The following is a 55,255-nucleotide window of genomic DNA, read 5'->3' as shown; positions in this document are numbered from 1 at the left end:
CCAACGGTCATATCGACCTGGTGAGCCGGGCCGCGCCGCTGTTCGAAAAGGTCGTGGTGGGCGTGGCGCAGAGCCCGTCCAAGGGCCCGGCGCTGCCGCTGGAGCAGCGCGTGCAGCTGGCCCGGGGTGCCCTGGGCCACCACAGCAATGTCGAAGTCATCGGCTTCGATACCCTGCTGGCCCATTTCGTACGTTCGGTCCAGGGCGGGGTGCTGCTGCGCGGCCTGCGCGCGGTGTCCGACTTCGAATACGAATTCCAGATGGCGAGCATGAACCGCCACCTGATCCCGGAGGTCGAGACCCTGTTCCTGACCCCGGCCGAGCAGCACAGCTTCATTTCGTCCTCGCTGGTCCGCGAGATCGCCCGCCTCGGTGGCGACGTGTCCGGTTTCGTGCCGGCCGCCGTGCTTGAGGCGCTGCGCAAGGTCCGCGAAGCGAAGTCGGCGCAGTCGTAAATCCTGCCCGCCGCGGCAGGGCCAGTAGTACCACGCACCCCCATTACGTAAACCACACGCACCACTCGGGAGGAAACCCATGAACACCACCATGCGCGCGATGCTGATCGCTTCGTTTGCCCTGGCCTTCACCGCCTGCAAGAAGGAAGAGGCCGCTCCGGTCGAAGACGCCAAGCAGGCCCTGGTCGCTCCGGCCAAGGAAGACGATGCAGGCTGGAAGAAGTACCTGCAGGAAGTGGCGATCCAGAACATGGGCACCATCACCAACAGCCCGTTCCTGTATTACCTCTCGCCGGAATCGGATCCGGACTTCCAGGCCAAGTACGAGCGCCAGACCGAAAGCGCGACCCAGGCCGTGGCCCGTGGCGTGCAGCCGGGCAACATGCTGGCCTTCGGTTCGTCGGCCTCCGGCAAGATGGCTGACATGATCCAGGCCGTGTTCAAGGACGTCTCGCCGGATTCGATGAAGGGCGTGCGCGTCGTCTTCATCGGCCAGTCCGCAGACAACGCCCGCGTGCAGGCTGTCGTGCAGCCGACCGGCGCCGAGTACATTTTCGTCGAAGCCAAGTAAGACCGTGCCATGGCGGCCATGCTCCGGCATGGCCCGGGCGACGCTCCGCAAGGGCGCCGCTGATGACCTGACCGGCCCGCGCGCCCGCGCGGGCCGGTCCTTGTCCCAAGGCGCGGGCGAGGAGTATCGCCATGTCGCTGAAAATCAACGAGCTCTGCGTCAACTGTGACGTCTGCGAGCCGGCCTGCCCGAACCAGGCCATTTCGATGGGTGAAACCATCTACCTGATCGACCCTGCGCGCTGCACCGAATGCGTGGGTCACTTCGACGAGCCACAGTGCGTGGTCGTCTGCCCGGTCGAATGCATCGACCCGGACCCGGAGATCGTGGAAACGGAAGTCCAGCTGCTGGCCAAGTTGCGCCGACTGCAGCACGATCACCCCGAACTCTATGCGGAGCCCCCATCCGAATGAAGACGCTGATCGTCCGTCCCCTGCTGCTGCTCGGCCTGGTGCTGAGCCCGCTGGCGTGGGCTGAAACCACCGCCCGTGCCGAGCGCCCCGATGGCGCGGCCATCGCCAGCGGTCATGCGCTGGCCACCCAGGCCGGCATTGACATCCTGGCGCAGGGCGGCAACGCCTTCGATGCGGCCGTGGCGGTGTCCTCCACCCTGGCCGTGGTCGAGCCGATCAGTTCGGGCCTGGGCGGCGGTGGCTTCTTCCTGCTGCACGATGCGGCCACCGGCAAGGACATCATGCTGGATGCGCGCGAGACGGCCCCGGCGGCCGCGACCCCGCAGGCGTTCCTGGACAAGCAGGGCAACCTGGACCGCGACCGTTCGGTGAACGGACCGTGGTCGGCCGGTATCCCGGGCCTGCCCGCCGCGCTGGTGGAACTGTCGGCCAAGCACGGCAAGCTGCCGCTGTCGGCCTCGCTGCAGCCGGCCATCCGCATTGCCCGCGAAGGTTTCCCGGTCTATGACCGCATGGCCAAGGGCTACGCCTCGCGCCGTGAGGTGATGGAACGCTTCCCCGGTACGCGCGAGGTCTACCTGCGCAACGGCAAGCCGATCGCCACCGGCGATCTGTTCAAGCAGCCGGAGCTGGCGCAGACCCTGGAGCGCCTGGCCGCAGGTGGCCGTGATGGCTTCTACAAGGGCCAGACCGGCAAGCTGCTGCTGGAAGGCGTGAAGCAGGCCGGCGGCAAGTGGACGGCCGACGAGCTGGCCGGCTACCAGGTCAAGCTGCGCGAACCGATCGTGTTCGACTACAACGGCTGGAAGATCACCACCGCGCCGCCGCCGTCGTCCGGTGGCATCGCCCTGGCCAGCATGCTGCAGATTCTCGAAGGCTGGGACATCAAGCAGATGGATGCGGCCCACCGTACCCACCTGGTGGTGGAAGCCATGCGCCGCGCCTACCGCGACCGCACCTTCTTCCTGGGCGATCCGGACTTCGTGCAGATCCCGCAGAAAGTGCTGACCAGCAAGGACTACGCGCAGGGCCTGCGGGCCACGATCCACCCGGAAAAGGCCACCCCGAGCGACCTGCTGTCGGGCAACCCGACCCCGCTGGAAGATGACGAGACCACGCATTTCTCGATCATCGACCGCGATGGCAACCGCGTCGGCGCCACCCAGACCGTCAACCTGCTGTACGGCTCGGGCCTGATTCCCAAGGGCACCGGCGTGCTGCTGAACAACGAGATGGACGACTTCGCGCTGAAGCCGGGTACCCCCAACGCCTTCGGCGTGATGGGTTACGCGGCCAACGCGCCGAAGCCGGGCAAGCGCATGCTCAGCTCGATGACGCCCACCTTCATGGAGAACGCCGACAAGGTGGTGGTGCTGGGCACCCCCGGTGGCAGCCGCATCATCACCATGGTGCTGCTGGGCATCCTCGGCTATGACGCCGGCCTGGACGCACAGCAGGTGGCCGCCCTGCCACGCTACCACCACCAGTGGCTGCCGGACCTGATCGAGGCCGAGAGCGATGCCTTCGACGCAGGCACCGTGAAGCAGCTGCAGGCGATGGGACACAAGATCGACCTGCCGGGCGACGTCGCCGCCGGCGGCCGCGGCTCCAGCCACGTCTGGGGCAACCTGCAGACGGTGGAGTGGGACCGCAGGGCCAACAAGCTCTACGGTGGCAGCGATCCGCGCAACCCGGTGGGCAGCGCCCAGGTCGTGCCGGCGCACTGATGTGGCGGTAGCGCCGGGCCATGTCCGGCGAAGCAGGAATCACCAGACCCCGCCACCCGGCGGGGTTCTGCATTTTGCGGCTAGCGATTATTTAACGGGGTGCCCTCGATAATTGCCGCATGAAACTATGGTCGATTCGTGGGAACTCGCAGCGCCTGGATGGCGGCGCGATGTTCGGCAACGCGCCGCGTGCGGTGTGGGAAAAGTGGGCGGCTCCGGACGAGCTCAATCGCATCGAGCTGGCGTGCCGTGCGCTGCTGGCCAGCCCGCTGGATGGCAAGACCGTGCTCTTCGAGACCGGCATCGGTGCGTTCTTCGATCCCCGCATGCGTGACCGCTACGGCGTGCAGGAAAGCCAGCACGTGCTGATCGATTCGCTGCGCGAGGCGGGTTTCGAGCATGAGGACATCGACGTGGTGGTGCTCAGCCACCTGCATTTCGACCACGCGGGCGGCCTGCTGGCGGCGTGGAGCGAAGGGCGCGGGCCGGAACTGCTGTTCCCCAACGCGACCTTCGTGGTCGGTGCGCAGCACTGGCAGCGGGCGCTGCAGCCGCATCCGCGCGACCGCGCCAGCTTCATTCCGGAGCTCCCGGGCCTGCTGCAGGCCAGTGGGCGCCTGGAAGTGGTCGATGGCGAGTATTCGCAGGCGCTGGGCAACAGCGTGCGCTTCAGCTACAGCGATGGGCATACGCCGGGCCTGATGCTGGCCGAGATCGTGGGCCATGCGCATGCCGGCGAGGATGCGCATGGTGGCGTGGTGTTCTGCGCCGACCTGATCCCGGGGCGCTCGTGGGTGCACGTGCCGATCACCATGGGCTACGACCGCAATGCCGAGCTGCTGATCGACGAGAAGCGGCGCTTCCTGGAAGACAAGCTGGCGCGCAACGTGCATCTGTTCTTCACCCATGACCCGCAGGTGGCGCTGGCGCAGCTGGGGCGGGATGAGAAGGGGCGTTTCGTGACCCTGCATGAGCAGGGGGAGCTGAAGGCGCGCGCGCTGGGGTGAGGGGTGTTCGTTCGGCAGGGCTTGCAGCCCTGCACCTGCAGAAGCCGAAGCAAGATCAAGAGCGGCATTCCGTGGGTTGGCGGGGCGGCGGCTGTTGGTGGGTGCCGACCGTTGGTCGGCACATCTGTCAGATATCGATATTCAAATGGGGTCGGGTGAAGTCGATGGACGTTCTTACGAGGCTTTCAGGCAGCTGCTCATGAAGGTCTTGCGGGCGTCGCCGGCGAGTTTCTTCGTCGCGGCATCGGCGTTGCACTGCTTCATGCGCTCCTGCGGGGTGGCGGCCTTGGTTTCGGTGGCGTGGCCGCTCAGACAGGCGCTCTGCGCGGTTTTGTAGGCGTCGCCCTTCAGCCCTTTGTTCTTGGCCGAGCAGTCAGCCATGCGCTGCTGTTGCGGGGTGGCGGCGGTGGCCGCCAGGGGCAGGCCGATCAGCAGGGCGGCGGCCAGCAGGAACGAGGCGTTCATGGCATCTCCAGGGCGAGCGGTGCGGGTGCGCGGAGCATTCGCCTGCTGGCTGGAAAACGACGTGAAGATCCGCGATCGTCCCAGTAACGCTTGCCTGGGCACGGCGATCGGCGTATCGGTGGGCATCCGACCGTTCGCACAGGAGTACGCCCATGACTGCCGATGCCGACCAGCATCCGGACACCGACCTGGTCATCAGCCGCGTGCTGGCCGCGCCGCGGGCGGCCTTGTGGCGGGCGTGGACCGAGCCTGACCTGCTGCGGCAGTGGTGGTGCCCGCGGCCGTGGACCACTGAAGTGCGCGCGTTCGAACTGCGCCCGGGTGGGGCATTCCACACCTTCATGCAGGGCCCCGAGGGCGGCAGCAGCGATAACCCCGGGTGTTTCGTCGAGGTGGTGCCGCAGCAGCGCCTGGTGTTCACCTCGATGCTGGGCGGTGGCTGGCGCCCGCAGACGCCGTGGCTGGGCTTCACCGCCATCATCACCCTGGAAGACGAAGGGCAGGGCTGCCGCTACACCGCGCAGGTGATGCACCCGGACAAGACAGTCCGTGACCAGCACGAACAGATGGGGTTCTTTGAGGGCTGGAACATGGCCATTGACCAGCTGGAAGCGCTGGCGGCCGGGCTGTAAAGACTCGGGGTCGGAGCCCTTTCTGCGAAAGGGTTCCGACCCCGGGGTCAGATCCCTTTGCACGGGCAAAGGGCTCTGACCCCTTGAACCGGATCACACCACGCGGGTACCGAAGATGCGGTCGCCCGCATCGCCCAGGCCCGGCAGGATGTAGCCCTTGTCGTTGAGCTGGGCATCGATGGCCGCGGTGTAGATCTCCACGTCCGGATGCGCGGCCTTGACCGCTTCGATGCCTTCCGGCGCCGCGACCAGGAAGATGCCCTTGATGCGGCGCGCGCCGGCGCGCTTGAGCATGTCGATGGTGGCGATCAGGGTACCGCCGGTGGCCAGCATCGGGTCCAGGATCAGCGCGTCGCGCTCTTCCAGGCGGCCGGTCAGGCGCTCGAAATAGGGCACCGGCTGCAGGGTTTCCTCATCGCGCTGCAGGCCGACCACGCTCACGCGCGCGGCCGGGATCAGCGACAGCACGCCGCTGAGCATGCCCAGGCCGGCACGCAGGATCGGCACCACGGTGATCTTGGCACCGGCGATGCGCTGCACGGTGACCGGGCCGGCCCAGCCGGGCAGGGTGTGCGGCTCGGTCTCCAGGTCGGCGGTGGCCTCGTAGGCCAGCAGCGTGCCCAGTTCGTTGGCCAGCTCGCGGAAATCCTTGGTGCTGAGCGCGGCGTTGCGCATCAGGCCGATCTTGTGCTGCACCAGCGGGTGGCGCACTTCGACGATCTTCATGGTCGGGAAGGGGAATGGAGAGAGGCCCCCATTTTGCCGGATCAGCGCTGCGAAGCCCACGCCGCATGCAATGAATGTGCTGAACAGTGTCACCGCCATGCAATCTTGCGGACATACCGTGCAGACCCATTCTTCACAGGTATGGGACTCCACCGTGCACATCAAGACTCCGCTGGCCATGGCCATCACCGTGACCCTGGCGCTGGGGGCCGCAGCACCGCTGCAGGCCGCCGGGCAGCAGGCCTTGGCCGCCACCGGCGCGGTTGCCGCCGATGCCGTCGACCTGGACCGCATCGAAGTGCGCGCCCAGCTCGAATCGCAGATCCGCGCGGTCGACCTCAAGCGCAGCAGCGACGCCATCGAAGACGCCGTGTCCTCCGATGCCCTGGGCCAGTACCCGGACAAGAACGTCGCCGAATCGCTGCAGCGGCTGCCGGGCATCAGCGTGACCCGCGACCAGGGAGAAGGCCGTTTCGTGGTCATCCGCGGCCTGGATGCCAACCTCAACAGCGTCAGCATCGATGGCATCGCCGTGGGTACCCCGGAAGATTCCAGCCGCGCCGCGCCGCTGGACGTCATTCCCTCCGATTCGACCGAACGCCTGCGCGTGGTCAAGTCGCCCACCCCGGACATGCCCGGTGATGCCATCGGCGGCGCGGTGCTGGTTGAATCGGCGTCGGCCTTCGACCGCGACGGCCGCAGCCTGCGTGGCAAGATCGAAGCCAGCCACCAGCAGCTGTCCGGCGAGACCAGCCCGAAGGCCTCGTTCAACTACAGCGAAGTGTTCGCCGACACCTTCGGCGTGGCGCTGGGCGTGAATTACCAGAACCGCAAGTTCGAGTCGGACAACACCGAAGTCGAGTACGACGGTGAGAAGGATGCCGCTCCGGGCGATGTCACCGCGATCAACCTGCAGAACCGCAAGTACGAGATCGAGCGCAAGCGCATCGGTGCCAACCTCAACATGGACTGGCGCCCGGACGAGGACAGCAAGTACTACCTGCGCACCCTGTACAGCCAGTTCGACGATGCCGAAACGCGCCAGCGCGTGATCTACAACTTCGACGACGCCGACATGGTCGCCACCGGCACCGACCAGTTCCGCCTGGACGACCTGCCGTCGGATGCGATCCAGAAGCGCATGCGCTACCGCACCAAGAAGGAAAACACCTTTGCTGCCAGCCTGGGTGGCGAGAACAAGCTGACCAACGCGGTGGTCGATTACAAGATCGGCTACACCCGTACCGAAGAGCGCGTCAACGACGAGATGGAAGCGCGCTTCGAACTGGATGCCGACGACATGTCCGGCACCCTGGACCAGCGCAGCCGCCTGCCGACCTACACGCTCAGCAGCAACGACTGGATGGACAACGCGAACTACGCGTTCGACCGCTTCGTGATCTCGCCCAAGCAGGTCAACGACGAAGAACGCAGCGCGCAGGTCAACGTGCGTTTCGACGGCGACAGCAGCAGCATCAAGTTCGGCCTGCTGGGCCGCTGGCGCGACCGTGATGTCAACGTGGACGAAAGCGAGCTGCGACGCGGCCCGGACATCGACCTGACCACCTGGACCGCCGCCGACCCGGAACACCGCCACGGCGTGATGGGGCAGGGCATGAGCTCGGCGGCCATGCGCCGCTACTGGGCGCAGAATGGCAGCCGTTACACCGCCCGCCCGCAGGACGTTGCCGGCAACGCCGCCACCTCGCTGGAAGAGGACTACACCGCCAGCGAAGACATCTTCGCCAGCTACGCGATGGGCACCTGGGACATCGGCGCGCTGCGCATCATCGGTGGCGTGCGCGTGGAAAACACCCGCTTCAAGGCCACGGGCAACAGCGTCGAGCTGGACGACGATGACGGCTACACCGTCAACCCGGTGCAGGCCAACCGCAGCTACACCAACGTGCTGCCGGGCCTGCACCTGCGCTACGACGCGGCTGACGACTGGGTGCTGCGCGCCTCGGCCAACAAGACGGTCTCGCGCCCGTCCTTCGGTGACATCTCGCCGCGCCGCGCGCTGAACGCCGGTGACGAAGAGCTGCGCCTGGGCAACCCGCAGCTGGATCCCTACGAATCGAAGAACATCGACCTGTCGGTCGAGAAGTACATCGGCAGCACCGGCATCGTCTCGCTGGGCCTGTTCCACAAGTCCATCGACGGCTACATCGTGGAGACCGTCAGCCAGAACGATCCGGCCTATGACGGCCTCGACGTGACCCGCCCGATCAATGGCCGCAAGGCCACCGTGCGTGGTGCCGAGTTCAACTGGCAGCAGCAGCTGGCATTCCTGCCTGGCGCGCTGGACGGCCTGCTGGTCGGTGCCAGCGGCACCTGGCTCGACACCAAGTTCGATGCAGGCATCGACGGCCGCGAGGGCGAGGACTTCATGCTGCCGCGCGCTTCCAAGCACGTCTACAGCGCGCACATCGGCTACGAGAAGTACGGCCTGAGCACGCGCCTGGCCGCGGTCTACCGCAGCGAGTACCTGGACACCGTCGGTGCGGGCCGCGCGTTCGACATCTACGTCGCGCCCAACACCCAGCTCGACTTCTCGCTGGATTACAAGTTCACCCCGCGCATCAGCATGTACTTCGAAGCGCAGAACCTGCTCGACAAGCCGCTGGAGCTCTACCAGGGCACCCGTTCGCGCACCCTGCAGATGGAAGAGTACGGCCGCACCTACGCCATCGGCCTGAAGGTGGCCCTGTGATGGCGCGTGGCATGACCCTGCTGGCCGCCGCGATGGCTGCCTGCCTTGCCGCCGGCTGCACGCCGGCGGAGGCACCGGCCGATGCCGGGACCGGCGCCGCCGCGAAGGCACCGGCTGAGGCCGCGCGCTCGGTGTCGACCATCGCCGAGGCGTTCCTCAGCCCGATGACCCCGGACGACAACATCGACTCGCCCGCTGCGTGGAAGGCGCCGGACGGCAAGACCTGGCTGATCGCCACGGCCAAGGCCACCGACAAGCTGGTGGTGTATGACGGCAGCACCGGCCAGCACCTGCGCGACGTCGGCACCGCCGGCACCGCGCTGGGCCAGTTCGACCGCCCCAACGGCATCTCGGTGACCGACGACCTGCTGTGGATCGTCGAGCGCGACAACCACCGCGTGCAGGTGTTCTCGCTGCCCGATTTCACCCCGCTGGCGGTGTTTGGTGCCGACGACCTGCGCAAGCCGTATGGCCTGTGGGTCGACCGCCGTGCCGATGGCTACAGCGTGTACGTCACCGATTCGTGGGACAACGGCGAGGATGCACAGGGCAAGGACATCCTGCCGCCGCTGGCCGAGCTGGACAAGCGCGTGCGCCAGTACCACGTCACCCGCGATGGCGCCAAGGTTCAGGCGACCTTGGCGGCCAGCATCGGCGATACCAGCGAGGCCGGCGCACTGCGCGTGGTCGAATCAATCTGGGGCGACCCGGCCAACGATCGCCTGCTGATCGCCGAGGAAGACGAAAGCTACGCCAGCGAGTTCAAGGTCTACACACTGGCCGGCCGTTTCACCGGCACCACCTTTGGCCGCGATGTGTTCAAGGCGCAGGCCGAAGGCGTGATGCTGCGCACCTGCGGCAAGGATGGCTGGTGGATCACCACCGAGCAGGGCAAGCAGCGCAGCGTGTTCCACCTGTTTGACCGCCATACGCTGAAGCCGGTGGGTGCCTTCCAGGGCAACACCGTGGCCAACACCGATGGCATCTGGATGATGCAGCAGCCGAGTCCGCGCTTCCCGCATGGCGCGCTCTACGCCGTGCATGACGACCAGGGCGTGGTCGCCTTCGACTGGGAGGCCATCGCCAAACAGCTGTCGCTGCCGCTGGAGTGTGGCGCATGAGCCGTCGTTGCATGAATGCCCTCGCGCTGGGCCTGCTGCTGGCGGTTCCTGCGCTGGGCTTTGCCGCCGCCGAACCGAACACCCAGGTGCCGGTGGGCAGCCACCACTATGCAGCCACGACCGTGCCGGACCGCATCGTCGCCTCGCCGTCGGTCGATCCCAGCCAGGGCTTCGCCGTGGCCTGGCGTACCGATGGCAGCGTGCAGGCGCCGCTGCTGGAAATCGCCCTGGCCGGTGATTCGCCGGCCATCGAGGGCATCCGCCAGGTGCGTGCGAAGACCCAGGAACTGAAGACCGAGAACGGCGTATCGCACCACCATCGCGCCGAAGTCGAGGGGCTGACGCCGGACACCCTGTACGTGTACCGCGTGCAGGGCAATGGCAGCTGGAGTGCCTGGAACCAGCTGCGCACGCTGGGCAAGGCCGGCGAGCCGCTGACCCTGCTGTACTTCGGCGATACCCAGAACAAGAACCTCAGCCATGTCAGCCGCGTCGTTCGTGCCGCGCAGAAGACCGCACCGGAGGCACGCATGAGCCTGTTTGCCGGTGACCTGGTCAGCGGTGGTGACGGCGCCGATGACAGCGAGTGGGGCGAGTGGTTCGCCGCCACCAGCTGGCTGGCGCAGGAAACCCTGGTGGCCCCGGCCATCGGCAACCACGAGTACTTCGAAGAGTTCGAGGACACCCCGCAGGAACGCCGCGTGCTGGGCAAGCACTGGCCGGTGACGTTCGCGCTGCCGGGCAATGGTGCCGCAGCTGCGGCCAGCAGCACCTACTGGTTCGACGTGCAGGACGTGCGCGTGGCTGTGCTCGATGGCACATCCGCACTCGACCTGGGTACGGCCAAGGCGCAGGCGCAGTGGCTGGACAAGGTGCTGGCCAACAACCCGCACCCGTGGACCATCGTGCTGCTGCACCAGCCGTTCTATTCGCCGCGCGAAGGCCGCGAGAACGCGGCGCTGCGCGACGTGCTGCTGCCGGTGGTCCGCCGCCACAACGTCGACCTGGTGCTGCAGGGCCATGACCACACCTACGGCCGCCGCGGCGAAGGGCAGGCCGCCACGCCGCAGTACGTGGTGACGGTGGCCGGCCCGAAGCAGTACCGCCTGTCCGACGAGGCACGCCGGACGATGGACCCGGTGGCCGAGGACACCCAGCTGTTCCAGGTGCTGAAGATCGACCCGCAGCACCTGCGCTACGAAGCCCACACCGTCACCGGCCGGTTGTACGATGCCTTCGAGCTGCGCCGCGACGCCGCTGGCGGCAAGCAGCGGGTGGAGTTGCGCGAAGACCGCATCGCCCCGCGCGACTGCCCGCGTGCGCAGACCGCCAAGGGCCGTGCCGACCGTTGCTGGGAATGAGGAGTGACCGCATGAACTCAACTCGACGCATCGCCCCGCTGGCCGCCCTGGGCGCAGCCCTGCTGCTGGTGGCCGGTGCCGTGACCGCCGCCGACAGCGTGCTGCACCCGTTCCTGGCAGCGCAGCCGAAGCAGGCCCCGGCCGAAGTGAACCTGGCGGTGGAGATCCCGGCCGGCAGCTTCACCAAGTACGAGATCAAGGAAGACGGCCTGGTACATGTGGATCGCTTCCAGTCGATGCCGGTGGCCTATCCGGCCAACTATGGCTCGATGCCGCGCACGCTGGCCGGTGACAACGATCCGCTGGATGCGCTGGTGCTGACCCGCGAACCGCTGCACCCCGGCGTGATCGTGCGCTTCCGTCCGATCGGCTACCTGAAGATGATCGATGGCGGCGAGCACGACGAGAAGGTGATCGGCGTGCCCACCGACAAGGTCGACCCGACCTACGCCAACATCCGCGACCTGTCCGATCTGCCCGAGATCGAACGGCAGCGCATCGAGGCGTTCTTCCGGGTCTACAAGGACCTGCCGGCCGGCCGCAATCCGGTGCAGCTCAATGGCTGGGGCAATGCCGCCGAAGCCCGTGCGCTGATCAGCGAGGCGATGAAGCGCTTCGAAAAGTAGATCCACGCCATGCGTGGATTCACCCCAGGTAGATCCACGCCATGCGTGGATTCGCCCCAGGTAGATCCACGCCATGCGTGGATTCAGCCCAGTAGCGTCTCGATGAATGACTCCGCGTCGATCCGGTCGCCCAACACCCGGGCCACCGCCTGCACGGCTGCCTCCTGGTGCTCGGCGCGGATGCCGCCATCGTCGTCATCGTTGTAGAGATCGTCGCCGGCTTCCAGATACACCGTGCCGGCCGCGGCGAGGGCTGCCATAAGAGTCGGCAGGTCGTCGATGAACGTATCGGCCTCCCAGCTGCCGCAGCCGTGCCGTGCGAACAATATGCGGCCGTCCTCCATATCAAGGATGAAAGGATCGGCGCCGAGGTCGGCCACGACCAGCCAGTTGGCGGCCCAGTCCTCGATCGGCTCGCCGTCCACGCCGTTCCAGCGATACCCGGCCTGGTAGCTCCACAGACGCTGCAGCGGCGGCACCCACACCTCAAGGCCGGGGATGGTGATGCCGGCACGGCCGACCTTGGCATTGATCTCGTGGCCCAGCGGCCCGACCTGCGCGTAGAAACGCGCCAGCACCGGCGGCAGCGGGAAGGGACCGTCCCAGTCCTGTCCGTCCTGGGCCTGCAACGGGCCGAAACGGGCGAAGGCAGCGTGCAGGTCATCCATGGCGACGTTGTTCCGGTAATGGGCCCGGCAGCCTAGCAGACGGCCCTGCGTGCAATGCCTTCACCGCCGCTGGCTATCATGTGCGCCATCCAGAACGAAGGCGATGCACGTGTCGGTAGCGTTGGTGTGGTTCCGCCGCGATCTGCGGCTGCAGGACAATCCGGCCCTGCAGGCCGCGCTCGATGCCGGCCACGAGGTGGTGCCGGTCTACATCCATGCGCCGCAGGAAGAGGGCGAATGGGTGCCTGGCGCAGCGTCGGATGCTTGGCGACACCGCTCGCTGGCCGCGCTCGATGCTGACCTGCGTGCACGCGGTTCGGCGCTGGTGCTGCGCAGCGGCGAGAGCCTGGCCACGCTGCAGGCACTGATCGAGGAGACCGGCGCCGAGGCGGTGTACTGGAACCGCAAGTACGAGCCGGCCACCCAGCCGCGCGACGCCACCATCAAGCGCACGCTGCGCGAGCAGGGCATCGACGCGCAGAGCTGCAACGGCAGCCTGCTGTTCGAGCCGTGGGATGTCGCCACCCAGCAGGGACAGCCGTACAAGGTGTTCACCCCGTACTGGCGCAACGTGCTCAGCCACTGGCGCTTGCCTGCGCTGCAAGCCGCGCCGAAGAAGCTGGCATCGCACGGCGTCGCGAGTCTCGCGCTGGAGGAACTGCAGCTGGCGCCGGCGCTGGACTGGGACACCGGCTTCTGGGAGCACTGGCAGCCGGGCGAAGCGGGTGCGCTGGAGGCGTTGTCGGTGTTCGAGGATGGCGCCCTGCGCGGGTACCGCGAGCAGCGTGACCTGCCGGACCGTGTAGGCACCTCGCGGATGTCGCCGCACCTGCATTTTGGTGAGATCGCACCGTGGCGCATCGCCCATGCGCTGGAAGGCCTGCGCAGTGCCGGCACTGATGCCGATATCGACGGCTACCTGCGCCAGCTCGGCTGGCGTGATTTCGCCTATCACCTGCTGCACCACTTCCCGAAGACGCCGAACGAGAACCTCAACCCGCGCTTTGATCGCTTCCCCTGGGCCCACCCCAGTGGCGCGCAGCTGCACGACTGGCAGCGTGGCAACACCGGCGTGCCGATCGTCGATGCCGGCCTGCGCGAGCTGTGGCATACCGGTTACATGCACAACCGGGTGCGGATGATCGTTGCCAGCTACCTGTGCAAGCACCTGCGCGCGCACTGGCTGCACGGCGCGCGCTGGTTCTGGGACACGCTGGTCGATGCCGACCTGGCCAACAACACGATGGGCTGGCAGTGGGTGGCGGGCACCGGGGCCGACGCGGCGCCGTATTTCCGCGTGTTCAATCCGGTCACCCAGGCCGAGAAGTTCGATCCGCAGGCCCGTTACATCACCCGCTGGGTGCCGGAACTGGCCGCGCTGCCGGTCAAGGCGCGCTTCGCGCCGTGGCAGCATCCGCTGCTGCTTGCTGACAAGGCGCCGGGCTACCCGCGCACCCCGCTGGTGGACCTGGCTGCAGGCCGCGACGCCGCGCTGGCGGCCTACCGGAGCACGGGCGGCGCGTAAAGGCCGCCGATGAAGGCCGGCTCAGAAAGCTGAATGCAGCACGTCCGGCCTTCACATCCATCATCCCGGCATCGCGCCGGGCTGTATATCCTCCGGGTCGTTCGCACGCCGCACTGGCCGGCATCCAAGGAGACCACCATGATCCGCAATACCACCCGCAACGTCGCCCTGGCCCTGATGACCGCTGCCGCGCTGACGGCGTGCGCCACCGGCGGCTCCTATGTGCAGAGTGACCAGTACGGCAACCCGACCGAACAGCAGAACCGCACCGGCCGTGGCGCCCTGATCGGCACCGCCGTCGGCGTGGCGGCTGGCCTGCTGAGCGGCAACAGCGCCACCGAACGTCGCCAGCACGCGCTGGTCGGCGCCGGCATCGGCGCGCTGAGTGGCGCTGCCATCGGCAACTACCAGGATCGCCAGGAGCGCGCCCTGCGTGAGCGCACCGCCAACACCGGCATCGACGTGCAGCGCCAGGGCGACAACATCACCCTGAACCTGCCGGACGGCATCACCTTCGACTTCGGCAAGTCGGCGCTGAAGCCGCAGTTCTATGGCTCGCTCAACGGCGTTGCCAGCACGCTGAACGAGTACAACCAGACCATGATCGAAGTGGTCGGCCACACCGACAGCATCGGCAGCGACGCGGTGAACAACCGCCTGTCGAAGGAGCGCGCGGATTCGGTGGCCCAGTATCTGGTCGGCCAGGGCGTGCAGCAGGTGCGCATTGAAACCCTGGGCGCCGGCAAGGCCTATCCGATTGCCGACAACAGCACCGACGCCGGCCGCGCGCAGAACCGCCGCGTGGAGATTCGTGTGATTCCGCTCAAGCAGTAACGCGCAGCGTTACTGCTTGAGCCGGTCCGGCCTTGGGCCGGAACGAAAATGCCGCCCTTGCAGGCGGCATTTTTGTGGGTGCCGAGCGTTGCTCGGCACGCCATGGAACCGTCCGCCGCATCGCCTGCTTCTGCTTGGCACGCTCTGGCCTTTGTAGAGTCGAGCCATGCTCGACTGCTCCTGCTCTTGGTAGGTGCCGAGCGTTGCTCGGCACGCTCTGGGCTTTGTAGAGTCGAGCCATGCTCGACTCCGTAGAAGCAGTCGAGCATGGCTCGACTCTACAAAAAGCAGTCGAGCAAGCTCGACTCTACACATCACCCCGCCGCCGTCGGCCGCACCACGATCTCGTTCACGTCCACGTCGCCCGGCTGCTCGATCGCAAACCGCACTGCGCGGCCGATCGCATCAGGCTGCAGCGCGATGGCGCGGTACTGCACCATCGCCTCCGCGGCGACCGGGTCGGTGATGGTGTCCGCCAACTCGCTTTCCACCACGCCCGGGTGGATGCAGGTCACCCGCAGGTCGCGATGCTCCTGGCGCAGGCCCTCGGAGATCGCGCGCACGGCGTACTTGGTCGCGCAGTACACCGCTGCCGTCGGCACCACCGACAGCGCACCGATCGAGGCGATGTTGATGATCTGGCCCTGGCCACGCGCCTGCATGTGCGGTAGCACGGCGGCGATGCCGTACAGCACGCCGCGGATGTTGACGTCGATCATCCGGTCCCACTCGTCCACCTTCAGCGAGGCCATCGGCGAGAGCGGCATGACGCCGGCGTTGTTGACGATCACGTCGATACTGCCGAACTCCGCCAGCGCCATCGCAGCGAACGCCTCGACCTGCGCGCGCTGGGTCACGTCCAGCGCCTGCACCCGCACCTGCGCACCTTGTCCGCGCAGTTCGTCGGCGAGTGCCTGCAGCCGGTCGAGGCGGCGTGCGCCGAGCACGAGGCGCGCGCCCGGCTGGGCCAGTGCGCGGGCGATGCCGGCACCGATGCCACTGGATGCGCCGGTGATGAGGATGGTTCGGGAAAGGCTCATGGCAGGACTCCTGGACGGGGAAAGGGTCGGTCTGGACCCGGTGTCGCCACGGTAGATCCCCCACGTTGTCGCGATAAGATGCCTATTGCCGATCAGACTGTTAAGGATTGCTAACCAATGTCCGTGGATCTCAATGCCCTTGCCGTGTTCCAGCGGGTGGCCGAATGCCGCAGCTTCACCGGCGCCGCCGAGCAGCTGGGCGTGACCCGGTCTGCGGTCAGCCAGACGATCAGCAAGCTGGAACAGGCGCTGGGCATTGCCCTGGTCCTGCGCACCACGCGCAGCGTCAACCTGACCGATGCGGGGCAGGCGCTGCTGTCCTCGGTGCGGCCGGCGCTGGCAGAGCTGGATACCGCGCTGGAGGCGACCCAACGTCGCCAGGCTGCCGTATCGGGGCAACTGCGGCTCGCGGTGTCCTCCATCGCTGAAGCCTTTCTGGCTGGGCCGATGCTGGCCAGCTTCGCGGCGCGGCACCCGGCGCTGCAGCTGGACATCACGGTGAGTGACGAGGAATTCGACATCGTCGGTGCGGGCTTCGATGCCGGCGTGCGCCTGGGCGAAGTCATCGCCCAGGACATGGTGGCGGTACCGGTGTCGGCACGGCAGCGGCAGCTGGTGGTGTGCGCGCCGGCATACCGCGATCAGCATGCGCTGCCCACGCATCCGCGCGAGCTGGCCGATCATCGCTGCATCGGTTGGCGCAGTGCGCCAGGCAAGGCGCCGTATCGTTGGGAATTCGAAGAGCGCGGACGGGAGTTCAGTGTCGATGTGCAGCCGGAAATCACCAGCAACGACATGGGCGTGATGGCGCGCCTGGCGGTGGCCGGCGCGGGCATCGCCATCGGCATGGAAGAGACCTGGCGGCCCTGGCTGCAGCGCGGCGAACTGGTGCCGCTGCTGGAGCCGTACTGCCCGCGTTTCGCGGGCTTTTTCCTGTATTACCCGAGCCGCCGCCAGGCCGAGCCTAAGCTGCGCGCGCTGGTCGAGCACGTGCTGGGTTGACCGGCGACGCTACCGTGTAGATCCACGTCATGCGTGGATGCGTCGGTCATGCCGCAGCAGTGACCTTCTCGAGGATGCGCTTGCCACTGGTTTCCAGCGCGGCATCTTCCTTTTCCTGCTGCTGCCGTGCCAGCTTCGCCGCCGGGCACTGCGCCAGCATGTAGTTGGCGTCGAAGTTGAGCTTCTCCACCAGGAAATCGACGAAGGCACGCACCTTCGGCGAGACCAGGCGGCCGCCAGCAAACACCGCGTTGAAGTCCACTTCCGGCCCGGTCCAACCGGCCAGCACGCGGCGCACCATGCCCGATTCGACGAACGGCTTGGCCATCACGTCGCCGGTCAGCAGCAGGCCTTCGCCGCACACCAGCGCGCCGTTCAACGCCGACATGTCGTTGGCGGTCATCAGCGGCGTCACCGGGAAATCGCGCAGCTCGCCACCGTTTTCGCCCAGCTGCCAGGTGAAGCGCGGCGAGTTGCCGGTGTGGTACGGCTTGCGCATGGCCAGGATGCGGTGGAACTGCAGCTCCTCCGGGTGCAGCGGCTCGCCGTAGCGTTCGATGTAGGCCGGGCTGGCAAACACCTGCGTGCGCAGGCTGCCCAGCTTGCGCGCAACCAGGTTGGAATCGGGCAGCGCACCCACGCGCAGGGCAAGATCGGCTTCGCCTGCAATCAGGTCCAGCTTCTCGTTGCCCAGGTGCATGTCCAGGCGGATTTCCGGGTACTGCGCGTGGAACTGGCCCAGCAGCGGCGCGATCCAGGTAATGCCGATGGAGTAGGGCACGGTGAAACGCAGCCAGCCACGCGGGCCGGACTGCAGCTGGCTCACCGCGCTCTCGGCTTCTTCCAGTTCGCGCGCGATGCGCTGGCAGTGCTCGTGATAGATCGAACCGGCTTCGGTCAGGCCGAGGCGGCGCGTGGTCCGATGCAGCAGGCGCGCACCCAGGCGCGTTTCCAGCTCCTGCACTTTGCGGCTGACCGTGGTCTTGGGCAGGCCGAGCGATTTGGCAGCGGCAATGAAGCTGCCTTGCTCGACCACCTTGACGAAGATCAGCGTCTCGTTGAGATCGTGGGACATGGTCGGGATCCTGGACGGCGGGGATGGGACAATCGTGACAGATCGATTGGACCGGGGACGGGATGATTATTCCCCTTAATCCGGACTAATCAAGTAAAGGTTTGAGGTCTATCGTGGCGCCATTCGTGAAATGGAGCTCGTCCCCCATGAGCCTGCGCAACATTCTTGCCCACTTCCGGCGTGCCGGCCAGAACGCTCTGGACCTGGCAATGACCGTCGAAGCCCGCCCCAGTTCCTTGGTACACAAGGATTTCCGGGAGTTTACCGCGCCCATGCGTAACCAGCGCGGCAGCTCGATCCGCCTGTCCGCCCAGCAGGGCGATCGACTGCGTCGAATTGGGACTATCCCGGATTTGGGAGGAAATGTCCCGTGAATGGGATTCTGACGCCCGAAGTCCTGGTTCTCGGCGGCGCCGGTGCCGTCGGCCAGGGCGTGGTCGGCGCCCTGCTGGAGGCCGGCAGTCCGGTCCTGGTGGTGGGGCGCGACCCGGGCCGACTGGCGGCACTGCACGAGCAGTTCGCCGATGAGCCGGGCCTGCAGACGATGCTGGGCTCGCTCAGTGACGACGGCTCGGCGAAGGTGCTGGCCGAACGCGTGGCGCAGCGTCCGCGCCCGCTGGCCGCGGTGGTCGCTGCGATGGGCGGGCCGTACAACCGCGGCCGTGTCATCGACCGCAGCGGCGATGCACTGCTGGGTGCGATGCAGGCCGACCTGATGCCGCACGCCCATGCGGTGCGCCACCTGCTGCCACTGCTGCAGGACAACCCGCATGCCCGCCGCTACGTGATGATCGGCAGCCCCGCCGGTGCCAAGCCCTGGGCGGGCTACGGTGAAACCTCCATCACCACCGCTGCGCTGCGCATGTACGCGCAGGTGGTGCACCAGGAAGCGCAGGCGCTGGGCGTGCGTGCGCAGATGCTGGAAGTGTGCAGTCCGGTCTGCACGCCGGCCAATGCGGCCAATGCCTGCATCGAGTGGCCGAGCTCGCTGCTGGTCGGCCGCCGCGTGGTGTCCCTGCTGGACGGATGCCGCGACAACCGCGCCATCGTCCGCTGCGACAACAGCGATGCGGAACTGCCGCGCGGCCTGTTGAACCTCGACCTGCCACCGCTGTGGCGCGACACCGCAGGCGTTGCTTGACCTCAACCATCGTTGAGGTCGCAGGCTACGCCGCCGCTTTACCGATCTTCGATTCCTACGCTGTACCACCCCTTCCGTACGGATGCATGCCATGACTTCCCCCAACACCACCTCACACCGTTTCAGCCATCGCCTGGCGATGGCCGGCGTGTCGATCCTCGCAGCTGCGGTGCTGGCCGCCTGCAGTGGCGGCCATGCCGAAGAGGCCGGCGCACCGCCGCCGCCGCAGGTCAGTGCCGCCCCGGTGCTGGTCAAGCCGATCAGCCAGTGGGACGAGTTCAGCGGCCGCGTCGAGGCCGTGCAGAGCGTCGAGCTGCGCCCGCGCGTGTCCGGCTACATCGACAAGGTCAATTACGTTGAAGGCGAAGAAGTGAAGAAGGGCGCTGTCCTGTTCACCATCGACGCCCGCAGCTACCAGGCCGAGTACGATCGCGCCGCCGCCGAGCTGGCCCGTGCCCGCACCCAGGCCAGCCTGGCCCGCAGCGAATCCGAGCGCGCCAAGCGCCTGTCCGAGCAGCAGGCCATCTCCACCGAGACCGCCGAGCAGCGTCGCGCTGCAGCTGATCAGTCCGGTGCGGCGGTGCAGGCTGCGCAGGCAGCATTGGATGCCGCGCGCCTCAACCTGGAATTCACCAAGGTGCGCGCGCCCATCGACGGCCGTGCCGGCCGCGCGATGGTCACCGCCGGCAACCTGGTCACCGCCGGCGACAGCGCCAGCGTGCTGACCACGCTGGTCTCGCTGGATACGGTGTTCGTGTACTTCGATGCCGACGAAAGCACCTTCCTCCGCTACGCCCAGATGGCCCGCAAGGGCGAACGCCCGAGCGAGCGTGACAGCGAGCTGCCGGTGAAGGTCGGCCTGTCCGGTGAAGAAGGCTACCCGCACACCGGCAAGGTCGATTTCCTCGACAACCAGGTGGCCCGCAGCACCGGCACCATCCGCGTCCGCGCACTGCTGGACAACGCCGATCGCCAGTTCACCCCGGGCCTGTTCGCCCGCGTGCAGCTGCTGGGCAGCGGCCAGTTCCAGGCCATGCTGATCGACGACAAGGCCGTGCTGACCGACCAGGACCGCAAGTACGTGTACGTGGTCGACAAGGATGGCAAGGCCCAGCGCCGCGACATCCAGCTCGGCCGCACCGCCGAAGGCCTGCGCATCGTCCAGAGCGGCCTGGCCGCCGGTGACAAGGTCATCATCGATGGCGTGCAGAAGGTCTTCATGCCGGGCATGCCGGTGCAGGCCAAGGCGGTGGCGATGCAGCCCTCGCCGGCGCCCGCACCGGGCCGCGATGCCACCGCCGCCCTGAACCACTGATCCGCCGTCTCCTGATCCAAGTGTCCGCTTAGCTGTCGGCGCCAGCGACAGCCTTCCCTGCCTTCGTCATTTTGACGAGGGGCAGGGCGGCTGTTGCCCGTCGGCGGCATTTCCCAGGAATTCCTCCATGGACTTTTCCCGTTTCTTCATCGACAGGCCGATCTTCGCGGCGGTGCTGTCGATCGTGATCTTCGCCGCAGGCCTGATCTCGATCCCGTTGCTGCCGATCGGCGAGTACCCTGAAGTGGTGCCGCCGTCGGTGGTCGTGCGCACGGTCTACCCGGGCGCCAACCCCAAGGTCATCGCTGAAACCGTGGCCACCCCGCTGGAAGAGGCGATCAACGGCGTCGAGGGCATGATGTACCTCAAGTCGGTGGCCGGCTCCGATGGCGTGCTGCAGATGACCGTCACCTTCCGCCCGGGCACCGACCCGGACGCAGCGGCGGTGAAGGTGCAGAACCGCGTGGCGCAGGCGCAGGCGCGCCTGCCCGAGGACGTGCGCCGGCAGGGTGTGACCACCCAGAAGCAGTCGCCGACGTTCCTGATGGTGGTGCACCTGACCTCGCCCAATGGCAAGTACGACACCCTGTACCTGCGCAACTACGCCCGCCTGCACGTCAAGGACGCGCTGGCCCGTATCCCGGGCGTGGGTGATGCACAGATCTTCGGTGGCGGTGACTACGCCATGCGCGCCTGGCTGGACCCGGACAAGGTGGCCTCGCGTGGCCTGACCGCCAGCGACGTGGTGCGCGCCATGCGCGAGCAGAACGTGCAGGTTTCGGCCGGCCAGCTCGGTGCCGAGCCGCTGCCCAACAGCCAGTTCCTGACCCTGATCAATGCCCAGGGCAGGTTGAAGAGCGAAAAGGAATTCGGCGACATCGTGCTCAAGAGCGGCACTGATGGCGAGATCGTGCGCCTGTCCGATGTGGCCCGTGTGGAACTGGGCGCCGGCGACTACACCCTGCGTTCGCAGCTGGATGGCAAGAACGCGGTCGGCATCGGCGTCTTCCAGTCGCCGGGTGCCAATGCGCTTGAGATCCGTGATGCGGTCATCGGCACCATGGACGAGATGCAGAAGACCATGCCTGCCGACGTGAAGTACGAAGCGGTGTATGACACCACCATCTTCGTGCGTGATTCGATCAAGGCCGTGGTGTCCACCCTGCTCGAAGCCATCGCCCTGGTGGTGCTGGTGGTGATCCTGTTCCTGCAGACCTGGCGTGCCTCGATCATTCCGCTGATCGCCGTGCCGGTGTCGGTGGTGGGTACCTTTGCCGCGCTGTACCTGCTGGGCTTCTCGATCAACACGCTGAGCCTGTTCGGCCTGGTGCTGGCGATCGGCATCGTGGTCGACGACGCGATCGTGGTCGTGGAAAACGTTGAACGCAACATCGAGGAGGGCCTCACCCCGCTGGCTGCGGCCCACCAGGCCATGCGCGAAGTGTCCGGCCCGATCATCGCGATCGCGCTGGTGCTGTGCGCCGTGTTCGTGCCGATGGCCTTCCTGTCCGGCGTCACCGGCCAGTTCTACAAGCAGTTCGCCGTCACCATCGCCATCTCCACGGTGATCTCGGCCATCAACTCGCTGACCCTGTCGCCGGCCCTGGCCGCACGCCTGCTGAAGCCGCATGACGCCGCCAAGGACGCACCGACGCGCATCATCGACCGCCTGTTCGGCTGGGTGTTCCGTCCGTTCAACCGCTTCTTCAAGTCCAGCTCGGAGAAGTACGAGCGTGGCGTGTCGAAGATCCTCGGCCGTCGCGGTGCCGTGTTCGTGGTCTACGCGATCCTGCTGGTCGGTACCGGCGTGATCTTCAAGCTGGTGCCGCCGGGCTTCATCCCGACCCAGGACAAGCTGTACCTGATCGCTGGCGTGAAGCTGCCGGAGGGTTCGTCGATCGCGCGTACCGATGAAATGCTGCGCAAGGTCGCCAAGATCGCCCAGGAAACCGATGGCGTCGCCCACACCATTTCGTTCCCCGGCCTCAACGCGCTGCAGTTCACCAATACGCCCAACACCGGCGTGGCGTTCATTCCGCTCAAGCCGTTCAACGAGCGTCATGGCCGTACGGCTGCGCAGATCAACGCCGAGATCAACCAGAAGATCGCCGGCCTGCAGGAAGGCTTTGCCTTCGCCCTGATGCCGCCGCCGATCCTCGGCCTGGGTAACGGCAACGGCTACCAGATGTTCATCGAGGACCGTGGCAATCTGGGTTACGGCGCGCTGCAGAATGCCGTGCAGTCGATGCAGGGTGCCGTTGCGCAGACCCCGGGCATGGCCTTCCCGATTTCCAGCTACCAGGCCAACGTGCCGCAGCTGGATGCGGAAGTGGATCGCGTGAAAGCCAAGGCCCAGGGCGTGCAGCTCACCGAGCTGTTCGACACCCTGCAGACCTACCTCGGTTCGGCCTACGTCAACGACTTCAACCAGTTCGGTCGTACCTGGCAGGTGATCGCCCAGGCCGACGGCCCGTTCCGCGAGAGCGTCGAAGACATCGGCAAGCTGCGTACCCGCAATGACCGCGGTGAGATGGTGCCGATCGGTTCGATGGTCACCATCAAGCAGACCTTCGGCCCGGACCCGGTGCTGCGCTTCAACGGTTACCCGGCGGCCGATCTGGCCGGTGAAGCCGATCCGCGCCTGCTGTCCTCGGCCGAAGCGATGAACAAGCTGACCGAGATCGCCGACAAGGTGCTGCCGGTGGGCATGACCACCGAATGGACCGACCTGAGCTACCAGCAGGCCACCCAGGGCAAGGCCGCCTTCATCGTGTTCCCGGTGGCGATCATGCTGGCCTTCCTGGTGCTGGCGGCGCTGTACGAAAGCTGGTCGCTGCCGCTGGCGGTGATCCTGATCGTGCCGATGACCCTGCTGTCGGCCCTGTTCGGTGTGTGGATGACCGGCGGTGACAACAACGTGTTCGTGCAGGTCGGCCTGGTGGTGCTGATGGGCCTGGCGTGCAAGAACGCGATCCTGATCGTCGAATTTGCCAGAGAGCTGGAGATGGGCGGCAAGGGCATCGTTGAATCGGCCCTGGAAGCCTGCCGCCTGCGCCTGCGCCCGATCGTGATGACCTCCATCGCGTTCATCGCCGGCACCGTGCCGCTGGTCCTGTCCCATGGTGCAGGCGCCGAAGTGCGCTCTGTCACCGGCATCACGGTGTTTGCCGGCATGCTGGGCGTGACCCTGTTCGGCCTGTTCCTGACCCCGGTGTTCTACGTGGCCCTGCGCAAGTTCGTCACCCGCAACGGCGGTGGCCAGCTGGTGCAGCACGGCGAGCCCACCATTCACCACTGACATGCACCCCGCGGTCGCCGGCATTGTCTGGCGACCGCTTCCCCCAAACCAAGGCGTGAATCCATGAACACCCATCAGAACAAGATTGCACTGGTCACCGGCGCCACCCGTGGCATCGGCCTGGAAACCGTGCGCCAGCTGGCCCAGGCCGGCGTGCACACGCTGCTGGCCGGCCGCAAGCGCGAGACCGCGGTGGAGCAGGCACTGCTGCTGCAGGGCGAAGGCCTGCCGGTGGAAGCCATCCAGCTGGACGTGACCGATGCTGCCAGCATCGCCGAAGCGGTCGAGCAGGTTCGCCAGCGCCACGGCCGCCTGGACATCCTGGTCAACAACGCCGGCATCATGATCGAGAACCCGGCGCAGGCGCCGTCCGAGCAGTCGCTGGAGACCTGGCACCGCACCTTCGACACCAACGTCTATGCGCTGGTCGCGGTCACCCAGGCATTCCTGCCGCTGGTCAAGCAGGCCAAGTCCGGCCGCATCGTCAACGTGTCCAGCATGCTCGGCTCGCAGACCCTGCATGCCGATCCGGACTCGGGCATCTACGATTTCAAGGTTCCCGCGTACAACGCGTCCAAGGCGGCCGTGAACAGCTGGACCCTGTCGCTGGCGTACGAGCTGCGCAACACGCCGATCAAGGTCAACACCGTGCATCCGGGCTACGTGAAGACCGACATGAACGGTGGCAACGGCGAGATCGAGATCAGCGAAGGCGCGCGTTCCAGCGTGGAAATGGCGCTGATCGGCGAAGCCGGTGCCAGCGGCAGCTTCACCTACCTGGGTGAGGTGCTGCCATGGTGATCCGCACGTTGGCGATGGCCATCTCCAGCCTGGTGCTGGCAGGGTGTGTCAGCGTCGGCCCCAACTACAAGGCCCCGGCGCAGGAGCCGGTGGTCCTGCAGGGCGCACAGCAGGCGGTGTTCAGCACCGCCTCGCCGGTGGCCAGCTGGTGGGCGCAGTTCGATGATCCGGTGTTGGAAGAGCTGGTGCACGGCGCATTGTCGGAGAACCTGGACCTGCGCGTGGCTGTGGCCCGCGTCAGCCAGGCCCGTGCGGTGTTCGTGGAAAGCCGCTTCGACCAGGCCCCGCATGTTACCGCTGGCGGCAGCTACGATCGCCGCAAGCAACCTGATCCGCAGCTGGGTGGGCAGCGGGTGTTCAGTGAAAGCTACCAGCTCGGCTTCGACGCCGGCTGGGAGCTGGATCTGTTCGGCCGCAAGCGCCGCGCTGCTGAAGCCGCTCGCGCCGATCTCGGCGCCGAACAGGCCAACCTGGCCGATGCCCAGGTGCTGGTCGCCGCCGAAGTGGCGCGCAACTACTTCGAGCTGCGCGGCACGCAGAAGCGCATCGCGGTGGCCCAGCACACGCTGGAAAACCTGCGCGATACGCAGAAGCTGACCGAGGCGCGCTGGGAACTGGGCGCCGGCAGCGAGCTGGATGTGCAGAGCAGCCGCGCCCGCCTGAAGGCGATCGAGGCCGACATCCCGCTGCTGGAAGTGTCCGAGGCACAGTCGCGCAACCGCCTGGCGGTACTGCTGGGCCAGCGTCCGGAAGTGCTGACCGCGATGCTGGCACCGCAGGACGTGCCGGCCTTTGCCAAGGCACTGCCGCTGGGTGACACCCGCGAACTGCTGCGCCAGCGTGCCGACGTGCGCGTGGCCGAACGTCGCCTGGCCGCTGCCACCGCACGCGTGGGCGTGGCCACGGCCGATCTGTTCCCGCGGCTGTCGCTGTCCGGTTTCGTCGGCTTCCTCGGCGGCGATGCCAGCGGCCTGGTCAACGGCAACAACAAGGCCTGGTCGCTGACGCCCTCGCTGAGCTGGGCCGCGTTCGATTTCGGCACCGTGCGTGCACGCCTGCGTGCCAGCAAGGCCGAGGCCGAAGGCGTGGCCGCGCAGTACGAACAGGCCGTGCTGCTGGCGCTGGAAGACACCGAGAACGCGCTGACCCGCTACTCCAAGCAGCAGGCGCGGCTGGCCATCGTGGTCGAGCAGGCGCAGGCGGCACGGCGTGCCGAGTCGCTGGCGCAGATCCGCTTCCGCGAGGGCTCGGAGGACTTCCTGACCCTGCTGGATGCGCAGCGCACGCAGCTGGCCGCCGACGATGCACTGGCCGCGGCCGAGGCAGAGGTCAACGTGAGCGTGGTGGGCGTCTACAAGGCCTTGGGCGGCTGGGGGCAGTCGCCGCAGGCGCCGAGCGTGGCGCAGGTACAGTAACCGCAGGACTGCAACAACGACGAGGGGACGGATGCGCAGGCATCCGTCCCCTTGTTGTTTGTGACCGTCAGCGCTTCGGCCAGTCCAGCTCAACCACCAGCGGGAAGTGGTCCGACGGCAGCACGCCGCCGATGCGGCGGTCGTCGGTGGTGAAGCTGCGGGCATGGAAGCCGCGCACCAGCACCCAGTCCAGCTGCACGGTGGCCTTGCCGGTGAAATCGTGGAAGGTTTCGCGCGGGCCCTGCGGCGCCTTCACCTGGGTGCGGGTGTCCTGCAGCACGCGGGTGAAGGCCTTGTAGGTCTCGCTGCCGGGTTCGGTGTTGAAATCACCGGTCAGCACCACCGGCAGGTCGGCGGGCAGCGTATCCAGGCGCTTGGCGATCAGCTCGGCGCCCTTGATCCGGCGCGGCTCGTCCTCGTCGCGGTAGGGCAGGTGGGTGTCCATGAAGTAGAAGCGGCGGCCATCGTCCAGGCGGCGGAACAGCGCCCAGGTGACCATGCGCGGGTACAGGTTGCCCCAGGTGATGCTGCCGGGCACGTCCGGGGTATCGGACAGCCAGAAGTTGCCGGATTCCTCGATGGCCAGCACCTTGCTGTCGTAGAACACGCCCATGTGCTCATCGCCCTCGCCCCCGCGGCGGCCTTCGCCGAACCAGCGGTAGCCGGGCAGGTGGGCGGCCAGGTAGGTGGCCTGTTCCTGCACCAGTTCCTGGGTGCCGACCACGGCCGGGTGCGCATCGAGGATGACCTTGACCATCACATCGCGACGGTCGTCCCAGCGCTTGCCCGGTTCGGTATCGGCGGGGGTGCGCACGTTGAAGGACATCACCTTCAGCGGGGCGGGCGGTTGGGCCGCCCAGGCAGCGGCAGGCAGAGCAAGGGCCAGCAGCGCGCACAGTGCGGGCCGGCGAAGACGCGACAACATAGTGGAATCCCTCCATTCCATGAAAACGGTTTCACGAAGCATGCCACGGAACGCAGGGCAGGGGGTGTGCCGGGATGGGTGGCTGAGACGAGGGCCGGGCGGACGCTGGGACCGCCCGGCAGACCGCAGGACGCGCGATCAGGGGTCGTACATCATCCCGTTCTCGTCGCGGTTGTAGTGATCCTGCTCGACGCGGGTGCCGTCGTCATAGATCGCATACAACGTGCAACGCTGGTGCACGCCGAAGCCGGCGTGGAAGGGAACACACTGCTCGTCCAGCCCGACGAGCTCGGCCGCCTGCACCGGTGCAGAGGGGGCCATCGCAGCCAGCGCCAGCACGGCGCCGAACGAACACGCAAGCATCTTCCTGTGCAGCATCGAACACACTCCTTATGTCAGGGATGTTGAACGCGCTTTCTGCAATCGCGCAGATGCGCCGGACCTGTGTATCACGGGGCGGGCAGGGCGGGTAGTCGCAGGGCAGCATGGATTGGGGCGGCACGATTTGACGCATCCGGACACGTCGGGAAAGATACGCCCCTGTTCCGGGCCAGCCATATCGCCACGCCCTCCCCCCAAGAGGAGTTCACGTGCTGAGATATTCGCGGCTGACGGTCGCCATTTCGTTGCTGGTCTGCGCCCACGCCCACGCCCACGCCGAGCAGGCCCCGCCCGCGCCGCAGACGCTGGACAAGGTCATCGTAACGGCCTCGCGTACCGGTCAGGACGCCGCCACCGCCCCGCAGACGGTGGTGATCATCGGCAAGGAGCAGATCGAGCAGCAGCTGCGCCTCAGCAGCAATTCGTCCGATGTGCTGTCCAGCCTGCTGCCGTCGTACACGCCCAGCCGCGGCAAGATGAACGGCAGTGGCGAGACCCTGCGCGGGCGCACGCCCCTGATCCTGGTCGATGGCATCCCGCAGTCGAACCCGCTGCGCCCCACCGGCCGCGAGGCGCATACGATCGACTACGCGCTGGTCGAGCGCATCGAGGTGATCCAGGGTGCCAACGCCATGAACGGCCTGGGCGCTACCGGCGGCACCATCAACCTCATCACCCGGCGTCCGGAGCCGGGCGCGGTCAACCAGCACTTCGGCGTGCAGACGACGCTGCCGACCTCTGAAGTGCGCGGTGAAACCACTGGCTACCGCGCCGATTACCGCATCAGCGGCAGCAAGGGAAAGTGGGATTACCTCGTCGGCGCCGGCTATGAAGACCAGGGCCTGTGGGTGGATGGCGAGGGCACGCCGATCGGCGTGGACGTCACCCAGGGCGACCTGATGTCCACCCGTGCCTACGACCTGCACGCCAAGCTGGGCTACTGGATCGACGACAACCAGGAGCTGCAGTTCAGCAGCAACCGCTACCGCATCAAGTCCAAGGCCGAGTATGTGCCGGTTGCCGGCAACCGCGATCTGGGCGTTGCCACCACATCGGTGCGCGGCACACCGCCGGGTACGCCGGCCTGGAACGATGCCTGGACCACCGGCCTCAGCTACACCCATCACGACCTGGCCGGCATGGAGCTGAAGGCGATGGTGTTCAACCAGGAGTTCGAAGGCTTGTTCGGCGCGGACAACTCGTCCACCTTCCAGGACCCGCGCATCGCGCCGGTCGGGACGTTGTACGACCAGTCGCGCTCGACCGCTTCCAAGTGGGGCAGCAAGACCAGCCTGGGCCGCGATGACCTGCTCGGTGGCGACCTGAAGATCACCGCCGGCGTGGACACGCTGCGCGACAGCGGCAAGCAGGACCTGTACGGCACCGGCCGCACCTACGTGCCCGATTCGCGCTACAGCAGCGTGGCCGGCTTCGTGCAGGCCGACTACAGACTGCTGCCGCAGCTGACCGTGCAGGGTGGCTGGCGCCGCGAAGAGGCCGACCTGCGCATCGACAGCTACACCACGCTGTACCGCTACAACCGCGTGGCGGTGCAGGGCGGCAAGCTGAAGTTCCAGCAGAACCTGCGCAACATCGGCCTGGTGTACGCGCCGACCGAGCGCTTCAACACCTTCGCCAGCTATTCCGAAGGGTTCGGCATGCCCGACGTCGGCCGCGTGCTGCGCTCGATCAACACGCCGGGCACCAACGTGGAATCGCTGCGTTCGCTGCAGCCGCTGCTGACCCGCAACAGCGAGATCGGCGTGCGCTACCGCTCGCCGTCGTGGGAAGCCGAGGCCAGTGCATTCCAGTCACGCTCGGAGTACGGCACGCGCGTGATCGCGGTCGACGGCGCGTTCCAGCTCGCCCGCGAAAAGACCGCCATCGAGGGCCTCGATGCGAGCGTGCGCTATCGGTTGAATGATGCCCACCGGCTGGGCCTGTCCTATGCCTGGACCCGCGGGCGCTACGACAGCAATGCCGACGGCCGGCTCGACGCGCGCCTGGATGGCCTGAACATCGCACCGAACCGCGTCATCGCGACCTGGTCGGCGCAGTGGACGCCGGAGCTGTCGACCTTCCTGCAGGGGCAGTACGCCTTCAGCCGCAACTTCGACGAGGCCGCCAAGGAATTCAGCGGCTACGCGCTGTTCGACCTTGGTGTTGACTACCGGCTTGCCAAGGGCAAGGTGAACCTGGGCATCGCCAACCTGCTCGACCGCCAGTACATCACCTACTACTCGCAGAGCGCGCTGATCGAACCGGCGCGGTACTTCGCCGGGCGTGGACGGACGGTGACGCTGGGTTACAGCCTGGATTTCTGAGGCGCGACGCGCGGGCAGGATTATTTCTGCCCGCCATCATGCGCCTGCATGTCCTCGTGCAGGATGCGCCGCAGCTCGACAATCGCCGGCGTGGCTTCCTGCACGCTGTGCCCGGACACGATCACCTTTTCCGATACCGCATTGGGCAGGTGCGAGCTCCAGTAGGGCACCAGCCCGTCGTTGGTTTTTTCCAGTGGCCCGTCGGCGCTGGCGCGCGCGATGATGGAGTGGTAGCGCACCCGCGGTGACATCGGCAGATCGGCGACCGCCTTCACGAACGGATCGTCCTTGTCGAGGTTCTGGATGCTGTTCATCTGGTAACCGTGCTTGCCATCGTCGCGGTCGATGTGGCCTTCCTTGGCGACGTTGGCGGCGTCTTCCAGCACGGTCAGCGGCAGCCGCACCAGGCGGCCGATCCAGCGGCCCAGCCGCGTGCCGGCCACGTCGGTGCCACGGTGCGGGGTGGCGATGAAGACCACCCGCGAGATCTCCGGTTCGGGCTGGAAGGTCAGCAGCGGCGGGCCCTTGGTGCGCAGCAGTTCGCGTTGCGCCGGGCTCAGCTGGGCCGTGGCCAGCAGCGTATCCACCAGGTGGTCGCCCGACGAAGACACCATCAGCCGCGAAATCACCCCGCCCATGCTGTGCCCGACCAGCACCATGTCATGCGAGGCCACGGCCTTGCCGCTGGGATCGTAGTGTTGCATCACGTCCTCGAGCGTGCGCCGGATCGCATCGTGGCTGAGCGCGATCGGCATGTTGGTCGGATAGTAGAACTGCCACACCTGGAAATCGCTGCGGATCTCGTCGTCGCGCATCAACTCGTTGGCCACGTTCACCCAGGCCTCGGGGCTGCTGGCCAGGCCGTGGATCATCAGCAGCACGCGGCGGTTGGGGTCGTAGGGCTGCATCATGAACAGATGCGGGCGGTCGATGCCGCCCTTGCCACCGAACAGCGAGCGCAGCGATTGCCGGCTGAAGTTGGAACGGGCCAGCCACAGGGCGTAGCCGGCGGTGAAGTTGGCCGCCAGCGGCACCTGCTCGCCATGCAGCTGCACCATCGAGATCTGGTAGGGGTCGTGGATCTCCAGCTCGGGCTCGTCGTCGTGCAGCATTTCCCACAGGTTGGCGCCGGAAAAACGCAGCAGCACCGTCATCGAGGGCGAGGGCATCTCGCTCCAGCTGCGCTCGGGTGGCGCGGCGTCCTGGCTTGGGCGGTCGGCATGCGCTGCAGCGGCCAGGCCGGTCGTGGCCGGGTCGGCCATCACCGCCACCAGTTCGGCGCCGAAGCCATCGCGGCGGTGCACGCTGCGCAGGGTGCCGGTGAAGGACATCGACGCGGCCGCCACCAGCTCGATCGGCTCGCGCGTGTCCTGCGTGGTGCCTGCATCGGGCTGGGCCAGCACGAAGGTCCAGCGGCCCAGCCGCAAGCGGCCGCTGTCGTTGCCCACCTGGTGGCTGGAATAGGCATCGAACAGCATCACCGCAGCTTCCTGCACGGCCAGGTTGTAGTAGTCGCGCACCTGGGTCTGGCGGTCTTCGAAGCCGCGCTGGTTGGCCGTGCGTTCGGTGAAGAAGAGATACGCATAGGCCTGCCGCGCGACGTGCATCCACGCATCCAGCCGTGGCTGGAAACCGGGATCGGCCACCAGCATCGCCGGCGTCGTGCCGCGCCGGGCCTTCGGCATGGGCATCGCCATCGCCTGCTGCAGCCACAGTTCGGCCAGCGCCGAGCGCTTGTCCTCCTCGCGCACCACGATGCTCGCTTCCATCGCCTCGATACAGGGCAGGCCGGGCTTGGCGCAGGCGGTTTCGTCCAGGCCCGCCACCCGCAGCGTCTCGATGGTCGCCGCGCTGAGCCTGCCGCTGGTGAGGATGTCACCGCGCTTGAGGGCGATGTACTGGCCCGGGGTGACCGTGGCCACCTGCACCGAGGGGCCGAACTGGCGCAGCGTGGCGCAGCCGCTCAACAGGAGCAGCGCGATGAAGACGAGGGTCGTGTGGCGAATGACGCCGAAGCCCGTAGTTGCCATGCGATCCTCCGGCGCGGTGGCGCCACTCTAGCGGGCGGGGCGTCAAGGCGGAAGCACGTGGATAAACGCGCGCTGGGTGGACTGTGACACCATCGCTGGCAGTGCTTTTCAGGGAATGACGATGCACCTGCTGGAAACGCGGATTCCACCGCCGCTGGTGATGCTGCTGTGCGGGGCGGTGGGGTATGCGCTGGCCGGCGCCTGGCCGTGGCCCGTCCTGCCGGTTCCTGGCTGGGTTGCAGTGCTGGTGGGGCTGGCAGGGGTGGGGCTGAACCTGCTGCCCAAGCTGGCCTTCCGCCGCGCGCGGACCACGGTCAATCCACTGCGCCCGGCCGCTGCTACATCGCTGGTGACCGGCGGCATCTACCGCCACACCCGCAATCCGATGTACCTGGGGCAGGCGCTGGTACTGCTGGGCGGAATGCTGTGGCTGGGCAGTGCTGCGGCGCTGCTGGTCGCGCCGCTGTTCGTCGGCTGGATCACGCGCTTCCAGATCCTGCCGGAGGAGCGGGTGCTGGCCGACCGGTTCGGGGAGGACTATGCCGCCTTCCGGCGCGGGGTGCGGCGCTGGTTGTAGGGCGGGTCAGGCCGTCACGGCGTGATCTGGCGCTTCATGGCAGCGGAATAACCTTCGTAATCGTCACCCGCAATTGATTGACGCTATTGAAGCTCAGTCCAAACCTCGATAGCCCAGCGTTTTGATTGACAGTCTCGTTCATAAGGTTGAAGTGGCCCGCTTGGCGAACTGATTCGCGGCCAGCGAACCCGACGAAGTGGCGTCAGACAATTGCTGTTGTCAAAGCGGTGAGCCAAGGGTGGGTTGAAGAAAATCACGAAGTGTCGGATAGAAAATCATCCAGTGCAGCATGGAGAAATTGACGAGGCCGTGAATAACTGATCGCTGTGCTGAGTTAAGATTGAAAAATTGCATGCCAGCGCAGAGGAATACCGAGAGGAGAAAGGCTGGCACTATAGCGTCGACGTGAACTGCAGCGAATAGCGCGCTTACCCCGATGGTGGCAGCCAGCTTCCCAAAGTAGTAGGAGGCTCCATCAAGAAGGAGGTGTCTTACAACTTTCTCCTCAAATAGTGGAGCTGCGATACAACTGGTCACCAAGCCTAGCGCGTAGAATTTTAAAGGTATTTCTTTTAATTGCGGGAAGTTGGTTTCGTGTCTCCCGGGGAAACCAATGAAAAGCACCCAGATTGCTCCGAGTAGTAATCCAATAGCTATCAATCCGGTGCACAGACGAGGCGACCATTTTCTGCGCGGTTCGTTGGGGAGTAACCGGGAGCAGGCAAGAAACGCGAGCATCTCGGTCATCGCTTTTGATCCGAAAACGTCGAATGAGTTGAGAATTCCTTGCGCGGCGCCGACGCCTGCTATTGCAATTGCCGCTACAAGTATTTTGTTCTCTGCAATCGGACGAGGTTTCCAGAGAGATATATTGTTGATCACGAGCATTGTTCCCATGACCCGGGCCCTGACTCAGGTCAGGGCCCGGGTTGCTGCCTTACTTCATCATGATTTGCTTCCAGACCAAGCCCGCAGCGCCGAATCCACTGAATGGTGCGATTCGACCATAGCGGTAAGCCATTTCTCCGATTTGCCCAAAGTTCCCACCTACGTGAGTGCCGCTGCTCTGGCCAATCTGGAATCGAAGGTCGCCCGAGCCACCGGAAATCTCCGCAACTTCAAAATGTATTTAATTCGCGCATATTGAATCCTTGTTTTCCCGTCATTGGGATTGACATCCTTTCGATCCACCTCTGGACCTGTCAAGCGTGTTGTGAGATTTCGTTTTTCGCAACTCCGCCGGCGAGACGTGCAATTTTCCGCAAATGGTCTGAAATCCCCGCATCGATGGCTTCAGAACATGAAGCGAGTTCCAATCCTGCGATGTTTGATGGGATTCGAGACGCTGCGAATCTAGTGCTGAATCCTCGTTTGGACGGCTGGGTGGATGTGGTCGAAGGCGACACCTAATTGTTCTGCAGCCTGATCAGCAGGGGAGCCTTGGGTCAAATTGATTTCGGAGATCATGAGTTTCAGTGAGGTTGTCCGGTCGATCTGGGGCAAAGACGTAACTTTCCAGCTGAGCTATGCCGTGGTGTACAACGGCGGCATCTGTTGCTGGATCTTCCCAGCTAACGAAGAGCAGACGCCCCGCGGGGCATGAAGGCGTAGGGTGCGTGAGAGCGACCGAAGCTGGTGCAATGGTCGTGGGTACTGACCAGATCGAGGCGGGCAACCGATTGAGAAATTGGTCCGGCTACAGGTCAATTGATAGCCTCTCCTTGCCGGCGATGCGGTACTTCAAGCGCTTTTTGCGTGCACCGGTCGGGGTGAGAAGAAGTACAGGCCGCCGTCGTCGGTGATCTTCCCCGGCTTGTCACACGGCTCGACGCGCCTGATGGCTGCCTCGGTCAGTGGCATCGGGGGGCCGCCTCAGTCGGTGCTGGCCGACCGGTTCGGGGAGGACTATGCCGCCTTCCGGCGCGGGGTGCGGCGCTGGCTGTAGGGCAGGGCGCAGACAACAAAAAAGCCGGACCCCAATCGACGGGAGTGTCCGGCTTTTCGTGCCCCGAAGGGCGGTACAGATGGTGGAGGTGGGCGGAATTGAACCGCCGTCCGAAGGCACTCCATCCCCAGCACTACATGCTTAGCTCACCGTTGAATCTCATCCCCGAGCAGCACGGTGTGCAAAGCGCACCCGGGAACCAGCCTGTTGTGTTCTAGTGCCGGACTGACAGGCAGCCGCCCAGCGCGATTCCATGATAATGACTCTACGCTGCGAGCATGGACACAAGCAGTTTCGAGGCTCCGCCTAAGTCGGCAGAAGGTCACGCACCGCAGTTTTTAGGCTGCGAGAGCGACCGGAGCGTAGTTGTCGTCGTTGGCAACTAGAGTTTTGCAGCTGGATTTACGAGGACAGCTACCCCCTCGGCATGCGCCAGGCGACTTCACAACCCCCGTCGAAACCAATGCACCCCCGGTTTCTTCAAGTTCTGCAAGGTACTAGGCCAAGTGCGTGTTGCCACGTACCGGTCCTGCCCAACGGTTGCAATGCTACGGCAAAACAGCTGAACAGTCACCTTGGCAATCCGCAACAAGTTGTAGAGCCGTTGTCATAGCGGATTGCTAACTTCATTGGCACGATTTTGCGACACACTGGCCACCAACATCCGAGCCAGGACAGACACGGAGACCCAGGGTGAGCGACACCATCCAACAACGCAGCCTGCGACAGCTGGTCGGGCCGGTAGGCGCCGACTACCGCCGACGCGCGTTGCCGCCCGGCTGGGTATGGGCGGTACTGGCCGCGATCGTCACTGCGGCCTGCCTGACCGCGCTGCCGGCGACGGCGGCGGTGTTCCTGGTGGCCAGTGCGGTGGTGGTGTACTGGCCGCGTCGCGACCAGGCTCTGGTGCCGGGCTGGCGCATGCTGGCCCTGGCCGTGCTGGCGGTGATGGTGTGGGGCCCGGATGTCATCGCGCTGTGGTTCGAGCACGGTGCGGCGGTGGCCCTGCTGACCCTGGCCTCGTTGAGCATCCTGACCCATGTCCGCCGCAGCTGGGCGCTGTCGCAGCAGCTGCAGCACCGGGCCGACGCGCTGGATGACCAGCAGCTGCTGGCCCTGTTGCCGGATGATGCGGCCCAGATGGCAAAGCAGTGGCGGGCCGGCGATGACCGGCACGCGCCGGAGCTGGCGGTGGTGATGCACCTGGCGGTGATGCATGCGGCGCTGGCACCGCGGATGCGCGGGCAGGGCATGCTGGCGGGCTGATCGCCCGCCTTCCTGTAGAGCCGAGCCCATGCTCGGCTGCCCCGCGACCTGTAGAGCCGAGCCCATGCTCGGCTGCCCCGGACCTGTAGAGCCGAGCCCATGCTCGGCTGTTTTTGATCTGCGCAGTCGAGCAAGCTCGACTCTACATACAGCTGTTACGCGTCGCGGTTTCCGCGACGCATCACGCGCTGCTTCTCGATCGCCCAGTCGCGGTCCTTGGCGGCATCGCGCTTGTCGTGGGTCTGCTTGCCCTTGGCCAGCGCCACTTCGAGCTTGATCTTGTTCTTGCTCCAGTACATGGCGGTAGGCACGATCGTGTAGCCATCGCGCTCGACCTTGCCGACCAGCTTGTCGATCTCGTTCCGGTGCAGCAGCAGCTTGCGCTCGCGCCGGTCGTTGGCCACCACGTGGGTGGAGGCCTGGATCAACGGGGTGATCTGCGCGCCGATCAGGAAGATCTCGCCCTGCTTCACGTAGGCGTAGGCGTCGATGATGTTGCCGCGCCCGGCGCGGATCGACTTCACCTCCCAGCCCTGCAGGGCCAGGCCTGCCTCGAAGCGCTCCTCGATGTGGTACTCGTGGCGGGCACGCTTGTTCAACGCGATGGTTTTGTTGGCCGTCGCGTTCTTTGCTTTATCCTTGCCGCTGTTCTTGCTCATTTCCGTATTGTCTCCGATTCGGGCCCGCCCGGTCGATTGCCGAAACGCGCCGTCTTTATGCCTACTATCCGCCGCAGCGCCCTGGTCGAACACTCGGCCGCGCGCATGTTCGACCTGGTCAACGATGTCCAGGCCTACCCGCGCCGCTTCCGCTGGTGCTCGGACGCCTGCATCCTGGAACAGGGCGAGGACCGCCTGGTCGCCCGCCTGGATCTGGGCCTGGGCTCGTTCAGCACCTGGTTCCAGACCGAAAACACCCTGCAGCGCCCGCACAGCATTGATATGCAGCTGCGCGACGGTCCGTTCAAGCAGCTGCATGGCCGCTGGGAGTTCCATGCGCTGGCCGAGGATGCCTGCAAGGTCACCCTGACCCTGGAGTTCGAGCCGAAATCGCGACTGCTCGCGCCGGCGCTGGCGATCGGTTTCCAGGGCCTGGCCGACCGCATGGTCAACGACTTCGTCCGCGTTGCCGACGAGGGCTGAGCGATGATCGAGGTCGAGGTGGTACTGGCCTGGCCGCAACAGGTGCAGTCACGCCGGTTGCAGCTGCCGGAAGGTGCGACCGTGGCCGAGGCCGTTGCCGCAGCCGCCCTTGAGGGCAGTGCCGGGTGTCCGGCCGCCGCCGTGCATGGCGTGCTGGCACGCCCGCAGCAGGCGCTGCTGGACGGTGATCGGGTGGAACTGCTGCGGCCGCTGCAGGCCGATCCCAAGGAAAACCGCCGGCGTCGCGCGCGCGGCGATTGATTCCAGGGTCCCGCCCCGCAGGGCGGGCGGTGGGCTCAGCGACCCTTCTTCTTGTCCTTGGCCAGGTTGCGGCCGAACTGGCGGACCGTCTGCTGGGCCAGGGCCTTGTCGTTGGCCGGGAAGTAGTCGCCATCCCAACGGGTGACGGCGTCATTCTCGAAGTACACGGTGAAGTTCTTCACTTCGGTACGGCCGAGACGGTTCACGCGCTGGCTGGAGGTGTAATCCCAGCGCTGGGCGTGGAAGGGGTCCGGCACGGACGGGGTGCCCAGCAGCGCATTCACCTGCTGCTTGCTCTGCCCGACCTGCAGCTTGGAGACGGCATCTTCCCGGATCAGGTTGCCCTGATAGATGGGTTGCTTGTAGATGATGCCGCACCCGGTGGTGGACAGGGCGACGGCGGCGACCAACAGAAGATTGCGCATCGGTACTGGCGGTTGGGGAAATCAAACCGATGATACACTCCCGGCGTGCCACCGCGACCCAATCCGAGGCAGCTGGCGCTAAATCGCCAATGAACGGAGACCTATGGAAACCCACGACCTGCGTAAAGTCGGCCTGAAGGTGACCCATCCGCGGATGCGGATCCTGGCGCTGCTCGAGCAGCGCAACGCCCAGCACCACATGACCGCCGAAGACATCTACCGCCAGCTGCTGGAGCACGGCGATGAAATCGGCCTGGCCACGGTGTACCGGGTGCTGACCCAGTTCGAGGCCGCCGGCCTGGTGCTGAAGCACAACTTCGAAGGCGGCCAGGCCGTCTACGAACTGGATCGCGGCGGCCACCACGACCACATGGTCGATGTGGACAGCGGCAAGATCATCGAGTTCGAAAGCCACGAAATCGAGGAGCTGCAGCGCAAGATCGCCGCAGACCACGGCTACGAGCTGGAAGAGCATTCGCTGGTGCTGTACGTGCGCAAGAAGCGCAAGTAAGGCGCTGGCGCCAGCAGTGGATACGCGAAGACCCCGGGCATGCCCGGGGTTTTTCGTTTGTCACGGCAGGTCCGCGCCATGCGTGGATGGCCCCATCAACAGCTCCAGGTCCACCGCCTCGGCCATCGCCCGGTTGCCGGCATCGCCGGGGTGCAGGTGGTCGCCCGAGTCAAAGGCGGGGGCCATCCGCGACGGATCAGCGGGATCACGCAGGGCCGCATCGAGGTCGATCACGGCGTCGAACGGGCTGTCGCTGCGCAGCCAGTCGTTGAGCTGCCGGCGCAGCGCGTCCTTGTCCGCAGCGTAGTAGTCCTCCAGTGGCGTGCCCGGCAGGGCACCCGCGAAGGGTGGCAGGGTCGCGCCGAGGATCCGCAGGCCCCGGCCGTGGGCCTGCCGCGCCAGCGTGCGGTAGCCGGCCTGCAGCTGGCCCAGGGTGGGGCGGGCCTCGTCGCGGGCGAAGGCCGTGCCCGGCCAGCTGATGTCGTTGATGCCGAGCAGCACGATCACGCTGGCCACGCCGGGTTGGTCGAGCACGTCACGCGGGAAGCGGGTGAGGGCGGCTTCGCCCATGCCGTCGCGCAGCAGGCGGCCGCCGGAGATGCCGGCATTGGCCACGGCCACCCCGCGCGGGGCCAGGCGGGCGGCCAGATGGTCGGTCCAGCGCTGGTCCTGGTCCAGGCTGGCGGTCGCGCCATCGGTGATCGAATCGCCGATGACCACCACGCTGCGCGCGCTGGCTGGCGCCTCGACGTCGATGCCGGTCAGTACCAGGCGTGCGGTGGTGGGTTCGGCCCCGTGCAGGGTGGTCGCTCGGCTCTGGTCACCGGGGGCGATCCAGCTGGTCTGCCGGCCGTCCCAGTGGAAACTGTGCAGCGGCGTGGCTGCTGGCAGGTAGAGGCTGACCTGGACGGCCTGCAGGGCGCGGGTGGGCAAGGCCAACGGGTCGCTCAGGCGCTCCTGGCCGGGGGCGATCAGCACGCTGGGTTGGCCGTCGAACTGCAGGGCCAGGGGCGCGCTGCCGGCGGCGCTGGCCACGCTGGCCGCGCCTACCCGCAGCGGCTGCTGCCCATGGGCATTGCTCAGCCGCACCCGCAGCCGCGGTCCGCCCAGGCTGATGCGCGCGGTCTGGCGGAAGGTCTGGTCCTGCAGGGCGGGCGGGATCAGGGTCGGAAACAGGAAGTCCGCGCCCCAGACCGGTTGCGGGCTGGCCTGCCAGCTGGCGACCCAGTGGCTGGGGCTGGCTGGTTCAGCGCTGGCGGTGCCGGACAGGGCGATCAGGACAGTGACGGCAAGATGGCGGAAGCGGTGCATCGGGCAATCCCGGCAGGAGGAAGTGCCATGGTGATTGCGGCCCCATCTGTGAACTAGACTGCGGATGGACAATCATCTGTGAACTGGATTCACTGGCATGGCGCGACCTGACATCAACCGATCCGGCGAACTGGAAGTGTTCGTACGGGTGATCGAGACCGGCGGCTTTTCCGCCGCCGCGCGCTCGCTGGACATGACGCCTTCGGCGGTCAGCAAGCTGGTGGCGCGGCTGGAGCAGCGGCTGGGCACGCGCCTGCTGCAGCGTTCCACCCGGCAGCTGCAACTGACCCCGGAAGGCTGCGCGTTCTACGAACGCGGGCTGCGGGTGCTGGCTGACCTGGAGGAGGCCGAGCGCTGTGCCAGTGCCCATGCCGAGCCGCGTGGGCGGCTGCGGGTCAATTCCAACGTGCCCTTCGGCCAGCACTTCCTGCTGCCGCTGCTGCCGCGGTTCCTGCAGCGCAATCCCCAGGTGGGCGTGGACCTGACGCTGAACGACGAGGTGATCGACCTGCTGGAGCAGCGCACCGATGTCGCCGTGCGTGCAGGGCCGCTGAAGAGTTCCAGCCTGGTGGCCCGGCGGCTGGGCTCGACCCGGATGATGATCGTGGCGGCGCCGTCCTATGCGCAGCGGCAGGGGCTGCCGCGCACGGCCGAGGAACTGCTGGCGCACAACCGGCTGGACATCGGCCATGCGCGGGCGATGCAGGGCTGGCCGGTGCTGCAGGACGGCCGCGAGCGCATGGTGCTGCCCAACGGCAATGCCCGCGCCAGCAATGGTGACGCGCTGCGCCAGCTGGTGCTGGGTGGGCTGGGCATGGCGCGGCTGGCCGCGTTCCAGGTGCAGGCCGACATAGCCGGTGGGCGCCTGCTGCCGGTGCTGGAAGACGCCAACCCGGGTGACCTGGAAGAGGTGCACGCGGTGTTCCTGGGGCAGGGCGGTTACCTGCCGCTGCGGGTGCGCGCGTTCCTCGACTTCCTGGTGGAGAACGTGGATCTGGCGCGGCCGTTGGGGTGAGACCGCCGGCGGACGGAAGCCGAGCATGGGCTCGGCTCTACATGTCGGTTTCGTTCGGGATGTTCCTGTAGAGCCGAGCCCATGCTCGGCTCGGCCTGCATTACACCTGCAGCAGCTTGCGGGCGGCCGCGCGCGCTTCCTTGCTCACTTCCACGCCACCCAGCATGCGCGCGAGCTCTTCCTCGCGTGCCTTGGTATCCAGCTTCTCCACTGCGCTCTGGGTCATGCCTTCCACCGGGGCCTTGCTGACCCGGTAATGGGCGTGGCCCTTGGAGGCGACCTGCGGCAGGTGGGTGACGCACAGCACCTGGCGCTTCTCGCCCAACGCGCGCAGCTTCTGGCCGACGATGTCGGCCACCGCGCCGCCGATGCCCGAATCGACTTCGTCGAACACCATGGTCGGTACCGCATCGAGGTCCAGCGCAGCCACTTCGATGGCCAGCGAGATGCGCGACAGTTCGCCGCCGGAGGCGACCTTGCGCAGCGCACGCGGTGGCTGGCCGGCATTGGCTGCGACCAGGAACTCCACGCGCTCGGCACCCTGCGGGTCGGGCTTGCCGCTGTCCTGCGTTTCCAGCTCGATCAGGAACTGGCCGCCGCCCATGCCCAGCTCGGCGATGATGCCGGTGGTGGTGGCCGAAAGTTCGGTCGCGGCCTGGCGGCGGCTGCTGCTGAGCACTTCGGCCTGCACGCGCCACGCGGCGGCGGCCTTGTCGATCTCACCGGCCAGGCGCTGCAGGCGCTCGTCGGCGCCGCGCAGCTGCTCCACTTCGGCATGCATGCGCTCGCGCTGCGCGCCCAGTTCGTCCATCGGCACGCGGTGCTTGCGGGCCAGGTCGTGCAGGCGGCCGAGGCGGCGCTCGTTCTCCTCGAACTGCTCCGGGTCGGCATCGAGATCGTCGTGCACCCGGTCCAGCAGCGACAGGGCTTCGTGCAGCTGGATCGAGGCGTTCTCGATCAGGCCGTCCACCTCGCCCAGGCGCGGGTCGTGCTCGATCAGGCGTGACAGCTCGTGGCGCACCTGCTGCAGCAGGTCCAGCGCCGAGCTGCCGTCGTCACCGTTGAGCTGGTTGCTGGCCGCCTGGCAGGCGCTCAGCAGGGCGCTGGCGTGGGCCTGGCGACGGTGGCTGGCGCCCAGAGCGGCAATCGATTCGGGTTCCAGGTCCTCGCGGTCGAGCTCGCGCAGCTGGTGCTCGAGGAAGCCGATGCGGTCGGAAACGTCGCCCTGTTGCGACAGCGCCAGCGATTCATCGACCAGTGCCTGCCACGCGGCGGCGGCGCGGCGCACCTGGCGGCGCTCGGCCTCGTTGCGGGCATAGGCATCGAGCAGGGCCAGCTGCGACGGGCGCGTCAGCAGGGCCTGCTGCTCATGCTGGCCATGGATCTCCACCAGCCGCCCTGCCAGTTCGGCCAGCTGTGCCAGGGTCACCGGGCGGCCGTTGATCCAGGAGCGCGAACCCCCGTCGGCGCGGATCACCCGGCGCAGCTGGCACTGGTCCTCGTCGTCCAGCTCGTTGTCGGCCAGCCACTGGCGTGCGGCCTGCAGCTGGTCCAGGGCGAACTCGGCCGACAGCTCGGCGCGGGCGGCGCCGTGGCGGACCACGCCGCTGTCGGCGCGCAGGCCGGACAGGAAGCCCAGCGCGTCGACCATCAGCGACTTGCCGGCGCCGGTCTCGCCTGAAACAACGGTCATGCCGGGCCCGAACTCCAGTTCGGTGGCGCGGACGACGGCAAAATCCTTGATCGAAAGATGTCTGAGCATGGGTACAGGGGTGTCTGAGCCGCGCAACGCTAGCACGCGCGGCGGGGTGGTCCAATGACTTGCCAAGGCGACGCACCGCCATTATCTAGTGTCCGTGTCTCACAGGTTGATTCCATGCACGGTTCCGCTGACCAGCTTGCCCCGCGTGCGCGCCATCTGCTGCGCACGCTGATCGCGCGTTACATCCAGGACGGTGAGCCGGTCGGCTCGCAGACGCTGGCGCGCGTGGCTGGCCTGGAGGTCAGCCCGGCTACCATCCGCAACATCCTGGGCGACCTGGAGGACCTGGGCCTGCTGGCCTCGCCGCATACCTCGGCCGGGCGCATCCCGACCGCGCACGGCTACCGGGTGTTCGTGGACAGCCTGCTGCAGATGCAGCCGCCGGGCGAGGGGCAGCTGGCCCGCCTGCGCCACGAACTGGCCGGAGGCGGCAGTACCCAGGCCCTGCTGGGCAGCGCCTCGGAGCTGCTGTCGGCCATGAGCCACTTCGTAGGCGTGGTCAGCGCGCCGCGGCGCGAGCAGTTCGCCTTCCGCCAGATCGATTTCGTGGCGCTGGACGGGCGCCGGGTACTGGCGATCCTGGTGTTTGCCGACAACGAGGTGCAGAACCGGGTCATCGAGACCCGCCAGGACTTCGAGCCGGGCCAGCTGGAACAGGTGGCCAACTACCTCAATGCCCATTTCGCCGGCCTGCCGCTGGCCGAGATCCGCACCCGCCTGCTGCTGGAGCTGCGCGACGCCCGTTCCGAGCTGGAGCTGCTGCTGGCCCACAGCATCGAGCTGGCCGAACAGGCCCTGCAGCCGCCGGCCGACGACATGCTGGTGGCCGGCCAGACCCGGCTGATGGGGGTGCAGGACCTGTCCGACCTGGAACGCCTGCGCGAACTGTTCGAACTGTTCTCCAGCAAGCGCGAGATCCTGCAGCTGCTGGAGCGGACCATCCAGGCCCCGGGCGTACGCATCTTCATCGGTGAAGAGACCGGGATGATGCCGCTGCAGGGGGTCTCGCTGGTCACAGCGCCGTATACCGCCAACGGGCAGGTGCTGGGCGTGCTGGGGGTGATCGGGCCCAAGCGGATGGCCTACGACCGGGTGATTCCGCTGGTCCAGGCCACCGCGGACGTGCTCGGGGCGGCCTTTTCGCCCCCGGGACGCGGTCCGGGGCCGGCAGACGCTTGAAACGCAGCATCCCGCCCACACTAGGGTGGGTGGAGGCGGAGAGTGACCGCCAGGGACCCAGACATGAACCAAGAACATCCAGATATCGAAGCCCAGCAGAGCGCCGCCGATGCGGCCGCTGCCGCAGGCACCCATGACGAACTGGAGCGCCTGCGCGCCGAGGTCGAGCAGGTCAAGGCCGACGCGCTGCGTGAGCGCGCCGACCTGGAGAACCAGCGCAAGCGCGTGGCCCGCGACATCGACCAGGCCCGCAAGTTCGCCAACGAGAAGCTGCTGGGCGAGCTGCTGCCGGTGTTTGACAGCCTGGATGCCGGCCTGAAGGCTGCCGGCGACGATGCCAACCCGCTGCGCGAGGGGCTGGAGATGACCTACAAGCAGCTGCTGAAGGTCGCCGCCGACAACGGCCTGGTCCTGCTGGACCCGACCGGCCAGCCGTTCAACCCGGAACACCACCAGGCCATCAGCCAGGTGCCGGCCCCCGGTGCCGCCCCCGGCAGCGTGGTGACGGTGTTCCAGAAGGGCTACCTGCTCAACGAGCGCCTGCTGCGGCCGGCGCTGGTGGTGGTGGCCGCCGATTGACGCGCTGGGCCGGCAACGGCCCGCCGCCGTCGGGTAGCGCCGGGCCATGCCCGGCGTTTCTTGAACGGTTGAACACAGCGTTCGGGTGATGGCTTGAATGTTCCACGAGCCTCCCCCACATCCCATTCATCCACCGGCCGACCGGCCGGATTGACACCAACAAGCATTCTTCAGGAGTCTCCCCCATGGGCAAGATCATTGGTATCGACCTCGGCACCACCAACTCGTGCGTGGCGATCATGGACGGCGGCAAGGCCCGCGTCATCGAGAATTCGGAAGGCGATCGCACCACCCCGTCGATCGTCGCCTACACCAAGGACGGCGAAGTCCTGGTCGGCGCCTCGGCCAAGCGCCAGGCTGTCACCAACCCCAAGAACACCTTCTACGCGGTGAAGCGCCTGATCGGCCGCAAGTTCACCGACGCCGAAGTGCAGAAGGACATCGCCCACGTCCCGTACAGCATCCTGGCCCATGACAACGGCGACGCCTGGGTGTCCACCAGCGATGCCAAGAAGATGGCGCCGCAGGAAATCTCGGCCAAGGTGCTGGAAAAGATGAAGAAGACCGCCGAGGACTTCCTCGGTGAGAAGGTCACCGAAGCGGTCATCACCGTGCCGGCCTACTTCAACGACAGCCAGCGCCAGGCGACCAAGGACGCTGGCCGCATCGCCGGCCTGGACGTCAAGCGCATCATCAACGAGCCGACCGCGGCCGCGCTGGCCTATGGCCTGGACAAGGGCGACAACAAGGATCGCAAGATCGTGGTGTACGACCTGGGCGGCGGCACCTTCGACGTCTCGGTGATCGAGATCGCCAACGTCGACGGCGAGAAGCAGTTCGAAGTGCTGGCCACCAACGGTGACACCTTCCTGGGCGGCGAAGATTTCGACAACCGCGTCATCGAATACCTGGTCGAAGAGTTCAACAAGGACCAGGGCATCGACCTGCGCAAGGATCCGCTGGCCCTGCAGCGCCTGAAGGACGCCGCCGAGCGCGCCAAGATCGAGCTGTCCAGCGCCCAGCAGACCGAAGTGAACCTGCCGTACGTCACCGCTGACGCGTCGGGCCCGAAGCACCTGAACATCAAGCTGACCCGCGCCAAGCTGGAGTCGCTGGTGGACGAGCTGATCAGGAAGTCGATCGAGCCGTGCCGCGTCGCCCTGAACGATGCCGGCCTGCGTTCGAGCGACATCAGCGAAGTGATCCTGGTCGGTGGCCAGACCCGCATGCCGAAGGTGCAGCAGGCGGTGACCGAGTTCTTCGGCAAGGAACCGCGCAAGGACGTCAACCCGGACGAAGCCGTGGCACTGGGTGCGGCGATCCAGGGCGGCGTGCTGGGCGGCGATGTCAAGGACGTGCTGCTGCTGGACGTGACCCCGCTGTCGCTGGGCATCGAGACCATGGGCGGCGTGTTCACCAAGATCATCGAGAAGAACACCACCATTCCGACCAAGGCGTCGCAGGTGTTCTCGACCGCTGAAGACAACCAGTCGGCCGTGACCGTGCACGTGCTGCAGGGTGAGCGCGAACAGGCCCGCTTCAACAAGTCGCTGGCCAAGTTCGACCTGTCCGGCATCGAGCCGGCCCCGCGCGGTCTGCCGCAGGTGGAAGTGTCCTTCGACATCGACGCCAACGGCATCCTGCACGTGTCGGCCAAGGACAAGAAGACCAACAAGGAACAGAAGGTCGAGATCAAGGCCGGTTCGGGCCTGTCCGAGGAAGAGATCGCACGCATGGTCGCCGACGCGGAAGCCAACCGCGAAGAAGACAAGAAGTTCCAGGAACTGGTGCAGGCCCGTAACCAGGCCGATGCCCTGATCCACGGCACCCGCAGCGCCATCACCGAGCACGGCAGCAAGGTCGGCGGCGATGTCATCGGCAAGGTCGAGGCCGCACTGGCCGACCTGGAAACCGCGATCAAGGGCGACGACAAGGCACAGATCGAAGCCAAGTCGAAGGTGCTGGAAGAAGCAGGCCAGGCGCTGTTCGCCGCGGCTTCGGCCGAACAGGGCGGTGCCGCCCCGGGTGCCGACGCCGGCAACGCAGGCAAGGCGCAGGATGACGTGGTGGACGCCGAGTTCACCGAAGTCAAGGACGACAAGAAGTCCTGATCCGGACCGACACGGGACGCTGGCTACCAGCGTCCCGTTGTCGTACCAGGGTCCTGACCGCCCACCGGCGTGTCGGGGCGCCCGACGCAAGAGCGGACCTGGTTCCGCTCTTCCGCTTTGACGAATCCCGACTTTCCGGAATGCGATCCACGATATGAGCAAGCGCGATTACTACGAAGTGCTGGGCGTTGCCCGCACCGCCACCGACGAAGAGCTGAAGAAGGCCTACCGTCGCTGTGCGATGAAGTTCCACCCGGACCGCAACCCGGGTGATGCGGCGGCCGAAGCCTCCTTCAAGGAGTGCAAGGAAGCCTACGAAACGCTGTCCGACGGCAACAAGCGCCGCATGTACGATGCCCACGGCCACGCCGCGTTCGAGCACGGCATGGGCGGCGGCGGCGGTCCGGGCGGCCCGGACATGAATGATATCTTCGGCGATATCTTCGGCAACATCTTTGGCGGTGGCGGCGGTGGTCCGCGCCAGGCCCGTCGCGGTGCCGACATCGGTTACGTGATGGAGCTGGACCTGGAAGAAGCCGTGCGCGGCGTCGAGCGCCGGATCGAGATCCCGACCCTGGCCGAATGTGGCGACTGCGATGGCAGTGGCTCGGAAGACGGCAAGGTCGAGACCTGCAACGTGTGCCATGGCCGCGGCCAGGTGCGCATCCAGCGTGGCATCTTCGCCATGCAGCAGGCCTGCCACAACTGCAACGGCCGTGGCCAGATCATCGCCAAGCCCTGCAAGACCTGCCACGGCAATGGCCGCATCGAGGAAGACAAGGTGCTGTCGGTGAAGGTGCCGGCCGGCGTCGATACCGGCGACCGCATCCGCCTGCAGGGCGAAGGCGAGGCCGGCCCGGCCGGTACGCCGCCGGGTGACCTGTACGTGGAAGTGCGCGTGCGCGAGCACCACATCTTCCAGCGCGACGGTGACGACCTGCATTGCGAAGTGCCGATCCGCATCTCGCAGGCGGCACTGGGCGACACCGTGCGCGTGGCCACCCTCGGCGGCGAAGCGGAAATCCGCATTCCGGCCGAGACCCAGACCGGCAAGCTGTTCCGCCTGCGCGGCAAGGGCGTGCGTTCGGTGCGCAGCCGCAGCGAAGGCGATCTCTACTGCCGCGTGGTGGTGGAAACCCCGGTGAACCTGACCAACGACCAGCGCAAGCTGCTGGAGCAGTTCGAAGCCACCTTCGTCGGCGAGGAAGCGCGCAAGCATTCGCCGAAGTCGGCCACCTTCATGGATGGCGTGAAGGGCTTCTGGGATCGCATGACGTCCTGAGTCCTTGAGCGGAAACGTAGAACGGTAGCGCCGGGCCTTGCCCGGCGTTTTCGTTTGCGCGCATCGCACGCATTCCGCCCGGCATGGCCTGGCGTTACCAGGGGTGCTGTTCTCTGGTAGATCCACGCCATGCGTGGATGCGGCTTGCCGAATCAGCGGAAGAACGCCGCCGGCGTCTGCCCCAGCTGCCGCTTGAACATGCTGGTGAACGCACTGGGGCTGTCATAGCCCATCGCCAGCGCCACATCGATCACCTTTTCGCCCACGGCCAGGCGTTCCATCGCCGCCAGCAGGCGTGCCTGTTGCCGCCACTGGCCGAAGGTCATGCCCAGCTCGCTGGCGAAGTGGCGCTGGATGGTTTTCACGTCCACTGCCAGCGCTTCGGCCCAGTCCTGCAGGGTGGCTTCGTCGCCGGGGTGCTTCTGGATGTGCTGGCAGATGCGCTGCAGGCGCGGATCGGCCGGCGTCGGCAGATGCAGGGGCAGCACGTCCATGCGGTGCAGCTCGTCCAGCAGCAGGCGCACCACGCGGCCATCGCGGCTGTCGTCCTCGTGCTCGCCCTGGATCAGCGTGGCCGCGTGCAGCAGCTCGCGCAGCAGGGGCGCCACCTGTACCGCGAATGCCTCGGTGGCCAGCTGCGGGGCGAACGCCGGATCGATGTAGAGGCTGCGCATGTGCACATCGGCAATGCAGTCCACCGCGTGGGCCATGCCGGCCGGCATCCAGATGGCGCGCGTGGACGGCACCACCCAGCGGCCGACTTCCGAGCGCACCACCATCAGGCCGGACATCGCGTAGACCAGCTGGTGGCGGCGATGGCGGTGTGGCGACACCCGGGTGCCGGCTGGGTAGTCCTTGACCCGGCAGGTCACCGGCCGATGGCCGGGCACTTCGTTCCAGGGCGCGGATTCCCGGATCGCGCAGGGAGTGTCCTTTTTGCGATATGGCATTACCAGAACGCGGCGGAAGGGAGGGGGAGGGCACCGTAGCATGCAGGGCTCGCCCCCAACCTGACTGCGCACCATGTCCAGCCTGGCTACACCCGCCCCCACCACCCGCAGCTCGACCCGCGGCGTGCTGGCGGCGATTTCCACCTCCCACATGGTCAACGACATGATGCAGTCGCTGATCCTGGCCATCTATCCGGTCATCAAGGGAGGCTTCAACCTTAGCTTCACCCAGATCGGCCTGATCACGCTGACCTACCAGCTGACCGCTTCGATCTTCCAGCCGCTGGTCGGCCTGGTTACCGACCGCAAGCCGGCACCGTACTCGCTGCCGATCGGCATGGCCTCGACCCTGTGCGGCATGCTGCTGCTCGGCTTCGCACCGAACTACGCCATGGTCCTGCTGGCCGCGGCCATGGTCGGCATCGGGTCGGCCATTTTCCATCCGGAAGCCTCGCGCATCGCACGGCTGGCCTCCGGCGGCCGCCACGGGCTTGCCCAGTCGGTGTTCCAGGTCGGCGGCAACTTCGGCACTGCCCTGGGCCCGCTGATCGCCGCGGCGGTGATCGTGCCGTTCGGCCAGCATGCTGCGTCGTGGTTTGCCGGCGCCGCACTGATAGGCATCGCTCTGCTGACCTACGTCAGCCGTTGGTATGCGCTGCATCTGGGCGCTCCGCGCCCGGTCGGGCAGGCCACGGTCGCCCCGCGTCATCCGACCCGCACCGTGGCCCGGGTGATGGCGATCCTGCTGGTGCTGATCTTCAGCAAGTACTTCTACATGGCCAGCATCGGCAGCTACTTCACCTTCTACCTGATCCACCACTTCGGCATTCCGGTGGCGCAGGCGCAGCTGCACCTGTTCGCGTTCCTGGTGGCGTCGGCGGCCGGTGGTTTCTTTGGTGGCCCGCTGGGCGACCGCATCGGCCGCAAGCCGATCATCTGGACCTCGATCCTGGGCGTGGCGCCGTTCGCGCTGGCGCTGCCGCATGCGGATCTGTTCTGGACGACGGTGCTGGCGGTGCTGATCGGCTTCGTACTGTCGTCGGCGTTCTCGGCCATCGTGGTGTATGCGCAGGAGATGATGCCGCACCGCATCGGCATGGTGTCGGGGTTGTTCTTCGGCTTCGCGTTCGGCATGGGCGGGTTGGGTGCGGCGGTTCTAGGCCTGCTGGCGGACAAGACGAGCATCGAGTACGTGTACCAGCTGACCGCGTTCCTGCCGCTGCTGGGCATCATCGCGGCCTGGCTGCCACCGTCGCGTCCTGCTGCTCACTGAGGAGGTTGGGTTTGCGGGGCTTGCAGCCCTGCACCTGCGGTAGTGCCGGCCGCTGGCCGGCAAATGCAACGTCAAAAGCCGGCTTTCCGTGGGTTGGCGGGGTGGGTCCGGTTGAGGGGGACGCCGTAAATACGTCCATGTAGGCTTGGTCGCGGCATCCATGCCGCTCACGCCCCCTCAACCGGACCCACCCCGCCTTTGACAGTTGTCCGCGATCTGTCGGAACGGCGTTCTGCTCTGGTGGGGGCCGACCGTTGGTCGGCACGGGGTCGGTCGGAATGGCGATCTGCTGGGGTAGGTGTCGACCTTGGTCGACGCAGTAGATCCACGCCATGCGTGGATGAATTCATTCGATATCTGACAGTTGTGCCGACCAACGGTCGGCACCCACCAACAGCTGCATTTACCAACAGCCGCGGGAAACTGACAGAGGTGGGGCGGTGTGGGTGGGCACGACCGTTGGCGCCATGGATGGCGCCATCGAGCCCCCATGGGTGAGGGCGCTTTGCTTGCGAAGCACTGCTTCGCAAGCGCCCGAACGCACAGCCGCCAGCGGCTGGGCCGGACCCCGGAGGGGGGTTTACGGCGTTTCCTGACCACCCACACCGCCCCGCCATCCCACGGATAGCCCGCTCTGGCTTTTGCAGTTGACGTTGCATTGAGCAGGTGCAGGGCTGCAAGCCCTGCCGAAAACCCCCTTGGGCGTAGAATGCGGGCATGAGCGAATCTCTCGACAACCACCTGCTCCACGGCCGTCGCCAGCGCCCCGACGGTCCCTCGCCGATCGATGTCATCTCCGTCCAGTCGCAGCTCGTCTACGGCCATGCCGGCAACAGCGCCGCCGTGCCGCCGATGCGCGCCCTCGGCGTGCGCGTGGCGGAAATCCCGACCGTCCTGCTCAGCAATGCGCCGTTCTACGACACCACCCGCGGCCGTGTGCTGCCGGCCGACTGGTTCGCCGATCTGCTGCTCGGTACCCGCGAACGCGGCCTGCCGCAGCGCGCGAAGATGCTGGTCTCCGGCTACTTCGGCAGCGCCGCCAACGGTGCCGCCTTCGCCGACTGGCTGGACGGGATCCTGCCGGCCTGCCCGCAGCTGCGCTACTGCCTGGACCCGGTCATCGGTGACACCCATACCGGCCCCTACGTGGAACCCGGGCTGGAGGCGATCTTCGCCGAGCGCCTGCTGCCGCACGCTTGGCTGGTCACGCCCAATGCGTTCGAACTCAACCGCCTCACGGGCATGCCCGCCCTGGCCGAGGCCGATGCCATCGCCGCTGCGCGCACGCTGCTGGCCCGTGGCCCGCAGTGGGTGATCGCGCACAGCGTGGGCGGTACCCCCGGCGAACTGGTGACCCTGGCCGTCGGCCGCGACGAGACCTGGCGCTGGACCTCGCCGCTGCTGCCGGTGGATGTGGCGGGCACCGGTGACGTGCTGATGTCGCTGGTGGTGTCCTTCCTGCTGCGTGGCGAGTCGATGCAGCAGGCCATCTCGCGCGCCATCGCCGGCACCCATGCCGCACTGGAAGCCACCCTGGCCAACGGCTTCGAGGAGTTCGACGTGATCGCTGCCGCGCCTGCCGCGCTGGCAGAGCCCGCGCGCTTCCACGCCGAACGCGTAGCATGAGCGATCTGCAGGCGCGTACGCCGCGCACGGTCGGCATCGTGGGCAGTGCCGGCGCCTATGGCCGCTGGCTGGCCCGGTTCTTCCAGCAGCACATGCAGCTGCAGGTGATCGGCCATGATCCGGCCGACCCGTCCTCGCACACGCCCGAACAGCTGCTGGCGCAGGCCGATGTGCTGGTGTTCTCGGCACCCATCCGGCATACCCCGGCCGTGATCGCCGGCTACGTGCAGCAGTCGGGCGGCCGCGAGCAGGGGCGCCTGTGGCTGGACGTGACCTCGGTGAAGGACGCCCCGGTGCAGGCGATGCTGGCCTCGCAGGCCGAAGTGGTCGGCCTGCATCCGATGACCGCGCCGCCGAAAGCGCCGACCCTGAAGGGCCGGGTGATGGTGGTCTGCGAGGCGCGGCTGCAGCACTGGCAGCCGTGGGTGGACAGCCTGTGCGCCGCCCTGCAGGCCGAGTGCGTGCGTGCCACCCCGCAGCACCACGACCAGATGATGGCGCTGGTGCAGGCGATGGTGCATGCCACGCATCTTGCGCAGGCCGGCGTGCTGCGTGAGTACCAGCCGCAGCTGGGCGACCTGGCGGCGATGATGCCGTACCGCTCGGCCTCGTTCGAGCTGGATACGGCGATCATCTCGCGCATCCTCTCGTTGAACCCGGCCATCTACGAAGACATTCAGTTCGGCAACCCCCACGTGGCACCGATGCTGGACCGGCTGGTCGGCCAGCTGCAGTCACTGCAGGCCCAGGTCGGGCAGGGTGACGATAAGGCGCGTGGCTGGTTCCGCGAGCAGATGCTGGCCGCCAACCACGACGCCTTCGGCGAGCCCGCGCTGGCGGCGGGCAATTACACCTTCGAGCGCGTGGGCTACCTGCTGGCGGACCTGACCGAGCGCAATGCCTTGTCGGTGCACCTGCCGGAGGATCGGCCGGGTTCGCTGCGCGAGCTGCTGCATGTATTCGAGCAGCACAGCATCAGCCTGGCCTCGATCCATTCGTCGCGGACGCCGGGCGGCGAGGTCCATTTCCGTATCGGTTTCGTGGCGGGCAGCGATCCGCTGGCGATCGCGCGTGCGGCGGTGGAAGTCGACGCGAGTGGAATCGGCCGGGTGCTCGGCCAGGCCTAGTCATCCACAGGCGGTGTGGATGATTTCTGAGCAAACGTGTGGATAACTGTCGGCAGCCCTTGGCAGGCAACGCTGTCAAGATGGTTGGTGAAAAATTGACCACGCAATTTTTCATGCCCGTGGGCGGAGCGTGTCGACCAAGGTCGACACCTACCAGAGCAGGGCGGTACGAAATCCGGTAGCGCCGGGCCATGCCCGGCGAACCTCAGATCGTCAACCGCAGTTCGCCGCCACTGGTGGTGAACTCGCGGCCATTACGGACCAGGTGACGGCCGTCATCCAGTTCGTAGCGCGGTGTGCTCTCCCGGTCATTGCTGCTGCCGGCGGCATCGGGCTTGAACTCGATGATGATGTGGCTTTCGCCATTGCTGTCGACTGCGGGGAACTGACGGAACGACATCGTGCACCTCCTTCAGCGGAACCTTCGGTTTCGCCGCCAGCTTGGGCCGGCCGGTGTTAGCCGGCCGTCAATCAATCGACGAACTGCAGTCGCGCCAGCTCCGCATACAGTCCACCTTCAGCCAACAGCTCCGCATGCGTGCCTTCGGCGACGATGCGGCCCTGGTCCATGACCACGATGCGGTCGGCCTTCAGCACGGTCGCCAGGCGATGGGCGATGACCACGGTGGTGCGCCCGGCCATCAGCCGTTCCAGGGCCTGCTGCACGCTGTGCTCGCTCTGCGCATCCAGTGCACTGGTGGCCTCGTCCAGCAGCAGGATGGGCGAGTCCTTCAGCAGGGCGCGGGCGATCGCCACGCGCTGTTGCTGGCCGCCGGACAGGCGCGCGCCGCGCTCGCCCAGCTCGCTGTCATAGCCCTGCGGCAGTGCGCGCAGGAAGGTGTCGGCTTCAGCCGCTTGTGCCGCGGCTTCCACCTCGGCATCGCTGGCCTGCAGGCGTCCGTAGCGGATGTTGTCGCGTGCACTGGCGGCGAACAGGGTCGGCTGCTGCGGCACCAGCGCGAGCTGGGCACGCAGGTCGGCCGGATCGACCTGGCGCACATCGTGGCCGTCCACGCAGATGCGGCCGCTGGCCGGATCATGGAAGCGCAGCAGCAGCGACAGCACGGTGCTCTTGCCGGCACCGGACGGGCCGACCAGGGCCACGGTCTCGCCGGGACGCACGTTCAGGCTGAAGTGATCGAGCGCCGGCTGGTCCGGCCGCTGCGGGTAGTGGAACACCACGTCGTCGAACTGGATCTGCCCCTGCAGCGGCTGCGGCAGCGCATGCGGCTGCGCGGGCGCACGGATCTCGATGTCTTCCTGCAGCAGCTCGCCGATCCGGCCCATGCCGCCTGCCGCGCGCTGCAGTTCGTTCCACACTTCGGCCAGCGCGCCCACCGAGCCGCCACCGATCAGCGCGTACAGCACGAACTGGCCGAGGGTACCGGCGCTCAGGCGGCCGTCGATGACATCGTGCGCGCCCAGCCAGAGCACGCCAACGATGGCGCCGAAGACCAGCAGGATGGCGCTGGCGGTGACCAGCGACTGCGCGCCGATGCGGCGGCGCGCGGCAGTGATGGCATCGCCCAGGGCATGGTCGAAGCGACCGCGCTCGTAGGGCTCGCGGGCATGGGCCTGCACGGTGCGTACCGCGCCCAGGGTCTCGCTGGCCAGGCTGTTGGCATCGGCGATGCGGTCCTGGCTGTTGCGGGCGACTACGCGCAGCTTGCGCGCGCCGATGATGATCGGCAGCACCGCCAGCGGGATGCCCAGCAGCGACCATGCGGCCAGCCGTGGGCTGGTGACGAACAGCATCGCCAGGCTGCCGACCACCGTCACGCTGCTGCGCAGGGCCACCGACATGGTCGAACCGACCACGCTGCGCAGCAGTTCGGTATCGGCGGTCAGGCGCGACACCAGTTCGCCGCTGCGGCTGCGGTCATGGAAGCCGGCGCCGAGCTGGATCAGGTGTGCGTACAGCTGGCTGCGCAGGTCGGCCACGACCTTTTCGCCCAGCAGCGACACGAAGTAGAAGCGTGCGGCCGTGCCCAGCGCCATCGCCACGGCCACCACCATCAGCAGGGCGAACGCGCGGTTGATCTGGCCGCCGCTGCTGAAGCCGTGGTCGATCATCTGCTTGACCGCTGGCGGCAGGCTCAGTGTCGCTGCCGAGGAGACCGCCAGGGCCAGCAGCCAGGCGGTGAACAACCCGCTGTGGCGGCGCACGAACGGCCACAGCGTACGCAGGCTGCCCAGGCGGCGCAGCGGCGGGGTTGAAGCGGACGTCTCGTCCTTGTCAGTCATCCTGGTGGTCATCTTCTATGCGGATACGGTCACGGGTGGCGTCGCGCAGGCGGATTTTCAATGCGTCGACCTGGTCGGCGGGCAATTCCACCCGCAGGCGCACACCGTTGGCATCGAACTGTTCATCGCGCTTTTCGGCGGCAAAGCCGGGCAGGGCGGCGTGCAGGGTGCCCAGATCCTCGAAGCCGGCCAGCAGCTGCAGGCGTGCCATGGCCACCAGCGGCAGGCGCGGCGCGGTGCGCAGGCATTCGGCGGCAGTGCCACCATAGGCGCGCACCAGGCCACCGGCACCCAGCTTGATGCCGCCATACCAGCGGGTCACCACCACCACGACGCGGTCGAAGCCCTGGCCATCGATGGCCGCCAGGATCGGCCGCCCGGCGGTGCCTGCGGGCTCGCCATCATCGCTGGAACGGTAATCCTGGCCGTGCCGGTAGGCCCAGCAGTTGTGGGTGGCATCGGCCACGGCCACCTGGTGCAGGAATGCCAGCGCACCGGCGCCACTGTCGATGGGCGCGGCGTGGGCGGTGAAGCGGCTGTGCTTGACGTCCAGCGTATGGCTGACGGGCTGGGCGAGGATATCGGGCATTGCGACCATTCTACGGGGTCGCGGCGGGTCTGCCTCAGTCGTCCAGCAGCGGGCGCAGATCCTTTGGCAGGCGCGCTTCGGGATACGTCTGCAGGTAGCGCTCCAGGCTGGCACGGGCCAGATCGCGCTGGCCGTTGTCGCGGCGCTCGCGGATCTTCTGCAGCCACTGCCGGCGCGGCAGCCTGGCATCGGCTGCGACTTCCGAATGCACCGCGTCGGCGCTGAGCGAGGCATCGCTGGAGCGGCGCAGCATCACGCCCGGCGCGCTGGTCGGCGCGGGCGCAGTATTGGCCTTGAAGGCGGTGGGTGCTGCACGGCGCTGGCTGCGGGCGGCGTCGGCGCTGGCCGCGGCTTCACCCTGGATCGCGTCCAGCTCGGCCGCAGCCGGGGCCGAATAGGCCACCGGTGCTGCGGGTGCCGCGGGCGCGGGCGGCGCAGGCGGTGCGGGTGCGAAGGCGGCCTCGGCAGCGGGTTCGGCTGGCAGACTGC

51 protein-coding genes, 1 other RNA gene and 1 pseudogene (1 of these 53 cut by a window edge) are annotated in these 55,255 nt (G+C 67.0%); 34 read left to right on the top strand and 19 right to left on the bottom strand.

The window, feature by feature from the left end; translation table 11 throughout:
* The 5 genes from coaD to QMZ26_RS11220 form a co-directional block, all read left to right on the top strand.
* Positions 1-455: the 3' portion of a pantetheine-phosphate adenylyltransferase gene (coaD, locus tag QMZ26_RS11240; RefSeq protein ID WP_008267036.1), read on the top strand. Its footprint begins 55 nt before the window's first position; the window shows 455 of its 510 coding nt (coding positions 56-510); the start codon falls outside the window, past its left edge; it ends in the stop codon at positions 453-455.
* Positions 456-534: 79 nt separating this feature from the next.
* Entirely contained in the window at positions 535-1,026 is a 492-nt protein-coding gene (locus QMZ26_RS11235; RefSeq protein ID WP_079221515.1) for a hypothetical protein, read from the top strand.
* Positions 1,027-1,157: 131 nt separating this feature from the next.
* Positions 1,158-1,439: a YfhL family 4Fe-4S dicluster ferredoxin gene (locus QMZ26_RS11230; RefSeq protein ID WP_079221516.1), complete on the top strand. Its 282-nt coding sequence runs from the start codon at positions 1,158-1,160 to the stop codon at positions 1,437-1,439.
* The gene (ggt, locus tag QMZ26_RS11225; protein ID WP_200733865.1) at positions 1,436-3,166 is read left to right on the top strand and encodes a gamma-glutamyltransferase; all 1,731 of its coding nucleotides are present in this window, start codon (positions 1,436-1,438) and stop codon (positions 3,164-3,166) included. The genes QMZ26_RS11230 and ggt overlap by 4 nt, the downstream gene beginning before the upstream one ends.
* A gap of 119 nt (positions 3,167-3,285) precedes the next feature.
* Positions 3,286-4,173: an MBL fold metallo-hydrolase gene (locus QMZ26_RS11220; protein WP_079221518.1), complete on the top strand. Its 888-nt coding sequence runs from the start codon at positions 3,286-3,288 to the stop codon at positions 4,171-4,173.
* A gap of 174 nt (positions 4,174-4,347) precedes the next feature.
* On the opposite strand, the gene QMZ26_RS11215 is transcribed toward QMZ26_RS11220, so the two are convergent.
* On the bottom strand, positions 4,348-4,638 hold the full coding sequence (locus QMZ26_RS11215) for a PsiF family protein (protein ID WP_108746485.1): 291 nt from the start codon (positions 4,636-4,638) through the stop codon (positions 4,348-4,350).
* 152 nt (positions 4,639-4,790) lie between these two features.
* Here QMZ26_RS11215 and QMZ26_RS11210 point away from each other — a divergent pair, with 152 nt between their 5' ends.
* Positions 4,791-5,270, top strand: coding sequence for an SRPBCC family protein (locus tag QMZ26_RS11210; RefSeq protein ID WP_283221494.1), 480 nt, complete (start codon positions 4,791-4,793; stop codon positions 5,268-5,270).
* A gap of 93 nt (positions 5,271-5,363) precedes the next feature.
* On the opposite strand, the gene upp is transcribed toward QMZ26_RS11210, so the two are convergent.
* Positions 5,364-5,996 carry a uracil phosphoribosyltransferase gene (upp, locus tag QMZ26_RS11205; RefSeq protein ID WP_079221521.1) on the bottom strand — a complete coding sequence of 211 codons (633 nt, stop codon included), beginning with the start codon at positions 5,994-5,996 and terminating at the stop codon, positions 5,364-5,366.
* 154 nt (positions 5,997-6,150) lie between these two features.
* Between upp and QMZ26_RS11200 the strand changes: the two genes are divergently transcribed.
* From QMZ26_RS11200 to QMZ26_RS11185, 4 genes are read left to right on the top strand one after another with little or no spacing between them, the layout of a single operon-like run.
* Positions 6,151-8,709 (top strand): TonB-dependent receptor, encoded by a 2,559-nt coding sequence (locus QMZ26_RS11200; protein ID WP_200733868.1) that lies wholly within the window; start codon positions 6,151-6,153, stop codon positions 8,707-8,709.
* Complete coding sequence (locus QMZ26_RS11195) at positions 8,709-9,830, top strand: phytase (RefSeq protein ID WP_200733869.1); 1,122 nt, start codon at positions 8,709-8,711, stop codon at positions 9,828-9,830. Before QMZ26_RS11200 ends, QMZ26_RS11195 begins: the two co-directional genes overlap by 1 nt.
* 11 nt (positions 9,831-9,841) lie before the next feature.
* Positions 9,842-11,191, top strand: a complete 1,350-nt coding sequence (locus QMZ26_RS11190; RefSeq protein ID WP_234458684.1) for a metallophosphoesterase family protein — start codon at positions 9,842-9,844, stop codon at positions 11,189-11,191.
* Positions 11,192-11,202: 11 nt separating this feature from the next.
* The gene (locus QMZ26_RS11185; RefSeq protein ID WP_283221493.1) at positions 11,203-11,817 is read left to right on the top strand and encodes an inorganic diphosphatase; all 615 of its coding nucleotides are present in this window, start codon (positions 11,203-11,205) and stop codon (positions 11,815-11,817) included.
* Between the two features lie 83 nt (positions 11,818-11,900).
* Here QMZ26_RS11185 and QMZ26_RS11180 read toward each other — a convergent pair whose 3' ends face one another.
* A complete protein-coding gene (locus tag QMZ26_RS11180) occupies positions 11,901-12,485 on the bottom strand; it encodes a hypothetical protein (RefSeq protein ID WP_283221492.1) in 585 nt (194 codons plus the stop codon).
* Positions 12,486-12,594: 109 nt separating this feature from the next.
* Between QMZ26_RS11180 and QMZ26_RS11175 the strand changes: the two genes are divergently transcribed.
* Positions 12,595-14,010 (top strand): deoxyribodipyrimidine photo-lyase, encoded by a 1,416-nt coding sequence (locus QMZ26_RS11175; RefSeq protein WP_283221491.1) that lies wholly within the window; start codon positions 12,595-12,597, stop codon positions 14,008-14,010.
* 138 nt (positions 14,011-14,148) lie between these two features.
* Complete coding sequence (locus tag QMZ26_RS11170) at positions 14,149-14,844, top strand: OmpA family protein (RefSeq protein WP_079221528.1); 696 nt, start codon at positions 14,149-14,151, stop codon at positions 14,842-14,844.
* A gap of 314 nt (positions 14,845-15,158) precedes the next feature.
* On the opposite strand, the gene QMZ26_RS11165 is transcribed toward QMZ26_RS11170, so the two are convergent.
* Positions 15,159-15,884, bottom strand: a complete 726-nt coding sequence (locus QMZ26_RS11165) for an SDR family oxidoreductase (protein ID WP_108746488.1) — start codon at positions 15,882-15,884, stop codon at positions 15,159-15,161.
* A gap of 117 nt (positions 15,885-16,001) precedes the next feature.
* Here QMZ26_RS11165 and QMZ26_RS11160 point away from each other — a divergent pair, with 117 nt between their 5' ends.
* Positions 16,002-16,886, top strand: a complete 885-nt coding sequence (locus QMZ26_RS11160) for a LysR family transcriptional regulator (protein WP_079221530.1) — start codon at positions 16,002-16,004, stop codon at positions 16,884-16,886.
* Positions 16,887-16,932: 46 nt separating this feature from the next.
* Here QMZ26_RS11160 and QMZ26_RS11155 read toward each other — a convergent pair whose 3' ends face one another.
* A complete protein-coding gene (locus QMZ26_RS11155) occupies positions 16,933-17,961 on the bottom strand; it encodes a LysR family transcriptional regulator (RefSeq protein ID WP_200733875.1) in 1,029 nt (342 codons plus the stop codon).
* Between the two features lie 146 nt (positions 17,962-18,107).
* Between QMZ26_RS11155 and QMZ26_RS11150 the strand changes: the two genes are divergently transcribed.
* From QMZ26_RS11150 to QMZ26_RS11125, 6 genes are all read left to right on the top strand, one after another.
* A complete protein-coding gene (locus QMZ26_RS11150) occupies positions 18,108-18,335 on the top strand; it encodes a hypothetical protein (protein WP_108746491.1) in 228 nt (75 codons plus the stop codon).
* Positions 18,332-19,102, top strand: coding sequence for an SDR family NAD(P)-dependent oxidoreductase (locus tag QMZ26_RS11145; protein WP_283221490.1), 771 nt, complete (start codon positions 18,332-18,334; stop codon positions 19,100-19,102). Before QMZ26_RS11150 ends, QMZ26_RS11145 begins: the two co-directional genes overlap by 4 nt.
* A 91-nt stretch (positions 19,103-19,193) precedes the next feature.
* Positions 19,194-20,417, top strand: coding sequence for an efflux RND transporter periplasmic adaptor subunit (locus QMZ26_RS11140; protein WP_174208682.1), 1,224 nt, complete (start codon positions 19,194-19,196; stop codon positions 20,415-20,417).
* A 127-nt stretch (positions 20,418-20,544) separates the two neighbouring features.
* A complete protein-coding gene (locus QMZ26_RS11135; RefSeq protein ID WP_283221489.1) occupies positions 20,545-23,715 on the top strand; it encodes a multidrug efflux RND transporter permease subunit in 3,171 nt (1,056 codons plus the stop codon).
* 63 nt (positions 23,716-23,778) lie between these two features.
* Entirely contained in the window at positions 23,779-24,516 is a 738-nt protein-coding gene (locus QMZ26_RS11130) for an SDR family oxidoreductase (RefSeq protein ID WP_283221488.1), read from the top strand.
* Positions 24,510-25,931 (top strand): efflux transporter outer membrane subunit, encoded by a 1,422-nt coding sequence (locus QMZ26_RS11125; RefSeq protein ID WP_283221487.1) that lies wholly within the window; start codon positions 24,510-24,512, stop codon positions 25,929-25,931. The genes QMZ26_RS11130 and QMZ26_RS11125 overlap by 7 nt, the downstream gene beginning before the upstream one ends.
* A 67-nt stretch (positions 25,932-25,998) precedes the next feature.
* Here the strand turns inward: QMZ26_RS11125 and QMZ26_RS11120 are convergent, their stop codons facing one another.
* Positions 25,999-26,856, bottom strand: coding sequence for an endonuclease/exonuclease/phosphatase family protein (locus QMZ26_RS11120; protein WP_200733721.1), 858 nt, complete (start codon positions 26,854-26,856; stop codon positions 25,999-26,001).
* Positions 26,857-26,994: 138 nt separating this feature from the next.
* Positions 26,995-27,234, bottom strand: coding sequence for a hypothetical protein (locus QMZ26_RS11115; RefSeq protein ID WP_200733722.1), 240 nt, complete (start codon positions 27,232-27,234; stop codon positions 26,995-26,997).
* 212 nt (positions 27,235-27,446) lie between these two features.
* Here QMZ26_RS11115 and QMZ26_RS11110 point away from each other — a divergent pair, with 212 nt between their 5' ends.
* Entirely contained in the window at positions 27,447-29,561 is a 2,115-nt protein-coding gene (locus tag QMZ26_RS11110; protein WP_283221486.1) for a TonB-dependent receptor, read from the top strand.
* 20 nt (positions 29,562-29,581) lie between these two features.
* Here QMZ26_RS11110 and QMZ26_RS11105 read toward each other — a convergent pair whose 3' ends face one another.
* Positions 29,582-31,591 (bottom strand): alpha/beta fold hydrolase, encoded by a 2,010-nt coding sequence (locus tag QMZ26_RS11105; RefSeq protein WP_283221485.1) that lies wholly within the window; start codon positions 31,589-31,591, stop codon positions 29,582-29,584.
* A 121-nt stretch (positions 31,592-31,712) separates the two neighbouring features.
* On the opposite strand from QMZ26_RS11105, the gene QMZ26_RS11100 reads away from it, so the two are divergent.
* A complete protein-coding gene (locus tag QMZ26_RS11100) occupies positions 31,713-32,168 on the top strand; it encodes an isoprenylcysteine carboxylmethyltransferase family protein (RefSeq protein ID WP_283221484.1) in 456 nt (151 codons plus the stop codon).
* Positions 32,169-32,387: 219 nt separating this feature from the next.
* On the opposite strand, the gene QMZ26_RS11095 is transcribed toward QMZ26_RS11100, so the two are convergent.
* Positions 32,388-33,050, bottom strand: coding sequence for a CPBP family intramembrane glutamic endopeptidase (locus QMZ26_RS11095; RefSeq protein WP_283221483.1), 663 nt, complete (start codon positions 33,048-33,050; stop codon positions 32,388-32,390).
* A gap of 13 nt (positions 33,051-33,063) precedes the next feature.
* On the opposite strand from QMZ26_RS11095, the gene QMZ26_RS11090 reads away from it, so the two are divergent.
* Positions 33,064-33,315, top strand: a complete 252-nt coding sequence (locus QMZ26_RS11090) for a hypothetical protein (protein WP_283221482.1) — start codon at positions 33,064-33,066, stop codon at positions 33,313-33,315.
* A gap of 878 nt (positions 33,316-34,193) precedes the next feature.
* On the opposite strand, the gene ssrA is transcribed toward QMZ26_RS11090, so the two are convergent.
* Positions 34,194-34,586, bottom strand: a transfer-messenger RNA (tmRNA) gene (ssrA, locus tag QMZ26_RS11085).
* A gap of 220 nt (positions 34,587-34,806) precedes the next feature.
* Between ssrA and QMZ26_RS11080 the strand changes: the two genes are divergently transcribed.
* Entirely contained in the window at positions 34,807-35,379 is a 573-nt protein-coding gene (locus QMZ26_RS11080) for a hypothetical protein (protein WP_283221481.1), read from the top strand.
* A gap of 155 nt (positions 35,380-35,534) precedes the next feature.
* On the opposite strand, the gene smpB is transcribed toward QMZ26_RS11080, so the two are convergent.
* A complete protein-coding gene (smpB, locus tag QMZ26_RS11075) occupies positions 35,535-36,038 on the bottom strand; it encodes an SsrA-binding protein SmpB (RefSeq protein WP_079221548.1) in 504 nt (167 codons plus the stop codon).
* 57 nt (positions 36,039-36,095) lie between these two features.
* Between smpB and QMZ26_RS11070 the strand changes: the two genes are divergently transcribed.
* Together QMZ26_RS11070 and QMZ26_RS11065 are read left to right on the top strand one after the other, a co-directional pair.
* Positions 36,096-36,521 (top strand): type II toxin-antitoxin system RatA family toxin, encoded by a 426-nt coding sequence (locus QMZ26_RS11070; protein WP_283221480.1) that lies wholly within the window; start codon positions 36,096-36,098, stop codon positions 36,519-36,521.
* A gap of 3 nt (positions 36,522-36,524) precedes the next feature.
* Positions 36,525-36,782 carry an RnfH family protein gene (locus tag QMZ26_RS11065; RefSeq protein ID WP_108759462.1) on the top strand — a complete coding sequence of 86 codons (258 nt, stop codon included), beginning with the start codon at positions 36,525-36,527 and terminating at the stop codon, positions 36,780-36,782.
* A gap of 35 nt (positions 36,783-36,817) precedes the next feature.
* Here the strand turns inward: QMZ26_RS11065 and bamE are convergent, their stop codons facing one another.
* Positions 36,818-37,207 (bottom strand): outer membrane protein assembly factor BamE, encoded by a 390-nt coding sequence (bamE, locus tag QMZ26_RS11060; protein WP_200733728.1) that lies wholly within the window; start codon positions 37,205-37,207, stop codon positions 36,818-36,820.
* A gap of 103 nt (positions 37,208-37,310) precedes the next feature.
* Here bamE and fur point away from each other — a divergent pair, with 103 nt between their 5' ends.
* Positions 37,311-37,718 carry a ferric iron uptake transcriptional regulator gene (fur, locus tag QMZ26_RS11055; protein ID WP_005409235.1) on the top strand — a complete coding sequence of 136 codons (408 nt, stop codon included), beginning with the start codon at positions 37,311-37,313 and terminating at the stop codon, positions 37,716-37,718.
* A 60-nt stretch (positions 37,719-37,778) separates the two neighbouring features.
* On the opposite strand, the gene QMZ26_RS11050 is transcribed toward fur, so the two are convergent.
* Positions 37,779-39,029, bottom strand: a complete 1,251-nt coding sequence (locus QMZ26_RS11050) for an SGNH/GDSL hydrolase family protein (protein ID WP_283221479.1) — start codon at positions 39,027-39,029, stop codon at positions 37,779-37,781.
* A gap of 97 nt (positions 39,030-39,126) precedes the next feature.
* On the opposite strand from QMZ26_RS11050, the gene QMZ26_RS11045 reads away from it, so the two are divergent.
* Positions 39,127-40,044, top strand: a complete 918-nt coding sequence (locus QMZ26_RS11045; protein WP_283221478.1) for a LysR family transcriptional regulator — start codon at positions 39,127-39,129, stop codon at positions 40,042-40,044.
* A 100-nt stretch (positions 40,045-40,144) separates the two neighbouring features.
* On the opposite strand, the gene recN is transcribed toward QMZ26_RS11045, so the two are convergent.
* Positions 40,145-41,806: a DNA repair protein RecN gene (gene recN / locus QMZ26_RS11040; RefSeq protein WP_283221477.1), complete on the bottom strand. Its 1,662-nt coding sequence runs from the start codon at positions 41,804-41,806 to the stop codon at positions 40,145-40,147.
* Positions 41,807-41,920: 114 nt separating this feature from the next.
* On the opposite strand from recN, the gene hrcA reads away from it, so the two are divergent.
* The 4 genes from hrcA to dnaJ all read left to right on the top strand — a co-directional run bounded on the left by hrcA (position 41,921) and on the right by dnaJ (position 46,957).
* Positions 41,921-42,985: a heat-inducible transcriptional repressor HrcA gene (gene hrcA / locus QMZ26_RS11035; protein ID WP_283221476.1), complete on the top strand. Its 1,065-nt coding sequence runs from the start codon at positions 41,921-41,923 to the stop codon at positions 42,983-42,985.
* A gap of 63 nt (positions 42,986-43,048) precedes the next feature.
* Positions 43,049-43,564, top strand: coding sequence for a nucleotide exchange factor GrpE (gene grpE, locus QMZ26_RS11030; RefSeq protein WP_079221556.1), 516 nt, complete (start codon positions 43,049-43,051; stop codon positions 43,562-43,564).
* A 185-nt stretch (positions 43,565-43,749) separates the two neighbouring features.
* Complete coding sequence (dnaK, locus tag QMZ26_RS11025; RefSeq protein WP_283221475.1) at positions 43,750-45,675, top strand: molecular chaperone DnaK; 1,926 nt, start codon at positions 43,750-43,752, stop codon at positions 45,673-45,675.
* A gap of 154 nt (positions 45,676-45,829) precedes the next feature.
* The gene (gene dnaJ, locus QMZ26_RS11020; RefSeq protein WP_079221558.1) at positions 45,830-46,957 is read left to right on the top strand and encodes a molecular chaperone DnaJ; all 1,128 of its coding nucleotides are present in this window, start codon (positions 45,830-45,832) and stop codon (positions 46,955-46,957) included.
* A gap of 152 nt (positions 46,958-47,109) precedes the next feature.
* Here dnaJ and QMZ26_RS11015 read toward each other — a convergent pair whose 3' ends face one another.
* Entirely contained in the window at positions 47,110-47,907 is a 798-nt protein-coding gene (locus QMZ26_RS11015) for a helix-turn-helix transcriptional regulator (protein ID WP_283221474.1), read from the bottom strand.
* A 73-nt stretch (positions 47,908-47,980) separates the two neighbouring features.
* On the opposite strand from QMZ26_RS11015, the gene QMZ26_RS11010 reads away from it, so the two are divergent.
* The 3 genes from QMZ26_RS11010 to QMZ26_RS11000 all read left to right on the top strand — a co-directional run bounded on the left by QMZ26_RS11010 (position 47,981) and on the right by QMZ26_RS11000 (position 51,933).
* Positions 47,981-49,180 (top strand): MFS transporter, encoded by a 1,200-nt coding sequence (locus QMZ26_RS11010; protein WP_283221473.1) that lies wholly within the window; start codon positions 47,981-47,983, stop codon positions 49,178-49,180.
* A 717-nt stretch (positions 49,181-49,897) separates the two neighbouring features.
* Positions 49,898-50,806: a pyridoxal kinase gene (gene pdxY / locus QMZ26_RS11005; RefSeq protein ID WP_079221561.1), complete on the top strand. Its 909-nt coding sequence runs from the start codon at positions 49,898-49,900 to the stop codon at positions 50,804-50,806.
* The gene (locus QMZ26_RS11000; RefSeq protein WP_283221472.1) at positions 50,803-51,933 is read left to right on the top strand and encodes a prephenate dehydrogenase; all 1,131 of its coding nucleotides are present in this window, start codon (positions 50,803-50,805) and stop codon (positions 51,931-51,933) included. The genes pdxY and QMZ26_RS11000 overlap by 4 nt, the downstream gene beginning before the upstream one ends.
* 205 nt (positions 51,934-52,138) lie before the next feature.
* Here the strand turns inward: QMZ26_RS11000 and QMZ26_RS10995 are convergent, their stop codons facing one another.
* The 4 genes and pseudogenes from QMZ26_RS10995 to QMZ26_RS10980 form a co-directional block, all read right to left on the bottom strand.
* Positions 52,139-52,333 carry a hypothetical protein gene (locus QMZ26_RS10995; RefSeq protein ID WP_283221471.1) on the bottom strand — a complete coding sequence of 65 codons (195 nt, stop codon included), beginning with the start codon at positions 52,331-52,333 and terminating at the stop codon, positions 52,139-52,141.
* A gap of 71 nt (positions 52,334-52,404) precedes the next feature.
* Positions 52,405-54,177, bottom strand: a complete 1,773-nt coding sequence (locus QMZ26_RS10990; RefSeq protein WP_283221470.1) for an ABC transporter transmembrane domain-containing protein — start codon at positions 54,175-54,177, stop codon at positions 52,405-52,407.
* Complete coding sequence (locus tag QMZ26_RS10985) at positions 54,170-54,766, bottom strand: YigZ family protein (RefSeq protein WP_200734103.1); 597 nt, start codon at positions 54,764-54,766, stop codon at positions 54,170-54,172. The genes QMZ26_RS10990 and QMZ26_RS10985 overlap by 8 nt, the downstream gene beginning before the upstream one ends.
* 34 nt (positions 54,767-54,800) lie before the next feature.
* Positions 54,801-55,255: pseudogene (locus tag QMZ26_RS10980) on the bottom strand (hypothetical protein); the annotation flags it as partial.

The organism is Stenotrophomonas sp. PFBMAA-4 (assembly GCF_030053215.1).
Lineage (GTDB): Bacteria > Pseudomonadota > Gammaproteobacteria > Xanthomonadales > Xanthomonadaceae > Stenotrophomonas.
This window is presented reverse-complemented; position numbering and strand designations above follow the sequence as displayed.

Excerpts from the sequence above, each read along its gene's own strand:
- QMZ26_RS11235 (WP_079221515.1), top strand. The coding sequence starts at position 535 with ATGAACACCACCATGCGCGCGATGCTGATCGCTTCGTTTGCCCTGGCC.
- QMZ26_RS11230 (WP_079221516.1), top strand. The coding sequence starts at position 1,158 with ATGTCGCTGAAAATCAACGAGCTCTGCGTCAACTGTGACGTCTGCGAG.
- ggt (WP_200733865.1), top strand. The coding sequence starts at position 1,436 with ATGAAGACGCTGATCGTCCGTCCCCTGCTGCTGCTCGGCCTGGTGCTG.
- QMZ26_RS11220 (WP_079221518.1), top strand. The coding sequence starts at position 3,286 with ATGAAACTATGGTCGATTCGTGGGAACTCGCAGCGCCTGGATGGCGGC.
- QMZ26_RS11215 (WP_108746485.1), bottom strand. The coding sequence starts at position 4,638 with ATGAACGCCTCGTTCCTGCTGGCCGCCGCCCTGCTGATCGGCCTGCCC.
- QMZ26_RS11210 (WP_283221494.1), top strand. The coding sequence starts at position 4,791 with ATGACTGCCGATGCCGACCAGCATCCGGACACCGACCTGGTCATCAGC.
- upp (WP_079221521.1), bottom strand. The coding sequence starts at position 5,996 with ATGAAGATCGTCGAAGTGCGCCACCCGCTGGTGCAGCACAAGATCGGC.
- QMZ26_RS11195 (WP_200733869.1), top strand. The coding sequence starts at position 8,709 with ATGGCGCGTGGCATGACCCTGCTGGCCGCCGCGATGGCTGCCTGCCTT.
- QMZ26_RS11190 (WP_234458684.1), top strand. The coding sequence starts at position 9,842 with ATGAATGCCCTCGCGCTGGGCCTGCTGCTGGCGGTTCCTGCGCTGGGC.
- QMZ26_RS11185 (WP_283221493.1), top strand. The coding sequence starts at position 11,203 with ATGAACTCAACTCGACGCATCGCCCCGCTGGCCGCCCTGGGCGCAGCC.
- QMZ26_RS11180 (WP_283221492.1), bottom strand. The coding sequence starts at position 12,485 with ATGGATGACCTGCACGCTGCCTTCGCCCGTTTCGGCCCGTTGCAGGCC.
- QMZ26_RS11170 (WP_079221528.1), top strand. The coding sequence starts at position 14,149 with ATGATCCGCAATACCACCCGCAACGTCGCCCTGGCCCTGATGACCGCT.
- QMZ26_RS11165 (WP_108746488.1), bottom strand. The coding sequence starts at position 15,884 with ATGAGCCTTTCCCGAACCATCCTCATCACCGGCGCATCCAGTGGCATC.
- QMZ26_RS11160 (WP_079221530.1), top strand. The coding sequence starts at position 16,002 with ATGTCCGTGGATCTCAATGCCCTTGCCGTGTTCCAGCGGGTGGCCGAA.
- QMZ26_RS11155 (WP_200733875.1), bottom strand. The coding sequence starts at position 17,961 with ATGTCCCACGATCTCAACGAGACGCTGATCTTCGTCAAGGTGGTCGAG.
- QMZ26_RS11150 (WP_108746491.1), top strand. The coding sequence starts at position 18,108 with ATGAGCCTGCGCAACATTCTTGCCCACTTCCGGCGTGCCGGCCAGAAC.
- QMZ26_RS11140 (WP_174208682.1), top strand. The coding sequence starts at position 19,194 with ATGACTTCCCCCAACACCACCTCACACCGTTTCAGCCATCGCCTGGCG.
- QMZ26_RS11135 (WP_283221489.1), top strand. The coding sequence starts at position 20,545 with ATGGACTTTTCCCGTTTCTTCATCGACAGGCCGATCTTCGCGGCGGTG.
- QMZ26_RS11130 (WP_283221488.1), top strand. The coding sequence starts at position 23,779 with ATGAACACCCATCAGAACAAGATTGCACTGGTCACCGGCGCCACCCGT.
- QMZ26_RS11125 (WP_283221487.1), top strand. The coding sequence starts at position 24,510 with ATGGTGATCCGCACGTTGGCGATGGCCATCTCCAGCCTGGTGCTGGCA.
- QMZ26_RS11120 (WP_200733721.1), bottom strand. The coding sequence starts at position 26,856 with ATGTTGTCGCGTCTTCGCCGGCCCGCACTGTGCGCGCTGCTGGCCCTT.
- QMZ26_RS11115 (WP_200733722.1), bottom strand. The coding sequence starts at position 27,234 with ATGCTGCACAGGAAGATGCTTGCGTGTTCGTTCGGCGCCGTGCTGGCG.
- QMZ26_RS11105 (WP_283221485.1), bottom strand. The coding sequence starts at position 31,591 with ATGGCAACTACGGGCTTCGGCGTCATTCGCCACACGACCCTCGTCTTC.
- QMZ26_RS11100 (WP_283221484.1), top strand. The coding sequence starts at position 31,713 with ATGCACCTGCTGGAAACGCGGATTCCACCGCCGCTGGTGATGCTGCTG.
- QMZ26_RS11090 (WP_283221482.1), top strand. The coding sequence starts at position 33,064 with ATGACCCGGGCCCTGACTCAGGTCAGGGCCCGGGTTGCTGCCTTACTT.
- smpB (WP_079221548.1), bottom strand. The coding sequence starts at position 36,038 with ATGAGCAAGAACAGCGGCAAGGATAAAGCAAAGAACGCGACGGCCAAC.
- QMZ26_RS11070 (WP_283221480.1), top strand. The coding sequence starts at position 36,096 with ATGCCTACTATCCGCCGCAGCGCCCTGGTCGAACACTCGGCCGCGCGC.
- QMZ26_RS11065 (WP_108759462.1), top strand. The coding sequence starts at position 36,525 with ATGATCGAGGTCGAGGTGGTACTGGCCTGGCCGCAACAGGTGCAGTCA.
- bamE (WP_200733728.1), bottom strand. The coding sequence starts at position 37,207 with ATGCGCAATCTTCTGTTGGTCGCCGCCGTCGCCCTGTCCACCACCGGG.
- fur (WP_005409235.1), top strand. The coding sequence starts at position 37,311 with ATGGAAACCCACGACCTGCGTAAAGTCGGCCTGAAGGTGACCCATCCG.
- QMZ26_RS11050 (WP_283221479.1), bottom strand. The coding sequence starts at position 39,029 with ATGCACCGCTTCCGCCATCTTGCCGTCACTGTCCTGATCGCCCTGTCC.
- QMZ26_RS11045 (WP_283221478.1), top strand. The coding sequence starts at position 39,127 with ATGGCGCGACCTGACATCAACCGATCCGGCGAACTGGAAGTGTTCGTA.
- recN (WP_283221477.1), bottom strand. The coding sequence starts at position 41,806 with ATGCTCAGACATCTTTCGATCAAGGATTTTGCCGTCGTCCGCGCCACC.
- hrcA (WP_283221476.1), top strand. The coding sequence starts at position 41,921 with ATGCACGGTTCCGCTGACCAGCTTGCCCCGCGTGCGCGCCATCTGCTG.
- grpE (WP_079221556.1), top strand. The coding sequence starts at position 43,049 with ATGAACCAAGAACATCCAGATATCGAAGCCCAGCAGAGCGCCGCCGAT.
- dnaK (WP_283221475.1), top strand. The coding sequence starts at position 43,750 with ATGGGCAAGATCATTGGTATCGACCTCGGCACCACCAACTCGTGCGTG.
- dnaJ (WP_079221558.1), top strand. The coding sequence starts at position 45,830 with ATGAGCAAGCGCGATTACTACGAAGTGCTGGGCGTTGCCCGCACCGCC.
- QMZ26_RS11015 (WP_283221474.1), bottom strand. The coding sequence starts at position 47,907 with ATGCCATATCGCAAAAAGGACACTCCCTGCGCGATCCGGGAATCCGCG.
- QMZ26_RS11010 (WP_283221473.1), top strand. The coding sequence starts at position 47,981 with ATGTCCAGCCTGGCTACACCCGCCCCCACCACCCGCAGCTCGACCCGC.
- pdxY (WP_079221561.1), top strand. The coding sequence starts at position 49,898 with ATGAGCGAATCTCTCGACAACCACCTGCTCCACGGCCGTCGCCAGCGC.
- QMZ26_RS11000 (WP_283221472.1), top strand. The coding sequence starts at position 50,803 with ATGAGCGATCTGCAGGCGCGTACGCCGCGCACGGTCGGCATCGTGGGC.
- QMZ26_RS10995 (WP_283221471.1), bottom strand. The coding sequence starts at position 52,333 with ATGTCGTTCCGTCAGTTCCCCGCAGTCGACAGCAATGGCGAAAGCCAC.
- QMZ26_RS10990 (WP_283221470.1), bottom strand. The coding sequence starts at position 54,177 with ATGACTGACAAGGACGAGACGTCCGCTTCAACCCCGCCGCTGCGCCGC.
- QMZ26_RS10985 (WP_200734103.1), bottom strand. The coding sequence starts at position 54,766 with ATGCCCGATATCCTCGCCCAGCCCGTCAGCCATACGCTGGACGTCAAG.